Below are 57,671 nucleotides of genomic sequence, written 5' to 3'. Positions count from 1 at the left end.
GCAGATTTAAGCTAGCGTTTACTCTCACACAGCGATACACAAATGCAAACCTTTTTAAAACAATGATATATAAGCAGATAACCACCACCACAATTTAAACAACCGTTTAAATCTAACGTTAACGTTTACGGAAGCTGACTGGGCTGCAGCTAACGCAAATTATGACTCGATAAATATTGACTAACATTGAGAAAAACATTGGTTTAAATGCAAAAAAGTTCATTACGTGGCAAAAAACTAAGTTAATTCGTGACGTTAAGCCACGAACTAAGCACTAAATCAAAGTACTAAATCAAAGTACTTGGACTAAGTACTCATGGGGGATTAATTACTCATGGAGCTATGTTGTCGTTATATGGTTAATTTAAATAAGCACGATAAGATTAAATTCTCGACGTTGAGCTAAACGCGACGCAGCAGTTGCCGAGACAGGGACAGAGAAAACAAGCTTAAATAGAAACCCAATAGCTAAACTCAATGCGAGTAACTAAGCTCAATACTGAAGCGATACACTTAAGTCATGTTGATCTTAGATTAATCGTTGTGAGTTGAAGTGAAACCAGAGAAATAAAGTATGTTACACCCTCATTACCTAACGTAAGCTAACGTAAGCTAACGTAAGCTAACGTAAGCTAACGTAAGCTAACGTAAGCTAACGTAAGCTAACGTAAGCTAAGAGTTAATTAACGGTAGAGTAGAGCTAAATGTAGAGTTAAAGCTAGAGCAGAGCTAACTCGAGACAGTAACTAACTCTGGAGTAGAGTTAAACCTAGAGGAAGAGTCTTTGACTCTCCCTCTCCGTAAAAAGAAGCAACTTAGTTTATACCAGCCTATAAGCCAATCATAAATTCAGATTAGCTAAATACAAGAGGGTTATTAGCTTCATCCGTCAGCGCCTCACTTTCAAGTTCAGCAGTATATAATGTCACCCTATTACGACCAGAGTGCTTAGATGCATACAGGGCTATATCTGCACGTTTTAATAGAGGATCTAAGCTGAGATCTTCAACAGTATTACCCGCAACACCAAAACTGGCGCTAATGTTAAATGCATGCCCAGAGTATTTAGTATCAATCGCGGCAATAGCCTCTTTACAGCGCTCTGCTATCCCCAATGCGACAGTTTCATTTGAGTAAGGTAAAAATAGCGCAAACTCTTCTCCGCCCATGCGAGTAAAAATATCACTGTCACGGATAAGGGGTTTTACCGCAGACACCACATGTTTTAAGGTCCAGTCTCCTGTCCCGTGGCCGTAACTATCGTTAATATTTTTAAACAGATCTAAGTCAAATACCACTACGGAAAACTCAGCCTGGCGCACACTGACCTGCACGAACTCATTCTCAGCGAAGTCTTGACCCGCTCCGCGATTATAAACACCAGTCAGCCTGTCGGTTAATGCCAGTTTACGATAACGCATTTTCTGTCGGTGGCTATAAATAACGAATAGCGACAAGAAGAAAATACTGCCAATCAACATAGTTACAATCATTAAATTATTGGTTCGATCTGACTGATCTAACTCTTTCTGAGTTTGCAGCAATTCACGCTCTTGATTAAGTAACGCTATCTCACGCGCCAGCTCTCGGTGTTTAAACTTCGCCATCTGATAAGCATTAGCCTTGGCTTTAGTGTCATCGAGCATTAAATTGGTGTAGTGTTGATGGGATTCTAGATAGTCATAAGCAAGCTTATATTGCTTTGACGCAACGTAGCGTTGCGATAATACTCTTGCGGCAATCGCTTTATATTCAATATGGCTAGGGTCATCACTTAGACTCATCACCTTATTAGCAAACTCTTCCGCCTGGGAGGCATCACCTAAGCTCAAATAGGTTTGACTAAGTAACGCATTTACATGATTGATTTCAGTTTGAAAATTAAACTCTTGATAACCTTTTAATACTGGCTCTAGCAGATATTTAGCCCTGTTATAATCCTCGCTCTGGAGAGCGACTAAAGCTAAGCCCTTTTGTGACATCAAACCAATAAGTGGGAACTTTTTTTCTTCACAATAAATTTGACTACTGAGAAATCCCTGTTGCGCTTCGCCTGACCTATTTTCTTTTAAATCAACAACAGCGAGCATCAGCAATGAAAAACAATGTTGACGGACATCATTGATTTTAGCACTTAGTTCAGCAGATTTAGCCGCGAACTCTCTCATATCTTGGTAGGCGTTTAATACCAAGGCTAAGTTAGCCAAGCGAACATAGCTGCTGAGCTTAATTTCAATATCATCGTATTTATCAATACGTTGTAAACTGTCCGCCATCAACGTTAATGCTTCAGAATACTGCTTTAAAGCGATGTAATTAGCTGATAATGATTGATGAATTTTACTTTGCAATGCATCTCGAGGGGCTAGCTTCTCAGCATTTTTTAAACTAACTACAGATGCATTATAATTTCCCTGATACGTTAGAAAGACAGCTTGATAGATGTAAACATTAATTTTTTGCTCTCTCGATAAATTGTTCCACTCTCCTATTAATTGAGCAATAAGATTTTCGGACTTCTGCGATGGAGCACTTATGTTCTTCTCTAACTCCTCAAGAACTTGCTCATAGTCTAAACCCTCTCCATAACTCATATTAGGAAAATACAGAATTAGTACAGAAAATAAGACTATGAATAATCTCATTTTATAATTACTTTTTATCTACATAAACAAGCAAAAATGATTGAATACCTTTACTGCCAGATAATCCCTTAAGCTTATTTTCATCACCTGAGATCACAGCCTGAATTTCATCATCAGCTAGGCCATTGGCCTTCATCACACCTTGAGGATCTTGCTTATACTCCTCCAGTAACTTAGCGTCTGAACCTAGCTTCTCGAAAAAATTGTTAAACTTAGACATGATTATTCCCTTAAATTAAATGAATATTATTGGTTTATTTTTTTGTTTAGTTACTTTCTTCGCACTTTTTACTTCAGTGACTTTTTTACTTAAGTGACTGTTTACTTCAGTGCTTATTTACCTAGCTACTTAGCTATTTAGCAGCCGAGTTATTTCAGGTTGATACCTAACGGCTCGTTTTACAGTTGTAATTGCTGTTTACGACATTAAGCATCTTAAGATGCTTAATCGTCTCAGTCTCAAAACTGCAAGCTCATCACCACAGGGACATTAACCTAAGTCTTCGGCGGTGATCCCAAGCTTGGCCAATACCTCATGATTAAACTCTAGCTCTCTCGAGGGTGGAATAAGCAAGGTCGTGATAGATGAAAGACGCGCAAACGGCAGTTCTTTCAAGGCTATTTTGTCGATTCTAGGAGCCTGAGTGGGTAAGTTAGGGGCCTCATATAGCACGATTTCATGCTCTAGAGGATACCACTCGTTAAGTAGCTCTACTAACACCTGTAACCTGTCTGATGAAGTATGAAACTCAGTTAAGGTATGCTCGCCAGCGATGCCAATTTGCCATAGCAGTAAGTGCGTTGTCGGATCTGGCGTATGCTTGTAAAACATAAATTGGCTGGCTTCGAAGCTTTGGTGACCCGAGGCGCCAGGATCAATACCCACATCGGCCCATAAACAGGCCTCGGCCGAAATACCCGGCTCCATTTGCGCTGGATAACCCTCTTCTCTTGCCTGAATAATCGCAAAATGCGATACACAAGCGAAAACGCCCGGATGACCATATAGCGCACAAACAACTCTTTTGCCTAAGCGCACCTGCTCTAAAATGGCTGCCACCATCTGTTCATAAGTATCTCGGCGGTTTTTAACTTCACCTTCTTGAGCGTAATAAGGCTGAAGACTGCGCACGTCTTGGTTGAGAGACTCAAGCCAATGCTGTGCAAATCCGTCTGGCACCAGAGAAAACACCACATCAGCATGCTCTATGTAGCTTTTACTCAGTACGCTAATTTGTCCGGCCAAGTTCAAACCCGTGCCGACACAAACCAAAGTTCCTTTTTCTTTTGCTGTCATTTACTCAATTGCCTGTTATTACGATTATTATTGTTGTTTTGCTGCAAAAAACTAAGCTGCGCAAATAGATTACAAAACCATGTTAATTTAGCATAACAACTGCGTAACTTAAACATAAAATAGGTCAATGCATTTAATCGACAATAAAATGGTTTTACCTTTCTAGTTAAACCATTTTTCAACCGCGATATAAAGTGAATAATTTGATAGTATCCAATTGAATTTCATACTGTAAGAGTCATCCTGGCATTACAATAGCAATAGCGTCATTTTTAACAAATTAGTGCGATAGATGAACTATTTGCCGTTTGTCGACTCAATATACCCACAATGCTGAGATTAATGTTAAATCCTTTAATTAAAGTAAAGAATTCCGCCCCAAGCACGCCTTGCAGTAATACTCCTTGTCATAAGGGTGACTGCTTGGGTATTATGACCGACATATTTTGATGAAGTAGCGCATTCAATGACAATTAAAAAGAAAAGTCTTACCCTTTTGGGCGCTGCTGCGCTCTCGTTATCACTTAGTGCTTGTAGTGTTTTTGACTGGTTGATCTATAAACCTGATATCCCTCAGGGTAACTATATGGAAAAGCAGCAAGTTGAAAAGTTACGAATCGATATGACTAAAGAGCAGGTTGAATACGTGCTTGGTCGTCCCGTTTTACGAGACAGTTTCTCAGATGATACTTGGTATTATGTCTACCACTATAAGAGTGGCCGTGACGCCAGCATTATCCATAAAGAACTCATCCTTAACTTTAATGGCGATAAGCTAACTGAAGTGAAAGGTGATTATGAGCTTAGCCCTGACTTTGGTGTCCCACTTGAAGAAAGTAAGTTACCAGAGATCAACACCCCAGAAGGTGATCCTTTGATCCCAGAGCAGCGCCCTCAAGCTAAACCTCTGATCGAAGAGGAACAAACACAACCTGAGACACTCTCAGAAAAGTTTGAATAATTAGTCCTGGCATCAATACAAAAATGGCGACTCCCGTTTGGGCGTCGCCATTTTCATATCCGTCATTAATAGCCGTTATTCATTAAAGCAATTTCAGGGGCATTAAAGCTTACTTCCCGTAATCTTATTAATTCGGCCATCTTCTTTCGCTTTTTCTGCACGTTTACGACGCACATCCTTAGGATCGGCAATTAATGGCCGGTAAATCTCAACGCGTTGACCGGGTTGTAGCACTTCATCATGCTTAACTAAGCGACTAAAAATCCCCAATTTTACCGTTTCAAGATCAATATCAGGAAAGTAACGCTGCATATCACTTAACTTGACCGCATCGATACAGGTCGTTCCGGCTGGAACCTGAACCTTAATCAGCTTTTGCTGCTTGGGTAGCGCATAAATAACTTCAACCAAAAATGATGTTTGTTCAGTACTCATTTGTATATCACCTTCGCGCGGCTCGTAAATGCAGTTACCATGGATCCCATCAACTCTTTAAAAACCTTGCCAAAGGCCATATCGACAATTGGGCTAGAGAATTCAAACTGCAACTCGAAATTTACCTTGCAGGCATCTTCAGTAAGCTCAGTAAACGTCCACTCACCAACGAGTTCTTTAAAAGGACCGTTTTCTAATTGTAATTGAATACTTTTACCAGCAACAACTTGATTGCGAGTAGTGAAGGTTTTACTGATCCCCGCTTTTGCCACATCAACCGATGCCAGCATCGTTTTGCCGTCAAACTCTATCACCTTACCACCGACACATCCGGGCAAGAACTCTTTATATGACTCAACATCATTGACTAAGTCATACATCTGCATCGCGCTGAAGCGAACTAATACACTGCGTGAAATTTGCGGCATTGAAGATTGCTACTCAGTAATTAAAAACCAAAGGTCGATTTTAACATGAACACAAAAAAACGCATCTTTGATACTCAAGAGTGATATTAAGCGACTAAAAAGCAAACAAACTCACCGCTGATAACAACAAAACATCGAATAAATCCACTTGCCCAATTCCATATTTGCTAAGCCTGAGTATAATGTGTCTCCTATGGCTAAGAAAAACGCAAAAAATTCAAAGAACAGTTCAGCTTCAATCGCACGTAATAAACGCGCAACCTTCGACTATAAGTTTGAAGAGAAGCTAGAAGCAGGCCTATCCCTCATGGGATGGGAAGTTAAGTCTATTCGTATGGGCAAGGTCAACTTGTCCGAAAGCTACGTCTTTTTAAGAGAAGGCGAGGCTTACCTTTTTGGTTGCACCATCGCACCACTTAATACCGCCTCTTCTCATGTAGTGTGTGATCCTTTGCGCTCACGTAAGCTACTACTTAAACGTAAAGAGCTTGATAAGCTTCAAGGGCTAGTTGACCGTAAAGGTTACTCAATTGTTCCAATCTCTATGTATTGGCAGAAAGGCGCTTGGGTTAAAATTGAGATTGGCCTAGGTAAAGGTAAGAAAGAACACGACAAGCGCGACGATACTAAAGATCGCGAATGGCAAATTGAAAAGGCTCGTACCATAAAGAAGGCGGTACAGCAGTAATTTCAACAACGTACCTAATGAATAACGTACGTATAACGAACAATCGGTTGTAAATGCGATTTTTATGCTTGGTAAAACAAGCTAGGTCGCGTTACAATCACATTGTACTTGGGGGCGATTCTGGATTCGACAAGATTCTCGAAACCCTGGGAGCATGCCGAGGGGCGGTTGGCCTCGTAAAAAGCCGCACCGTTATAGTTGCAAACGACTCTAACTACTCTCTAGCAGCTTAGGCTAGCTAGCCATCTTGCTCACGTTTATCAAATGGGCAGAGTAATAAGATGGTCACCTTTACATTTGATAGCGAGGGAACCACGTTCAGGGGTGAACCGCGAAACAGTACTGAACTCGCCAATTACAATCCTGTCTTTCGGAGTGTACTTGGTTAACCAAAAGAGAGACTAAGCATGTAGCGCCTTGGATGTAGGCTTTTTGGACGCGGGTTCGAGCCCCGCCGCCTCCACCAATACTAGGTTAGCAATAACCTTCAAAGGCCGCTAAACCCTTACCAGACGGGTTTAGCGGCTTTTTTGTATCTGCAACTTTTCCACACAAATAATTGATACCACCAATTTTAGACACAAAAAAACCTGCACTGGGCAGGTTTTCTGTACATTCAAGCAGTTCTAGCTGCTTGGCAGTTCGATTAGTTCTGTTTTTTAACGAACTTAGACTTAAGCATCATTGGGCCGTGACCATCAACTTTACAGTCAATATCGTGGTCGCCATCAACAAAACGCTTAATAACCGCTTTAGTACCTACTTTAAGTACTAACGAAGAACCCTTAACTTTAAGGTCTTTGATTAGCGTTACTTTGTCTTCTTCAGCCAATAAGTTACCAACGGCATCCTTTAAGATGATTGCGTCTGGATCCACGATAACTTCGTTTGGATTCCATTCATGAGCACATTCAGGGCAAACTAAGTTTGAGCCATCTTCGTATACGTAGATTGACTCACATTTTGGGCATGGTGGGATAGCGCTCATGGCATTTTCTCTTTAATAAATTATTTGTTGAATCCTATTAATACGTCACACCTAAAGCTGACGATTAAACGACTCACCTTTAAAGACACATTATAATAAAAATTTCGAATATCAGCTAGGCTCAAAAATTAGTCTTGTGAACAGGCCGCATTTTACATATGACATAGTTCGATCAAGTTAACAAAACCACCAAAAACAGATTGATTTACGTTCAACTTATCTAGCTCTAGTTGTTTTTTCAACGCGTGCAAACCACTGCCAACGATTCTGCTCACAGCAAATGATAGATATTGATGTAGCTCTCACCGAATGTGACAACATTCGATTAGCGCCATAATCTGAACTTGGATTGCTAGAGATGGCTTAAAGCGCACACGTCTCTTTCTAGCTTCGACAGTTAGCAAGCCTGAGATAAATACACGAAAGGAGCGTTTTGAACAGAAGTAACTCAAACAGAAAACAAAAAAGGCTTACTAAAAAAGTAAGCCTTGGGAATGAGTGAAAAGCGCGTCGGGGTTAGCCATTACATACAACAACTCAGGGTTATGCTACATCCCTCGTTGACCGCGCTGTAAGCCCAGAAACTACACGGTTGCTACTCTTAGAGCCATGACCTCACACCTACATATTAGCTAACGTCTGCATTTACTTTACACACACTTTACACACTCTCATAAATGCTTAGCTAATAGACTTACTACTTACAAAATAGTCACTGTCTAAGATACGCTTTTCATTATTCAGTATAGCCGATTTTCGCCCAGCCACAGGGCTGACAGTCAATATTTACCACTAATTCCCCCCTATTTCAGATGGGGCGAAAATAGCTTATTGTTTTAATAGGCTTTCAGCCTGTTAGCGCTCTCAAATATTATTTTAATGAAATACTAAACGGGTTTAAAAGCATTGACTCAAGCGCGTTTACGCTTAGCTCGAAGGAGCAGAGATTCTAACTGAAGCCTTACCGTTTAAGCACTATGTTCAAACCTCTCAGACGGTCAACAATAACAACAACGGAATCAATTGAAACTTATCCCATAAGGTAGTTACTTAATGCTGAACCCTTGGCTATTAATATACGCTCGCATAAATGGCCTCGACTCTTTATTCAGTGTCGATGTGATCTGTTCTGACCAAGAAACATGTTTATTATTGCTACTTCTAGCAGCGTAGTACTCTCTAACATGTTGATCATAAATGGCGAGTATTGCCTTATCCATCGCTTGATAGCGATCTTGATGCACCACAATACTCAGCGGTAAACGAGGTTTGACTTCAGGCACATTGGCCGGATATCCCAAGCACATGCCAAATAAAGGCATCACGTTTTTAGGCAGACCTAAAAGTGCTGTCACCTGCTCAGGATCATTGCGGATCCCACCAATGTATACGCCTCCTAACCCCAAAGATTCGGCTGCAATGATGGCATTTTGTGCCATTAAACCGGTATCGATAGCCCCTATCAAAGTTTGCTCTGTAAAGCCTAATTGTGCATCGGGATGTATTTGATGATGGCGATTAAAATCAGCACAGAACACTAAAAACTCAGCTGCCGACTCGACATAACTTTGTCCACCTGCGAGCTTGGCTAACAGCGCCCGAACCTCTGGAGCACTCACACGTATAATGCTGGAGCATTGAATAAAACTTGAGCTAGAGGCGGCATTGGCACAACGTAAAATCTGCTCAAGCTTTGGCGCTTCGATAGCCTGTTCCGTGAAATGCCTAATCGATCGGTGCTGTATAATTGTTGCTATGGTCTGATTCATATTCAGTTGGTTCTCTTATGTTCACAAGACTTAGCCAAGCAGCTACTCTCGCTGGTAATGAAAAAGGTTTTATATTCAATAAGTAGCTGTATTAACTACGCCATATACGACTTAACTAAAACCTAAAACAGTAGAAAAAAACATCGATTTGGTAACAGATACATCAAAAGCTTAACTAAAATTAAATGTAATTCATAATTATTGACCCAACAGGCACTTGAGGAATAGGTTAGTCATTATGGAACGGAGATCACATTCTGCCATCTCGGTCAGCCATTTTTAGTCATGGAGTATTCTGATGCGAAACCTCGAATTATTTAGTACTGCCTCTATCGATCACCTTATGTGGTCAACTAAAGAGTATGAAACCAATCTCAACGAGTCAGCCCTGACTATCTTTACTGATTTTGATCACACTCAACCTATGGTTGTAGACGCCTCGACGACTGCAATTAATACCGCTGAGATTATGGAGAAAACCCATGCCTTTATGCGACTAGTTGTAGATAAAGATAATAAATTTCTAGGAGTCATTAGCAAGCATGAACTGTCCCCACACAGGATGATGAAACTTGCTGCGAAACACTCAATGCATATTAATGAGCTGCAAGTTACCGATATGATGGTAGCGCGTGACGATTTAATGGCTCTTGATTTCCAAGAAGTGCTGACGGCCAATGTCAGCGATGTTGTCAGGACCTTACAAGAGAATGGCTTACATCATATGTTGGTTATCGACCATCAGAAGCACCATATACGTGGGCTTATTTCCGCCAATGATGTGGCCAGAAAACTCAATGTGCCAATTAATATCCAAAAGCCACCTTCATTTATGCAAATATTTAAGGCAACAAAATAAGTTAGGTAACTCAAGTCTATTCATAGAGCGATAAACTTGAGCTCTGAGATTAATCAATCTAAACGTCAAACCGTTTCGTTTATCCTCAGCGTTTAACAAAATCCCCTGAGTAACCGCACTGTTACTCAGGCTCGCAGCCTCTTTCCCCCTCATGCCCAGTAGCGCTTGCACCGCTTAATGATTTAAGGCTATGCTAGGTGCGTTAGCGTTATGTAGATCCTAGCCTGAAATCATACATTCCTGACCTATGAGGAGTCATGCATTGACCTTCTTATCTCCCCTGCGAGCATGTTGTGCTCTTAGTTTGGCTAGCGTGCTAGTTTTCATCCCCCGCCCCTCCTTAGCAGATCAATGGCACTTTAGTTTTGATAATGACGTGGTTATTGGTCAAGATGGTGATTACTCCAATGGGTTTGTATTTGGCTGGCAAGCTCTCCCTCAAGCAGACTTTACTCAAGCTCCTTGGCCCTTTAGTTGGCAAAAAAGTTTACGGCTCTCCAGCCATAGCCATACTGCCCAGTGGGGGGCCAAAGTCTATCAAAGGATGTGGACCCCAACTGAGATTAAGTTTGACTATGCCCAGCCCAATGAACGTCCTTACGCCGGCATACTGGAACTTGAGAGCTTTACAGGTAGTTTTAGTGAGACGTTAGCGCAAAAGAACTGGTTTAGCATTGGTGTTATCGGCCCCGCGTCGGGTGCACAGACTATGCAAGAGTTAGTGCATAAAATTACCTCTTCAACCCCTCCTAAAGGATGGCAATATCAAGTCGAAAACCAACTTACTGTGCAACTGGCTTATGAGGTTGATGCATTAGCATTTAGGCAAAAAAGTACTGACGATAGCCAATGGGAACTTAGTGGTTATAGCCATAATATGTTGGGAAATTTTCGCTCAGAGGCGAGCCTTGGCCTTACACTACGCTGGGGAGATGATTTAGCAAAAACATTTGGCCAATTGAGTAGCCATGCAGGTCATTTTGGTCAATACAGCGCGAGTGCACGCCAACATGGTAGCTGGACAGTATACGCCCGTGCGCAAGCGGGATACCGCTTCAACGACCTGACTATTGACGGCTCATTACCCTATGACTCGTACCTGCAGATAAAGCACCAACAAGCCAGAGCTAGCACTGGTGTTATTTGGGCATTCCCCACTTGGTCTGTCAGTTGGAGTTTCGATCTCTACACCAAGGAATATGAGTCAGATCCTGATAAATGGCATGGTTATGGCGTATTGAGTTACAGTTTTATGTTGTAATTCAATAAGGCTAACGGTTGAGTTTTAGCTCGCTGTTAACGCCCTTTTCACGCCTCTGACTCGGCACTTAAAAACTAAAGGCCCAGCCAATCTGTGGGCCCTTTTCAACAAAGTCCATCTGATATTTTACACCATCGACTTCTGAGTCATTGCCAATTTGCAGGTAACGATAACCAATCCACACATTATGTAGGTCGCCGAACCGATATAGAGCCGAGGCATTGAAGCCATAATCTCGATCATTGTCACCATAGATTTTAGTATCGGCGCCTACTGACACGCCCCAAGCTTTTGTCATCCAATATCGATAAGTGGCCCCCACCAACCAGTCGAACAGATGCTCATTCGCAATCGGTACCTGAGTATTAATATTGATCAGTCCATCATCACTCAATGGTTTTATATTTAAATCAATTTTACTAAAGATATGCCGGACACCTGTAAATACACGCAAGCCAGGCGCGACTTCATAGCCCGCTAGCAAATCGTTAACGGCTAAATGCATATCGGTTTCGACATTGTGACCCGGGGAGATAATACCGCCAGAGATGGGCCCTTTAAGGCCCTCGGTCTGACTATCACTTTTAAGCCTTAGGTAATTAACTCTAAGGCTATAGAGCCAATCCCCTTTCTGAGCATACAGCTCACCAATAACACCGAAGTTCAAGTTATCAATGATGTCTTTAAACGGCACGTCGATATCAACTCGCTCGCTATCTGCAGCAATTGAGCCAGAGATATCTGGCGCCCAAACCATGGGGAAAGCGATTAAATAGTTCCACTGCAGCTCTCCCTCATCATAGGAATCCGGGCCAACCTCATACTCTTCACTTGCAAAGACTGTAGAGTGAGTCATCAACATGAGTAATACCAAAGACGCTTTTTTCACCCGCTATACTCCTAACCATTTATGGCCCATTGCTTATCGACACTTAATCTACCCAATGCAACACATCTTTAATAACCGACCACCTAGGCTGTTTTGGTTTAGCGTTCTCACCTAAAATCCAATATCCATAGAGCTTGTCGACAAAACCTGACGACTTTTGTAGCTCCAACCAACTGTTTAAAAAGGTTTGTAATGACCCATTGTCAAGAGCCACCGCATAGGATGCTGGAAATGATTTAATCTCTTCTCGATTATAAAGAGTGGTGTATTCTGGGTATAATATTGTCCAGGTTTTACCGGCCTCTAGGCTTATCATCAAGCCATCCCATGTATTACCGTCGTCTTCAAAAAACATCCTATCCGATTGTATGGTTTCAAATTCAAGGTTAGGAAATTTCTCCTCTAAATGCGGAATGATTGAATAGCTGCCAACAGAAGCGATGCGAACTTTGCCCGCATCTTGGATCAATTTATCGGTTTTAAACTCATCGGCTCGATGGTCTTTCACCACAAAGGCGTAGTGCAGATCGAGTACAGGCGTAGTAAAGCCCACCAGCTCTAATCGCTGAGTTGTCATCTGCAAGCCCGATATCGCAATATCAAACTGGCCTTGATTAATCCCTTCAAGTACATTAGCAAAAGTATAAGGGATGAACGCAATGCTTAGATCCATCTCTTGGGCTAACTTTTTCATTAGCTCAACATCAAAGCCAACCAACTTTTGCTCCGCATTGTAGAAAGAAAACGGCACTTGTATCGGGTTATAGCCGACTCTAAGTACACCACTTTCTCTTATCTGTTGTACACTGCGAGGCCCATTCGCTGCTGCGACATCCCCCCAACTGTATGCGATCACTTGATCCGGCACTTTTTCTGCAGAGCTCATCTGCGCAACCACCTCATCCATCTCATATTCAGTATCTACAATCGAACTCAATAACCAACTTGAGCCTAACAAACATATACCAATAAACACTGGCGTTAACGCACTGTATATCACTAAACGCTTCATGCTGATTTTCGCGACACCCACCAGCATTGCCGTGCCGCCAACCGCTAAAATAAAGATATTCATCGCTGCTAATAACGAGGTAAAGCGACTGGTAAACAAACTTGAAACCATATAAAGCTGGAATAAGTCAGAAGACAGCTCTAATGAATCTAGCAACATAGGGATAGTTAAATAGACACTACCAAACAGGCTAACCAGACCATTTAATGACATAGGTAGATAAGTCAAAAAATCCAGCTCTTTGCCAGAAAACCACGCCGCAAACAGGACAAACACAATAGTAAGTAACTTACCGAGGTTAGGGAAACTAAACACAACCGGAATGATGATATTGGCATAATCATCACTTTGCTGACTGCCAATATTATATTTATGGAATAACTCTTTAGTCCGCTCAATTAAAATCGGGATCACGATAAAAATATTACCCGCTGCAAATGCGGTGACCATGGCATCTTTAGCAATACCGGTTATATCGCGATAAGAAAATGGCGTGATCACGGCCAGAATGGCTGGTAACACCCAATAAGTTAAAATAATAGTCATCACTACATGAGCAACAAAATACACCTGCAGCTTTTGAAACTCATCGAAATCCATGGTACCAGCTGTTGCGGCAGTCATGGCAAAAATGCCTATAGGCATCAACTTTACAATGCTTTGAGTCACTTTATTAAACGACTCACCCAATAGCTGCATCGGCTTCATTAACGAGTCTTTATTGTCGATAGAGATAAGCGCTATTCCCGTTGCAACACAAAATAGAACAATCGCAGGAATATAACTATTTGATAATGAGAAGAATGGATTTGAAGGGATATAAATATCAAGCAGATTAATCGAATTAGGATCTTCAAGCGCTGTCAGGCTAAAGAACTCCCCTGCCTGCCAGTCAGGAAATGTGTACTTAATAAAGTACATCGTCAGCAAACCAAAAGCCCAGATAACCAACATTAACTTACCGACTTTCACGCCAAGAGATTTGGCTTGCTCCATACTTAGGCTACCTAAGCTAGAAATCAAAGATACGATAATGTACGGAATAATGGTCATCTGCAGCAGCTTAATAAAAGCATCACCGATAACCGACATCCAGGCCAACATCTCACCAAAAAACAATCCCGCAGCAATACCTGCTGCAAACGACAATAACACCAACGTCGACATACTCATTTTTTGTTTTGGCTTATCGGCAGACTCTTTTTCTGGCGCTATTGCTGCAGTTTTGCTGGTCATGTAATGCCTCCTTGCTGACCCATATCGGCTACCTCTGTTTGAGAGTCCTTAATGGCGTCTTGATAACACTTAAGATATTGTAAAATCTTCTCTTCTGGATTAAATAGTTTAGCCGCTCGAGCTCTTCCAGCCTTGCCTAGATTTTGTTGCGTGTGTGGTTCAGTCAAGATGCGCTCCATGGCTTTGGCCATACCTAACGCATCATTAGGGTCAAACATAAAACCTGTTTTACCATTGTCTACCACTTCAGGAACACCATCGACGTTACTGCTAACCGTTGGAACCCCACAGGCCATCGCTTCGAGTAACACCATACTAAAAGACTCTCGATAACTCGGTTGGATCATGCAATCAGCATTAGGGAGATAATGCTCAACATGGGTAACATCTCCCACAAAGACAACATGCTTTAAAATCCCCAACTTTTCACATTGCTGCTTGATACCATCAATATCAGGGCCACTCCCGAGCAGTACCAGCCGAGCTTTGACTTTCCTAAGTAGCATGTGAAATGAGCGGATCACTGTGTCGCTGTTTTTTAGCGGCCTAAAATTAGACACATGCATCACGATTTTCTCATCGTCTCTCGCTAACTGACGTCGAACATTAATGTCTGCAAATTTGGGGGAGAAAACGTCTAAATCAATAAAATTATGAATAACATCAATCGACTTACTTTTATCGAAATGACTGTATATATAGTTACGTTGATAGCTCGAAACCGTCGTGACCTTACTACTTTTATGGATACTGAAACGATTAAGTGGATACAGAGGTTTATCTTGACCAACAATCGTCACATCGGTGCCATGAATAGTCGTGATGGTTGGAAACTTATGCTCGGTGATTTCACCCGCTAGATAAGCGCATAATGAGTGAGGAATGGAGTAGTGTGCATGTACAACATCAAGCTTAAATTGCTCGACCACTTCCACTATTTTAGCCGTCAATGCAAATGTATATAGAGGATCGGAAAACAAGGGGTAATTAATGGCTTCAACGGAGTGAAAGAATAAGCATTCTGAATCCTCTATCAATTTAAAAGGCCGAACACTGGAGATAAAGTGAACTTCATGGCCAAGCTTAGCAAGCCCTAACCCTAATTCTGTTGCTACCAGCCCCGAGCCCCCGATACTTGGGTGGCACACTATCCCTATGCGCATCTTCGACATAAATTCCTCACCACCAAAACAGTTAAGAGAATGTTACAGCAAAAGAAAACTTAGCATCATTAGGAACTTAATCCAAGTAAATCCTTTTACGCTATTAATGAATAGTTATCATGAAAATAAAGGTGAATATTAGCGGTTGATGTCATCATTCGAGCCGATATGGTGAGTCACACCTTTCCCTCAACTCTTACATCCAACACCTCACTCCTCACTCCTCACATATATTTTGATTTGCAAAATGCAAAAACTGATCTTTACCTTAATCTTTCAAAACAAATAAACCAATGAAAGTAAACAATAAAAATTAATGGCACAGCTTATGCTTTCACTGAATATATTAATAATATCGACAGTGAGAGATGCATTATGAAAATATCCAAAACAATCCCATTACGCTGCTCCCCATTAATTTTAAGCTTATTAATTTCTGCCAGTGTCAGCGCGTCCGCTCCCTTTAGTGCCTGTCCAACTGAAGCATTTGTGATCCAGAAGCAATCTAATACCCCCAAAAGCTACGGTGTAAACCTAGCAACTGGTAGCTATGTGGTGTTATCTGAGGATATGGGGACAGGCAACGGCTACAACGGCGTTGGGTTTAATTACCATGATAACTACATTTACGGTTGGGATTATGCAACGGGATCATTAGGCCGTGCCGGCAACGATTATCAAATTATCTCCCTTTCTGTTACCAAAGATACAACCGCTGCGAGTGCCGGTAATTTCTATGTCGGAGACGTCGCAATCAATGAAAACGTTTGGTATGGCTATCGAAAAGGTAAGGGGTTATTCAAAATCCCTCTTGATAACCCTGCAAGCTATAACATGACCTTAGTGCCTGGCAGTACCGCCTATGCGACCTATAATATTACCGACCTCGCCTTTCATCCTACCGATGGTTACATGTACAGCATTAGTAATGGATCTACAGGTAGGCTGTTGCGTATCGACCCCGCTAGTGCAGAAGCCACCGACTTAGGCGTGGTCATTACCTCAAATTCGGGAAACTTTATTTTTGGCGCACAATTTTTTGACCCTGATGGCAACCTTTATGTCAGTAATAACAGTAACGGTAATATCTACAAAGTTAACGTTGATTCGGCTTCACCAAGCGCAGTGTTATTTGCGTATGGCCCAGCCTCATCAGCCAACGATGGAGCCCGCTGCGCGTTAGCAGAAGTGGTGGTAGGTGATAGTGTCGACTTTGGTGATGCTCCTGATTCTTACGGCACCCGATTAAACTCAAATGGTGCCAGACACAACATCAGCGATAATCTCTATTTAGGCGCGAGTGTCGATAATGAGTCTGATGGTTATGCCGCGCCACTCTCCGATGATGCCAGCGATAGCTCTGATGACGAAGATGGCGTATCAATGCCTACGGGGTTTGAGCTTGGCGAGAGTGCAATACTACTCGTTACTGCTAGCGGTGGAGATGGCTACCTTAATGCTTGGTTTGACTGGGATCAAAACGGCGAGTTTGACTTAGAAGAACAGATTATCTTAGGTGAACCACTTGATAATGGTCTCAACACCCTCAGTATTGAAGTTCCTAGCTGGGCGAAGGCCGGACCAACTTGGGCACGCTTTCGTCTAAGTACTCAACAAGATATCACTCCAACAGGTGGTGTTGGCGACGGTGAGGTTGAAGATTACCCGGTAACCCTTACCGAAACTGGCGTGACCATTAATTACTACCCCTCTTCGTCTACCTATACCACCCTTGCCTATGAGGATCTTTACCCAGACCAGGGTGACTTTGATATGAACGATGTGGTCGTACAATTACGGATCATTGAGTATGTCAAAAATAATAAGGTTAGACGTATTGGTTTCGAAGCACAGTTAGCCGCTATGGGCGCTGCATATCACAATGGCTTTGCGGTTCATTTACCTGGTGTCAGTCGAGGGAAAATTAAAGAGTCTTTCATTAGTTGGTCGATTGATAACATTGCACAAACAGTGTCGCCATTAGAAACGGGGCAAACCAATGCTGTATTTGTATTTACTCAAGACCTATCGGACTACGTTACCTTAGAACAAGGCTGTGAATACCTGAGAACAGAAACAGGTTGTGAATCCGCCTTTAGAACCACCTGGTCACTGGATATTCCCTTCGATACCCCGGTTGATGAAAGTCTGGTGCCGGCCTTTCCGTATGATCCCTTTATATTTGCGACACCAAATACCGATCATGGTCTGGCCGCGAAAAATGTAGTAGGAGCAAATCCAGGCCGACAATTAGAGATCCACCTGAAGAACCAAGCCCCTACTGATAAGTTCTCAACTAACTACTTTGGAGCCCGAGACGATGCATCTAACCCAAGTGCGTCACAGTATTTCCAAGACGAAAACGGCATGGCGTGGGCAATTGAGATCCCAGTAACGTGGAAGCACCCTAAAGAAAAAGAGCGTTTAGATAATGCCTATAGTGAATTTGTTGATTTTGCAGCAGATAGCACAGGTAACACCAACCCGACTTGGTACGAAAATGCCAATGACTCACTCATCTTTAAATAACTAAGGGCTATGCCATGAATAATCAAATAAAGCGTTTTTTCAATCTACCTAATAGCTTACTGGCATGTATTGCCTTGTTGATTACAGCATGTGGTGGAGGCGGTGATGAAGGCTCTCCTGCTACACCCGCCCCCGTAGAAACGACCGCATCTACAACGACAACGACAGATACCACAAACACCACCACAGAGGAGCCGGCTCCAGATCCGACTTCACTGGACGATCTTGTAGTAGATGCAGATAACAAGCTAGAGTCTGCATATATGTTGACGATAAATGTCGATAAAGACAACACACAAAGAGGTTACTTCTCACTTTGCGATGACTATCAGATCTTAGGGGATAGTTACGCTGTAAATTTTGACTCCTGCTTGTTTAGAGGGCCGCTAAACCAAGGCAAGCTCAGCAAAGAGATCAAAGTCGCTAACCATGAAAGCCAACTTATTGCGGTTATTTGGTTTTACGAGGGGCAAGATCCACAGTATTTACCGTGGCAATATACGCAAGACTCAAACACTCAGGTGTTAACCATCAATTAGCATAATAAACATTGTTTAAACCATTGCTTAAACCATTGTTTAAACCATTATTGCAGCGATGGATTCCCCCTATCGCTGCTTTGTTCATTTAAAAAAGCTCCCCTTCTCACGTCAATCCAATATGAGTCTGAGTAAAAGTTAAAGTAAGCGTCGAGTACAAGTTCGGCGACGGAATACGTCAAATTAATCCCAATAAATTGAATTAATCAAAACTTATAAACCAACCAGCCCGTTATAACGTATAAGCTATCAAGGTTTACAATTAGGCGACACACTATGCCACCAGCGAGACCAATAAAACACTGCAGCTTTCCCCCCCATGCTAGCTCTGGATATAGTGCTGTAATAAGAACAATTTTACTTAGTGTCAACCTGTTAAGCCTCACCACAACCAACCAGGCCCTTGCTAAGGAGCAAGCTTTAATGACAAATCAACAGATGCCGTGTTATTTATCCGTGATAAATGAATTGCAAACCCCTAATTGGACATTGATTAACGATACCGTTATGGGCGGGATTTCAAACAGCCAGATTGAAATTATATCCGATATAGCCACCTTCAGCGGCCAGTTATCTTTAGAGCGAAATGGTGGCTTTGCCTCAACCAGAGCAGAAATATCGGTCACCATACCTGAAGGACTTGACCTTATTCGCCTTAACGTCAAAGGTGATGGTAGACGCTACCAATTACGCCTAAGAACAGATAAACAGTGGGACTCTTTTGCCTACTCAAGCGCCTTTAAAACAGAAAAAAACAAATGGCTTACCATTGAGTTTAAAGCTGATGATTTTGAATCAGTGTATAGAGGACGTGTGGTCAATGCCCCAAAACTTAGCTTTGGCGATATCAAGCAAGTCGGTTTTTTACTTGCCGACAAACAAGCGGGTTCATTCGAGTTATCATTTAAAAGTATCGAGTTGGCCACGTCGAAATAAGGCCTAATCGCATTGGCCATGACTTTTCATCTTCAATTTGACTTCTATCTCATAAGCCGTGCAAATTCGATGTAGACGATACATTGAATAATTTACTCCCCTCACACAATCAAATTGTATTCTGTAGCCGCTTTTCGTTTTTTTTTCGCCAATAAAATCAAATCGGTAAAAAATAATTTCATTTAAGCGTACAGGCGTAAGCTTATGAAATTTTTATTGTAAATATTCAAAATCAAACACAATACCAGCCCAAATATAAACAAGCGTTTAAATTTATCGTTTGAAAATTTGATCTGGCGCTCTTTTTGTGACGTAATGTGAAGCATAACTTCTGGTCGGACGAGCATTGAATATGAGCATTAGAACTAAACTAAAAAAAGTATTGCCAAGTATTTCTACCACAGAACAAGAGGCACTCGATGCCGGTGATGTATGGTTAGAAGGTTCGATTTATCAAGGGGTACCTGATTTTGCAGCCCTACGTGACATTCCTGTTGCCACCCTGTCTAACGACGAACAAGCCTTTTTAGATGGTCCTGTCGCTACCTTGCTAGCGATGGTGGATGATTTTGAGATCCAACGCAGTAAGCATCTACCAGACAACATTCTTAACTTCCTAAAAGAAAATAAGTTTTTCTCGCTTATTATTCCAAAGTCATTTGGCGGTCTTGAGTTCAGCCCGTATGCCAACTCGACGATTGTGGCGACTATCGCAGCGAAAAGTTCTGCCGTAGCTGTAACCGTAATGGTACCAAACTCACTCGGCCCAGGTGAGCTACTGATGCATTACGGTACATCAGAGCAGCAAGATTACTGGTTACCGCGTTTAGCCAACGGTCAAGAGATCCCCTGTTTTGCACTAACCAGCCCAGAGGCGGGTTCAGATGCTGGCGGCATTCCAGATATTGGTACCGTGACCATGGGTGAATACCAAGGTGAACAAGTACTCGGTTTAAGCGTGACTTGGGACAAGCGTTATATCACCCTTGCTCCTATCGCCAGTGTTTTAGGTTTAGCCTTTAAAGTGGAAGATCCTAACGGTTTGCTCGGTGGCAAAGAAAACCTTGGCATCACCTGTGCGCTTATTCCTAAGTCGCATCCTGGTGTACAACTCGGTAATCGTCATGATCCTATGGGCATTCGTTTCTATAACGGTACGACTCGTGGCGAAAATGTCTTTATCCCGATGGACTTCATCATTGGTGGCCAAAAGAACATCGGCCGCGGCTGGGCAATGTTGGTTGCTTGTTTAGGCGCTGGACGCGGTATTTCATTACCAGCTCTAGGTGTATCGGTAAGCCAGGCCTCATTTAAATCATCTGCAGAGTACGCAGCGGTACGTGAGCAGTTTGGTTTGTCGATTGGTAAATTTGAAGGTATTCAAGAAAAGCTCGCCGATATTGCCGGTAAAACTTACCTGCAAGAAGCGATGCGCGTTCTCACAACTGAAGGGCTAGGCTTAGGCTTAAAGCCATCGGTGGTTACCGCCATCGCCAAGTATCACATGACAGAGCTAGGCCGAGATGTACTCGATTCAGCCATGGACATTCAAGCAGGTAAAGCTATTCAGTGTGGCCCGCAAAATACCTTAGCCTCTGGCTATGTCGCGCAGCCTATTGCTATTACCGTTGAAGGTGCCAACATCCTGACTCGTAACCTAATGATTTTCGGTCAAGGTGTGATGCGTTGTCACCCGTACCTACAAACGATGGTGGAATCAATTCACTCTAACGACAAAGGTGCAGACAAAGAATTTAACAGCATTTTACGTAAAACGGTTGGTTACAGTGTCGCTAACAGCTTACGTGCGTTTAAACTAGGTCTACTGCCTTTCACTGCTGCTGCGGGCTCAAGCCTTACAGAAGTCAAACCTTATGAGCAATCAGTCCATAAACTTGCCTCTAAGCTTGCTGTTTACGCTGACTTCTCACTCTTAGTGCTCGGCGGTAAACTGAAACAAGCTGAGATGCTATCAGCGCGTCTAGGTGATGTGATGAGCTACCTATACGCAGCAATGGCGTCTATTCGATATTACGAAAAGAAGCTAACCGCTGCAGAGCGACAAGAAGCTGCTCCCTATTTCCATTACGCTACCCGCTGGTCACTTTGTCAGGCAGAGAAAGCCTTGTTGGATTTCTTAGATAACTTCCCGTCATCAGCGACCCGTAAGTTCATGCGTTTAATCACCGTAACTTATTCGGCGAAGATGCCTAAAATCAATGACAATTTAGTGCGCGAGTTAGCAGAGCAAGCTCAACTTAATACAGAGTTTAAGAAAAATCTTACTCACCTGATTAAACCGATTGCCGGTGATGGTAACGATATCAATGAGCAAGCTTATCTGGCGAAAATGGAATGTCTACCACTGCTTGCTAAGGTTAAGAAAGCCCTAAGAGCACGTACTTTTAAGGCTGGAGTCAAATTCTCGTTAACTCTTGATGCCGCTCTCGGGGCCAAGGTAATTAGCAGCGATGAGCACAAACTGCTGCAAGATTACAATCTAAAACGTGAGCGAGCGATCCGAGTCGATGAGTTTGACTTTGATATGAACCTCATTAGCGATAGAGCTGATTTAAAGATCGCTAACTAAGCCGGTCTCAATACAAACAAGCCACCTTGAACTGATTTTTTATTAAAAGTCTATAGGGTGGCTTTTTATTTGAGCCTTCAAAACCAGAGGTGGCAATATCTAGTAGCCGTATCGAGTCACTTCCGACCAGTTGTTATCGACTTCCTGTTTGATAAATTGCTGCTTTTTTCCCGTCAGTTTATCAAGCTCAATCCCTACAGCAGCTTGAGCCGTTTCTTTACTACTAATGTCTGGATAATCAACCTTAGTCACGGCAAACTTCTTTAGAATTTCAGCTAATGATTCACGAGCATACTTAACCTGTTTAATAGACATATCGAGTAGTTCATTACCTTCTTGAGGATTGTGTGCATACAAACCATGCGACGCCATAGCAAAATCCCAGCGCCACTGAGAATGACGAATAGCCATAATGGCATCATTCATTAACGGCCATGTTGCCCCCGCTTCCCAGGCCGCTGCCGCCTCGTAATGCGCTTTTACCAATAGCCCTTCAACTTCTCGCGCCTTGGCATTAATTGTCGCCTTGCTGTTCTCAAGGGACTTAATAATGGTCTTTTCACTCTTATGGCAGTTTTGGCAAACAGAATCAAAATGGTCCAGCGCTTTACTCACCTTATGACTGGTAAAAGTATTGCCCTTATCGTCCTTTTCTTCTGGCATATGGCAGGTGATGCAAGTCACTCCGGCCTCTGCATGTTCACTGCGACTCCAATGTTCAAATTCAGGGTGACGCGCCTTTAAGATGGGGGTTTTTGAGATAGGATGGATCCACTCATAGAATCGACGGGTGTCATAGTACTTCTCGATATCATCAACATTGTTACCAAAGATCCATGGAATATTGACTTTATCACTGCGCTCAGGCTGGAAATAATAAGTCACATGGCATTGGCCACATACCTGCGCGCCTTGCATATTGATATCTTGCTTATCAAAAGGCAGGTGCACCTTGGCCATCGCATCCTGAGCATGTGGACGTGGCATAGCGAGCTCAGCCTTACCGTCCACGTGACAATCGGTGCAATACACCACACTGTTAACTTCAGTGCCTACGTCGGTAAAGTTTTTGGCAGAGAAACCTTCAACACCTAACTCTTTCATCAGTCTTGGGGCATCTGGAGTTTTACAAGTCCAGCAACTAGCTGACAATCCCTTTGAACCGGGTTCAGGAGGTATGCCTGTGCGTAGCGTATGGGTTACATCCGCAACGGCAAAGTGATGTCCCCGAGGGCTGTTATATTCTTTGGCAAAGGAAGAGCCTGCCCATAAAATAATCGCAGCGGGGTAGCTTGCCAGCATATCCTCACGCTCTGTTTGCTCCGAGGTTTCTTGCCAGCTTTCATACTGAACCGGAAACTTAGCACGTAATGCTTTATCTCTTAGCTGTTGCTCCTTAGCTGCAGTCGTTTGAGCATTAGCATTATCCGCTGCCTGCACACTCATGGCTGGCAATAGCAAAGCTAACGATATCGACCCAAGCATTTTTATCAGATAATTTACTATCATTGCGTTTTCTATCAACCTTATCTATTTTCTTATTCGTCTGTTTACTTTAGCCTGCTTCTGTAAGCCAGTTTCTAGTTAACAATTAACACTAACCTGGTCTACCGTCGATGCGTGGTTTAGACAATATAGCGGCATAGTTCACCACAAACATCGCAAATGCAAGCGACCAGAAACCACCCGCTAACCACAACCATAGTTGGTACTCTGCTGGTGCAACTATCGGCATGATTGAACGCAATATGGCGGCAATAGGTATACAAGCGAATGCAATCGTCATATTCGGACCTTGATAAATATTGCGGCTGGTATGCCCCAGTGACACCCTTGAAATCATCGACAGACATATTCCAGCTAACGTACCAATTGCAAATAGATGCAGTAAATGGCGATAAGCGTTGGCGTCATTAATGTTCCACGCTAACAAAAACAACGTCACGGGTAAAAACAGATACGCGCTATGCAATGACCATAACATTGGCTCTTTTAGGGTCTTATGAGGGTACCAACGTAGCCAACGCACTAAGTGCAGCGCCGCAGCAATAAATAGCAGAACTTGTTCTAGCTCTTTAGGCAGCACTTGGCTAATAGCCTGTACAACTAAAAGCACCATGATAACAATCAAACTATTGTCAATCATTGCAATAGGATTTGGTTTAGTTTGCTTTATGCGAATGGCAGTGAAAAATGGAATAACTCGACCACCTACAATTGTAATTAGCAAACCTAGCCACCAAAGCATAGCTTGCCAAATTTGATGGCTTAGCGAAAAGTCTCTCTGACTTAATGCGTAATAACTCAGCAAGTTTATGCACATTGCTGCCAGTAACATGATTGGGAAACCAATGTTATGCCACTGCTTCACCTTATAAATACAGCGCCAGAGCTTAACTGCGGTAAATAGTAAAAATAAAGAGTCCAGTAACGCTGGCAGCCACAGTGGGATCGATATGGGTAGCAACAAGGTTAAGCGTGCCAGTAACCAACAGCCGAATGTAACCGCTAAAGCCCAGCCCTTCATACCGGGCTGATTGGTCCATGTTTGCACCGAAGTCAGCAAGAAACCGCACACGATTGCCAAAGCAAAGCCAAAGAGCATTTCATGGGGATGCCACCATAGAGGCACAACTTTCACCCAAAAATCAGTCTGAAATAAACTATATTGGGGGTAGAACCAAGTCACTAACCACAAAGGCACAAACAACATAGCAACGGTTGCACCACCTAAGAAGAAAGGTCGGAAGCCTAAACGAAAAATAGCCGGGATTTTTTCTGTTGCGGTGGGATCATCAATATTTAGCATAGCTATACCTTAATACATTAACAGGCATTTTAAATACACCTTAAATTCAGTCTATCCTTGTCCATTTGTGAAAACAATCACTATTCTCTTTGATTACAATTTCTGTGACTCATACCGCTATCTCACTGTTTTGATTCTATATCTTTATGAGTAGACTACGCACAAAACGGCGCTAACCTTACTCTACACTTAGCCATATTACTGACTATTTTTATCGACATAGCCAATACGGCAAGCCGCTTTTTACCGTCGAGCTCAACAATAAAATATACGGTCAAACAAGCTCACTCATTCCAATCAATGTTAAGCCGTCATACACGCTGATGGGCTTACGAGATTTCCTGCTAAATACTTAAAATTACTTAGTGCATCTTGCTGCCTATGCTAGATTAAATAGCAATCTGTTTAAGTAAATCGACTGGATAAAAAATGGCACTCGCGGCAAAAAAAGTCCTCGTACTGTATGCACACCCTTCCCAAGAGCGTTCGGAAATTAATACCCCTCTTTTTAAAGCGACCCAATTACAGCCAAATGTGACGGCCGTGGATCTCTATGGTGAATACCCCACCTTTAGGATCAATATCGACAAAGAACAGCAAAGACTCAGAGACCACGACATAGTGGTCTTTATGTTTCCGCTTTACTGGTACTCCACCCCAGCCATTTTAAAAGAGTGGCAAGATCTGGTTTTAGAGTACAACTTTGCCTACGGCGCAAAAGGAAAAGCTTTATATGGTAAAACCTTTCTGTGTGCCCTTAGCGCTGGGGGAAGTGAATCAGCTTACCAAAGCGATGGGTACAACCACTTTACCTTAAAAGAACTATTAAGCCCGCTAGAACAGATGGCTAACTTAACAGGCATGAATTTCTTAGCACCATTTGCACTCTTCTGTGCCCGAACGGCCTTTGAGGAAAATCGAGTTCATATTCACGTTGAAAAATGGATCCGAATTCTAACGGCCCTCAGTGAAGATAGATTCGATATCGAGCTAGCCCAATCACTCGACAAATTAAATGGCCATCTAGACCAATTGATCCAGGAGCACTAATGACAGCTTATTTTATTCAAGCTTTTATCTATTTATGCGCAGCGGTTATCGCCGTCCCCATCGCAAAGCGATTAGGTTTAGGCTCTGTACTTGGCTATTTAATGGCGGGCGTCGTGATTGGTCCAATCATCGGCCTGGTCGGTACAGAGACCAATACGCTGCAACATTTTGCCGAGTTTGGCGTGGTTATGATGCTCTTTCTTGTTGGTTTAGAACTTGAACCTAGAATGCTGTGGGACATGCGTAACAAGCTAATTGGATTAGGTGGGCTGCAGGTTGGCTTATCTACCCTTGTAGTGATGGCAATCGCTCTTAGCTTTGATTATGGCTGGAGTATCGCCCTAACGGTGGGGATGATTTTTTCACTGTCTTCGACCGCCATCGTGTTACAGACCTTTAATGAGAAAAACCTAACCAAGACTGAAGGCGGCAAAAATGCCTTTTCAGTGCTTTTATTTCAAGATATAGCCGTGATCCCCATGCTGGCATTTATTCCGCTGCTAGCCTTGCCTGAATTAGTCGAAAAGGCGCAATCTGTTACCCAAAGCGCCGCAGAGCACCATGAAGAACTGTCATTAGTTGCCGGATTACCTGGCTGGGCTTACGGTATCGTTGTCATGATGGCAATTGCTAGCGTTGTCGTTAGCGGCCACTACTTAAGTCGCCCACTGTTTCGTTATGTGGCAAGCTCAGGCCTTAGAGAGATTTTCACCGCCACCGCCTTGATGTTGGTGATAGGCATTGCTGCGCTAATGAGCCTAGTGGGGCTGTCTCCTGCTTTAGGAACCTTTCTTGCCGGAGTCGTACTGGCAAACAGTGAGTTCAGACACGAACTAGAGTCCAATATCGAACCTTTTAAAGGCTTACTCCTTGGGTTGTTTTTTATCACCGTTGGTGCAGGGATAAACTTTGATGTGCTCATCAGCCATTTCGGTCCTGTCATGGCGATGACCGCTGGCGTGATATTAATTAAAGCTTTGGTTTTATTAGTACTGGCCTTAGTTTTTAAAATTAGAGGCAGTGACCGCTGGTTGTTTGCCTTAAGCTTGGCTCAAGCTGGTGAATTTGGCTTTGTGCTACTTAGCTATACCGTGCAAAACCATGTCATTCCAAATGAGTTAGCACAACTGTTATCGCTGGTTGTCGCGATATCCATGTTCCTCACCCCGGGGTTATTTATCTTATTTGATAAAGTCATACTGCCTCGCTATGAAAAATCAGAAAATACTCGTGAACCCGATGATATCGATGAGAAAGGCACTGTGATTATTGCCGGTGTGGGCCGTTTTGGACAAATTGTTAACCGCTTATTAGTGACAAACGGTGTTAAAACAGTGGTGCTTGACCATGAGGTACAACAGGTCGAAAACTTAAGGAAAATTAATACCAAGAGCTATTACGGCGATGCAACACAGCCCGATCTACTCCATACCGCAGGCATTGAACAGGCCAAGATGTTAGTTGTCGCTATCGATAACCCTGAACGCGCAGTAGCTTTAGTCGAATATATAAAACATACCTATCCTCACGTAATTGTGATGGCGCGCGCCTTTGACCGCAGACACCTTTACCGCCTTCGCAAAGCTGGGGCAGACTTCATGGTCAGTGAGACCTTTCATTCGGCGCTTAATTTAGGCAAGCATGCGCTAATAAGATTAGGTGTACATCCATTTAAAGCAGAGCAACAACGAGCCACCTTTTATGAGACGGAAACCACTCATAAGGACACCCTTTACGAAGCTTGGAAGCAGGTGACTGAAGACGATAAATACATCGTCCACTACCGGGATATGTTTATCCAGCTTGAAGAAACGCTGAGCGCTGCAATGAAGGATGAACGTTATCGCAGCTTCTCGAAAGTGGAACGCAGTTGGACGCCTCCGCCAAAAGAAAACCATACTGAGTTTTCAAAAGCGGAAAACGATTAAAAGCGCTAAATAGTTCAGAACAGTTGAAAAAAATAGAGCGATAAAGCACCTGTTCATGGGTGCTTGCGCCATAAAAAAGCCCTCACAACCGTTAGGTAACGAGGGCTTATATCTTATGTCTGCTGACAAAAAATACATTTAGAGATTAGACTAAGTTCATCTCTTGAACTTTTTCATGTGCAATCTCAGGTGTAGTCACAACAGGCTTAGAATGTAGATCAGCCTTTAGTTGTCCTTTTCGATGCTTTAGTGCCGCATCGAGTTTTTTAGCTGCGCTGGTAATTGCTGGATACATAACGGGATCATTACCAGAAGCTGAAATACTGCTTCCCTCATAATTGGTTCTAATTTCAACCTGGAATTCGCCGTGCTCTTTAGTAACAATAATATCGAGTGCGATCAGGGTTGGAAAATGACTCTCTATCTTCGAAAACTTCTCTTGGACATACTGTCTTACAACATCTGTTACATCAACGTGGTGACCAGAAAGATTTATTTTCATAGGTTTTCCTTTTTACAATGACTTCACCTAATACACTTGGGGTTAACGCTTTAAATTACAAGCTTTTATTAAAAATAATTTATATAAAATTTTGTATAAATTATCAATTTATTCGCTACAGCCCAGTGTTTATCAGGTAAAAACAAATTTTGTTATATTAATGATTTTTATCAAACGGTCATTTAGTTATGGTTAAAGCATAAGCTAAGATGACTTTCCTTTAAGGGGTTAGATAATTAGCAAACAGCCAGCTAAATCTAATTGTTCCTCTACTAATTTAGACAAAAAAAGCTGCCTTGGCTTGATTTTTATCACGCTTTACCCGAATAAAGTAAAATTTATTCGGATCAAGATCCCACATCAAGCACTTACGCACAAAATAACAGCAATTGGCGGTTATAAACTCACCCACCTTACCCAGTTCAATCACCTAATGCCTTCTCCGCCCCAGTTTATTTGAGACATGACTCGCAACTTCAGTATCATAATATTAGATACGAATGAAAACAGTTCTCATTCACTGCGATTTATGTACAATGCCTAACATAGATCTCTTGTTATTTTTAAACTGACGTTTTTAGGTGTGCATCGAAGTGAAACCAATAAAAGCAAAATTACTTCAAACCGTTGTGCCAAATAAATTCAATATTGGGTTACGCGCATTCTCAGCCATATTTGCAGGTTACCTATTAGCCGCAACGGTATCGGCCTGGCTCGCATTAGTACTGCCTCTGTCACCTCTTGAAAATACGCTAACCGCGATGATGTTGTCATTTATCGTCTATGCCTTTGCTGGGCTCTGGGCTTTTAGCGTGCAAACTCACTGGCGTGCCCTTAGCGATCTAGTCCTCCTTAGCGGAATTTTTTACCTGTTTATTTTGGTTATAGGTTAAACAATGAAAGACTCATTTTTTCGCAGTATGACTTGGCTACACACTTGGGTTGGCTTACTGGTTTGTTGGGTATTACTGTTGGTCTTTTTTGCTGGCACATTAAGTTATTACCGTTATGAAATCACACTATGGAGCAAACCTGAGCTGCATAAGAATGTTATCCAGCAATATGACAGTAACCTAGTTGCTAATGAGCTAACGCGGGCTCAGAACTACTTAACTGAGCATGCAAAAAATGCCCGTGATTGGCGGGTCAATTTTCCCACCGACCGCAAACCTTATATGAGTTACGCCTGGCAAACACAACCAGAAGAGGGGCAACGACGCGGTAAATTTATTGAACATATAGTGCCAATTGAAGGTGATAACTTAATTACCGATATCCGAGAATCTAAAGGTGGCCATTTCTTCTACCGTTTGCATTTCGACTTACACTATATGCCAGCCAAGATAGCCCGCTGGATAGTCGGGTTCTGCACCATGTTTATGCTGATTGCCCTCATTAGCGGTATAGTGATCCACAAGCGTATTTTTAAGGACTTCTTCAGTTTCCGTCGCAACAAGAGCAGCCGTTCATGGCTAGATGCCCATAACGTCAGCTCGGTGTTAGCGCTCCCCTTTCACTTAATGATCACTTACACCGGATTAGTCACCTTGATGGTGATGTATATGCCCTGGGGAATGATGACAGCCTATGATGGCGACGCTAAGTCATTTAGCAAAGAGTTGCGCCCTAGCCGAGTGCAAATGCAACCGCTAGGGATTGCAGCGCAAACCGTCTCTATTAGCGCATTACTACCAGAAGTTAACACTCTTTGGGCTCACGATCCTATCAAGCAAGTCGTAGTCAATAATCCAAGTGACCAAAATAGTAAAATTAATTTTTATCGAGATACTGGCCAGGCCGTCACAGATAGAAGGGCTGCGATTATTTTTAACGGTATCAACGGTGAGCTACTCAATGCTGCTATTGAGCCAAATTCTGCAGTACAAAATACTCACGACACATTAATCGCCCTGCATACGGGACGGTTTGCCGAACCTCTACTACGTGCACTATTTTTCATCTGTGGCATTTTAGGCTGCGCCATGATTACCACAGGCGCAATACTCTGGGCTGTGAAAATTCGTCAAAAACAACAAAAGCCGCTAAAACAAGGCATAAAAGCCAGTCTTGGTTTGCGTTTAGTTGAAGGATTAAACCTAACCTTTATCGCAGGGCTCCCTCTGGCTACAGCCAGCTTTTTCTATGCCAACAGATTGCTGCCAGTTGAGCTTGTAAACCGAGCTCAGTGGGAAATCAATATCTTCTTTATTGCGCTTGCGGCTGTCGCGCTTTTAGCTTGTTTTAATCGCACTTTAACTGCCTGGCGCGCAGTCATCACGCTCTCAGCAACCGCAATAATGGCTATTCCACTTCTTAATACCCTCACTTCGAGCAGCAACATGCTGGATAACATAAGCCTACACCAATGGTCATTGGTCGGCTTTGATTTAATGTCTGTACTTATCGGTACGGCACTATTTTTTGTTCGAACGAAACTAGTTAGCAAGCAAGGTGTCATAGCTAGTAGAACAGCTACACGCACTGTAAACCATGAGGTTATAACCTCAGTCTCATCAGCGACTAAATAAGGAATATAAGCCCTGATCTTAAGTCTTTTAGGATTTAGTTATCTTGCATTTGGACTATTTGCGCTGGCTATGTTTTCTCACTACCGAGATACATTTGGCAATGCGCCAAGTCCTCAACAAGCTAAGTTACTCTATATTGGCGGCTGGGTAGGTATCGCGAGTATTTACTGGGGGTGTATAACAGCCCAAGGCGCTGCTTATGGCAGCATCCTATTCTTCGGTTTATTGTCATTCGCCGGGCTGTTAGTCATCTTAATGCTAAGTTATCGCGCTAAGTTTCTGCCTTATTCCATGGCACTAAGCACACTATTTAGCACTATTCTGGTCTTATACTAATCAGTATAAAGAGGCGAGTTTCGCAATCATGAGGTACAAAATTCTTTATATCGTTTAGTAAAATATTATTTTAATATCAGACTTATTGAATATCTGCTGAGCTCATCGTTTCAATGATGGTTCAGCTTATGTACAGTAAAATGGTTTTAGAATACAGCCATATAAATATATTTATGACTGAGGTTCTATGCTTGTTGCTCACTCTACACCGTCACCATTGAGTGCCGAACAGACTCAAATAAATCAGCATCAATCACACTTAGCACCATCAAATTTAGCGCAATCACGCACAGCCACACCCGCGAGCGAAAATCTGCTGCACGCAAGTGCAAAGAGTCTCAATGTAACGCCGAAAAGCCTACCACTCGATACTGTAACCCTTAGCCCACAAGCGCTTGAGCTTGCAAACAAAAGCCCTAACTCTGGTGATGCACAAACGCGACCAGCTCCATCCACCTTGCCAAATGAGGGAGAAAAAGTTGAGGTATATGTAGAATATAAGAAAGCCAAAATGCAGTATCAGTTCTATTCAGACATGGCTAATATAGCAACAGGAAATAACAATGGAGTATCTCCCGCGACTGCATATTATCTATCGAATAATGATGACGCTCGTGCTGCAACGGTAAACGTAAAAGCCCAGCAACAGCAAGTCACAAGCATGCAAACATATGTTGATACGACTAAAAGCCTTAATGAATTATCTTAATCGACCGTATCAATAAAAGCGCAATGTATGAGCCATATGTATTCATTTGGCGCTTATACAATATCTGATATCAACAACAGACTAAAAATCTCAACATGGATGTATAATTCGCTAAAACCTCATCCTAACTTTTTCAGACTCTGCACTCTGCACTCTGCACTCTGCACTCTGCACTCTGCACTCTGCACTCTGCACTCTGCACTCTGCACTCTGCACTCCAAGATTAACCAATGATGATTAAACTTATCAGCTAAAGCTAATCACTTACCCTTGATTAAAATCAAACGAATCTCCCCCTACCAAGAGTATGCTGAACTTTAGTTTTTTTTAAGCAATACAATATTGACTGGAAAAGTTAAGCCTAATCGATTAAACCTAGTCGCTGTCACGTACATCTAATTAAAGAGTTAGCCATATGAGCTTTAGAATTAACCTCAACTGGATTGCCGCAGAGGAACCTATTGATGATCCCCAGAGTTTTAACCGTGATCACTGCATTACCTTTGGCAGTGGCCAGCAAGTAAATGCATCTTCGGCACCTGAGTACAACGGCAGTACCGACAAAATTAATCCAGAGGAAAGCCTACTCGCAGCACTCTCGTCCTGCCACATGCTGACATTTTTAACCATTGCCCATCTCAAGCGTTTACCTATCACCTCTTATCAAGATGATGCATACGCAGAGCTAGGCAAAAATGCAGCGGGTAAGCTGTTTATCAATAAGATTGTGTTACAACCAAAAATAGAGTTTGCAGAAGAAGTGACCGCTGACGTGATAGCGAAGATCCATGACAAGTCTCACAGCAATTGCTTCATTGCCAATAGCCTTAATCCTGAGACGCTCTTTGAAATAAAATACTAACAGAACAAGGCCTGACAGCCGCGAGATTGTCGAGTTTAGGCTGAATGAAAAAAGCGAGGTCATCACCTAGCTTTTTTCATTCGTCAAACACAAATAAGCGTTAGCCGTCATTCTCAACAAAGTCATCGGTAAAGTCGGTTTCCCAATACTTATAGCCCTGCACTGTGGCTTGAGCGGCTGCGCCCATTAAGTTAACTTGATAGGTCTTAACACCTGACACATCAACTGATTGGTTAGCCGATGCTTGTTCGCCACTGCCTTCATATTCGGCACTTGCCTCTGCTTGCGCCTGTCCTTCGTAACCAGACTCTTTAAAACGAGTGAGCGCATCACGCTGAGTAAAGGCTTGTACAAAAGCCACTTGTTTCCAGCCAATACCGGCTCCAACACCACCTGTTGCAAAGCGATAGTAAGAAAGCTTGCTGCCCTCATGTAAAACACAGATCCCACCACCTGTAGACAAAGCAAACAGGTAGCTATTACTACCAGTACAAACGACATAGCCGACAGAGTTAGCCACAGCAGTCTTAGCCGCTGGATGTTCATTATAAATCTCCTGTAGCGCTGACTGAGTCTCCTCTCTGGCATGCATTTTTTTCGCTTCAGGGGTATCACCCGTAGCACAACCGACGAGTAATACAGGAAAAGTGACAGCTGCGAGCTTTAGTATATTGGTTCGAAACATAGTTTCATCCTTATCGATAAAAATTGAAGATTAATTAAACAAGGCTTAGTTAAATCCATTATTATTTCAGCGCCTTTTAACATATAGCACAGGAAACAAGTTGTTGATTCAGTTATATATCACAATCAAGCTTAATGGCGGCTTGATCAAGCCTATGGCCAATTGTCATTCCAATTCTGCTCATTTGATGTTCCTATCTCGCGACCTATCTCCTTAAGCAATCGATCCCTTTTGTAACGATTAAGATAAACCCTTAGGTATAAACTAATGTAACCAGCTTAGATAAACCGCTGGGCTTAACGAGTAAAAAGCTAAAGGCTATTACGCTTCTTTAAAAACGTCCAATCTCGGGATTCCAAAAAGAAAGAGGCAAAAATCATGTAAACCCCCACTAGAAATAGTTGCAAAATCCTAAGATAAAAATTCACCGCAACATCTTTGTCTGTAGAAGACGCCGTAGAGCCAACGACCACCAGCAACGCCGATAAGATCCCTGCATAAAGAGGCGCTTTTGCGGGGTCGGCATAAATTTTTTGCCCAAAGAACAAAGCCGCTAACATCGACATACCGATATAAAATTGCAGTTCAGGCACGATAGTCAGTAAGTTATAAAATACGACTGCTAAAGCCCCACCAATGCCATTGGTTACCAGTAAGAATAAACTCACCTTAATACTTTTCGCTCCCGCTGCTTGCAATGACAAGATGGCAATAAAAATCATGGTCAACAACGCACCCGAAATTTCTAAAAAATAGAAAAAACAGATCACAGGGAAAGCGATAATTAACGCCCGAAATGCTTCATGAGTGCGTTCATCATGGCTCTGCTGTGCGCTCGCTAGCTGCTCTTTTTTAGGAGAAAGATCGGGCAATAAAGCATGCAGTAGTGCAAATATTGCCACCGCCACGACACCTGAAAAACTCAAGCCCACGCCAACGATGATCGCAGCGCCAGGCTGAAGTAGGCTCAGGTAAGGCAGCAGTAAGGTCGCGACAATAAAAATAGTGGCGAAGAAATTCCATTTAGGATCGCTAAAGAGGTAATAGCCCCATAACATCATCATCGCCAGCAGTGGTAGCAACACAATGGGATATTGAGTTGGGCCAAAACTCACCAACCAAGCTAAGCCTATGGTACAGAGCATAGAAATGAGTAGCTCATAAACCGTCTGTATTGTGGGTTCTTGCCTGTCGACTAAAAACTTGGCGACAAATACCGGTACAATAAAGGCGAGTGGCCAAGCCCAAATAGCAGACACCGCTACCGCGAGACCAATGCCAAGAGTAAAGCGCAGTACACGCCGAGTATAGATAGCCTCCGCTGTCACTCCAGACCTAGGGTTGGCACCTGCCTCAGCTAAATCACGAGTAGAGAGATCTTTATCTGACATAAGAGAACCAACTCACCACACGGATCCAAAATTTACCAAACAGGTTAATAATACTGTTGTCGCTGGTATAGACGATCACATCGGCTTGACCACCAACACGTCTTAACCCTACGGCTTCATCTACAGGTAGTACAATCGTCACCGGAAAGCGCTGAGATTGGCGTAGCCAGCCAGTTTGGCCTGATACCTGTGCCAGTTTGCCCGTCTGCTCACTCTGGCCCCAATCGACTCCGTAATCGATACTGCCGACTTTGGCTTTAAAGACTTCTCCTGGCGCATAATCAAGAGCAAACTCGACATCATCTCCCGCCTTCATATTACCTAAGCTGTTTTCCCTAAAGTAGGCCTCAATCCATACGCCTTCAGATGAAATAAAGGTCATCACTGGTTGACCGGCACTGGCATAAACGCCCTCTTTTAATCTAAAGTTTGACGCCACACCATCAGTGGGCGCAACAATCGATGTTCGAGCCAAATTGATTTGGGCAGTCTCTAGGCTTAACAAGGCTGATTTAACATTGGTGTTATTCTCCCCTTCTGCACCTAAACGCTCCTTGGCTTTAGCCAGATCAGCTTTGGCACTCGCAACACCCGCTTCAGCCTTTGTCAGCTCAGCACGGGCATTATCTGCATCGGCTTGGGACATCACCGCTTTATCAACCATGGCAAAAATACGCTTTGACTGAACTTGGGCATTGGTTAAATTGGCTTGGGCATTCGTCACTTTCGCTTGAGCAGCGGCTACATTGGCTGTCTGTGCACCAACATTTTGACCCGCTTTCTTTAGAGATTGCTCTGCTTGATCTAGTGCAATTTCATAGTCCTGGGGATTAATTTTCGCCAGTACATCTCCCTCTTTTATTAACGTGTTAGGCTCGACTAAAATATCAATTATTTCACCCGAGACTTGAGGACTGATGGGCACCACATAACCACGAATTCGACCTAGATCGGTTGATGGAATAAACCTGTCGGCGACAAGGTGAAATACAAATAAACAACTGACAACTATTAAGATGATATTAGTCGCTTTGCGAATTTTAGTGTTCTTCTTGTTTTCGGTTTGCTCGACCTCTTTATTCTGCTCGTTACTCGCTGCATCCTCGTTAGCACTCACACCCTTATCTTCCGTCATACTCATCCCTTTGGTCACCGATAATCCTGCACTAACCGCCGTCAGACAGGTACTCAGTATTAAAGCCTATTAACACTCAAATCGCCTGAGCTACTTTTTAATCAGTTTAGTGTCTTGAACAGACAACATTCAACCGTTTTATCAAATTAATTTATCAGCAATTTACTTAAGGTTTAATTAAAAACACGAGCAGAATTGGACACTTCTAGAATGTCGGTAGCGATATATGTCGGACCAGGAGACTCATGCGGGTTTATGTATTTTTACCATAAAAATAGGCGTTATTGACCTGGGAACTGCTTCGCCAATAACGCCCTAAACTTCACTGTTGCCATGCTTGATAGAAACAAGCTCTAGCGTACATTAAAATGCTTTATTTACATCTTCAGCCATGCCTTTTTTGGGCATTGGCTTAGGGTTGAACTCGGTAACCGGTTGCTTATCAAGAGCCTCTTTCAAATAGCTTACCGCCTTGTTTAATTGCGCATCTGTACCGTTAAATGTCGCGTAAGGTAAGTTATTCACCTCGATGTCGGGGCTGACACCACGGCCTTCAATAATCCAACTTCCATCCATTGCATATTGTGGGTACTCGGCAACACGTGCCATACCTCGGTCAGTGAGCGAGTTACGCCCAGACAACCACACTCCAGCGCCTGCAGTTTGCTTACCTATTAATGGCGCAATACCCAGTGCTTTAACTCCAGCAGAGAAGGTTTCACCATCTGAGTAAGTCAGCTGGTCAGTTAATACAACAAGTTGCCCTTTAAAGGTCTGCTGCATATTTCCAGATGGCGTACCATGAGTCGGAGCCCAAAATGCCCAAGTCCGGCGCAGTAATTTTTCGATGATCCAACTATCAATATTACCACCGCGGTTTCGACGCACATCGATGATCAAGCCGTCTTTATCAACGTTGGCATAAAACTCTCTTGCAAAGCTGGCTATATCACCGCTGCCCATGGCGTATAAATGCAAGTAACCTATCTTGCCGTCACTGTTATTAGACACTTGTTCACTATTATGGTGCACCCAGTCTAAGTATCTCAGCTTGGCATTTTTAGATGGACTGATAGGTTTAATAATTGTTTGGTGTGTTTTACCGCCACGCTTTAGCGTCAGTAGTACCTGTTTGCCACTTTGGTTACGTAAAAGCTTAGTGACATCGGCTATATTGCTTAGCTTCTTAGCATTGATAGCGACTATCACATCACCGACTTTAGCATTAACGCCCATCTGTTTAAGTGGAGCGGCTTGTTCCGGCAATTCAGGATCGCCCTGATATATATGCTCGATAACAACGCCAGTTTTAGTCTGCTCGAGTCGCGCGCCTAAGCTGGCCGATTTAGCTTTATCGAGATCTTTGGCAAAGTCGCCACCACGCACTTGAGAATGAAGAGAGTCAAGCTCGCCCATCATCTGCATAAAGAGATCATTGAGCTCATGGCGATCGGTTAGTCGCTCTACCAATGGCTGATATTTCGCCTTAGTGGCTTGCCAGTCTAAGCCGCGCATGTTCTTGTCATAAAATGAGTCACGGTGCATTAACCATGCATCTTCAAACATCTGTTGCCATTCTGCTGCTGGCTCAATGGCAAGTTGCCATAAATCTGTTTGTACCTTGGCATGCTTAAGCTCTTTAGGAAGCTTATCTCCAGCATCGACAATCAACATCTCACTGCCTTGCTTAGATTGCTTACGAATAAAGAGCTTCTCGCCATCTTGAGACAGCTTGAACTCGCCTACATCTGCAGAAAAAGTGTCAACTTTTGGACTGAGCGGATCGAACTTGACGAGCTTGAGTGTCGACTTGCCACTCATAGTGCTATCGAGTAGGTAAAACTTATCTTTTGCCATCTGCAAAGAATCGTAGTTACCCGCAGCAACCGGAACTTGCCATAATCGACTCGATAAGCCCTCCCAATCGACTTGAGTCTCTACCTCATCATCTGGCTTTGCCGGTTCAGACATCAGCTCGTTGGGCTTTTGAAATGCAAATCGCGCGTCCTCATTCAATGCAATTGCAAACACCTGCGTGCGCTTATTGAACATAGGGCCTAGGTTTCTGTCGCCCCAAGGTGAGCTAGGAGTAGAAACAAACTTTCTATTTGATAGGAAATATAGCCAGTCACCATCAACACTAAAGCTTGGTGAAAAAGACTCATACTTATCACTCGTTAACGACTCAGCACGATGCTCTTTTAGCGAGTACAACACTATTTGAGGACGCGCCTTGCCCATCTCAGCTTTCGTTAACGCAATAAAACGGCTATCGCCAGACCAAACAATATCGGCGTATGGCCCTAACCCCTCACTTTGAGTGATTATTTTCTTGTTACTGCCTTTTTTCACATCAAACAACCAAACATTGCCGTCGTAATCATCGTGGGCAAGGTAACGTCCATCCGGAGATAAGTGCAGGTTAAGCCTTAAGGTTTTACCGTCTTTAGTGAGTTGCTTAGCGTTGTCACTGCCATCGGCGGCATATCGCCATAGTTCTTGCTCTCCCGATGCATCACTAATCGCGTAAACCCAGTGACCATCTTGGCTCATTACAGCATGACTAACTCGGCTGTGACCTGGCAATGCTATTTCAATCAGACGTTGCCCATCTGTACCCGCAATAGCCACATTGCTTCTCGCGGTAATAGCCACCTTATCCCCTTTAGGTGAAAAAGTTGTGGCTGTTGCGTATTTCATCGGCTCCTTGACCCAATGCTCACGCTTTTGTGCAAAGTCAGAGATAAGATTAATATCAAGGATTTGCTCTTTGGCTGAAGCGATATCAAACAATTTAATATCGGCGCCTTGTTGAAACACTATGCGGCCTTGATTTAATCTTGCAGCACGTACTTGCCAGTCTGTGTAATGAGTGTGCTGCTTAAGATCATTCCCCGCGGTAGACATAGACCAGATGTTATCATTGCCGTCGCTGTCACTAATAAAATACAAGCGAGATTGCCACAACATAGGTTGCCTGACAGAGCCTTGATGACCCTGAGTCAATGGCGTAGCTTCTTGTGTGCTGCCTAGCTTGAATTTCCACAGTTCACCTTTAGCTCCACCGCGATATACCTTGGCATTATCACCTGTAGTTTGCAGACCAAAGCGGGTGAAATAGACATATTCACCTTTATCATCAATCGCCCCTTCTATGGCATCGGCAAGCGGTAAATCAGTCGTTAACAGGGTCTTTGGATCAACGGTTCGAAGTACCCAATAATTCGCTGGGCCAAATGCATTGTCGGTTGAGTAAAGCACCTTACCGTCAGCGGTCCAGCCTTGAACGCGAACTCGACTATTTTCAAAGCTGACACGCTTAGCTTGCCCACCCGTAATAGGAATAACGTAAACTTCAGATGAGCCTTCATAATTAGCCACGTACGCTACTGATTTTCCATCGGGGGAGATTGTAGCCCCCAACTCTTGTGCAGGTAAACTCGTTAGACGCGTCGCTTGAGAGTCACCTAATGACTGAGTCCAAAGATCGCCTTCGGCCGTAAAGACCAAGGTTTGTAGGTTTAATGCTGGCGCACGAAAATAACCAGGTTTGACCATGGACTGTGAGGCAAAAGAGGGGAATACATTAAATGTGCCTAAGGCAAGCATGCAGCATGCAAGAGAGTGACGAAGTTTCATCTGAGCTAGCAATCCTGTTGTTATTGTTATTAAACAAATAAATTTAAGGCCACAAGGTAGCAAAAAATTTACAAAGCATCAGCAAAATACTACTGAATAAGTATTAGCAAATGTGTTTCTCAGCCCTTAAGTAAAATTGAGCCAAACTTGCTCAATTTTACTTAATCAGTAACGGCTACGCTTAAACAAGCACCGTTAATGTATGAGGTATGAATGTCTAAAGACTATGTCCGTCCATCATTTAGAGATGACCCAAACGTGATTCGAGCATTGGGCAATATACCCAAGATCCATGCCGATAGTTTTTCAGAGTCACAACTGCTCTATATGAGACGAGCATTACGCAATAACAAATGGCAGAAGCAGATGATAGATAAACGTGGCAGTTTCTATTTGCCCTTTATTGGCTGGCGATTCTTTTATGTGTTCCTATTTGGCCGTAACAAGCGTGCATATAGCCGCAAAGAGAAGCAGCTTTCATTAGCACTATTTGCTCTGTGCATACTGGTGTTTATCTTAACCTCGGTCGCACTTGGCTTGCTACTACTCTACTTGTTAAAATCTATGCTGGGTATCGATCTTCTAGAGGAGACCTCTCTTGGGATCTGGGACGGGTTCAAATCACTTTAAACCCATCTGTGCTAGGTTAAAGTGCTCTCTATCCTCTAGCAATATAGAGACAAAATAAAGCCCGCTTAAAAGCGGGCTTTATCGTTCTAGCGTTAAAAAACGAGAGTTCTGAGCACTAGTTAATGGCCAGACATAACAGCTTTTTGTAACTTAAGGTACCTTGCGTTAAGCGAGTGCGTCGCCTGTAGCAACTGCGGTTGTTGTTCAGCTAACAGCGTCAGTAAACGCTGAGCCTTGGCTATCTCTTTAGCTCTGATCAACTGCTCAATATTATCAAGTTGTGCGATTAAGACAGCGTCTGCGGCCATAAATTCTTTACCCTGTTTGACCCAAGCAGCTTTGTCATCTGGTTGCTCCGCCAATTGGCTAGGATTATCCATCGAACGCATCATCTGTGGCTTAGGCGGAGATGACATCATGACCGGCTGCCCCTGCTCTAATACATCACCCTTTTTCATTGCTGGATTTATGACAAACAATGTCACCACGACCAATACCGAGGCTGCTGAAGATAATGGCCAGCGATATTTACGCCAAAAAGACTGACTCTGTAAAGGCTTCTTTATTCGGCTACGCGCCAGATTAAGGATCTGTTCATCAAGTTCACTTGATGGCTGCTCCTGAGTCATTTTTTGATAAAGTGACTTAATTTCAACTTCGTTTGCTTCATGCTCTTTATCAGTCATGATTAGCTCCTTGCCATTTTAAGTCGACACAATCCTTAAGCCCTTTATAAGCGTAACGAATGCGACTTTTAGTCGCCTCTAGCGTCGCGCCTGCGATATCGGCAATGATTGCCGCCGTAAAGCCCATCTCTACATTTAGCAAAAATGCCTCTTTTTGCACTTGTGGTAAGTTCGCCACGCAGCCTTTAAGCAAGTTTGCTTTTTGATTATCCAACATTAGCCCTTCAGGATTAAGGGTATCATTACTCAGTTGAGTCTCAGCATCTTGCTCTGGCTCAAAAACATCACTGAAATTACTTACCGGTTTAACGGCCCTGACATGATCAACAATCAAATTATGAGCAATGCGATATAACCAGGTAGTGAATTTTGCGCTGGCTTCATAGAGGCTGGCAGCTTTAATCACTCGACTCCAGGTTTCTTGGTAGAGATCTTCAGCCAATTGCGGGTCGTGGATCTGTCGAACAAAATACCGATATAGTGGCCCTTTGTGCTTACGATAAAGTAGCTCAAACGCATGGCTACTGCCTGCTGCATATTGCAGCATCAAAACGTGATCGGCATCGAGCTCTAGAGAGGCTTGGGATGAGGGCAAAGGTTGCTCCACAGTATCTTCCTTAGCTAAAAAATTTGGACATTTTCGACCGCTAAGCTTTGTCCAGTTAAACCTATATTGCAAGTGCTTAGCTCAAGCAATAACTTATGAGGTGGCTAGCATTAGCCATAATAGTGAAGAACAGCAATCTGAGACAAGAATTAACAGCAATATGACTAAGTAGCGTGAAGAACGTAACCCATAAAAGTGCCGCCCAGAAAAACTATCTTAGCGGCATTTCATTGCTAACAGACGTATTCAGAATAGACTGATTAACTTAAGCGAGCTTGGCTTGTAGAGCGGCATCTTTAGCTGCAACAGCTTCAGCAGACTTAGCACGCTCTTCTTTAACGGCCACAGCAAGGGCATCATCGCCAACGGCTAACATTTGCGCGGCAAGATAACCTGCATTTTTAGCGCCTGCGCTACCGATAGCCACCGTTGCTACAGGTACGCCCCCAGGCATCATCACTGTCGATAAAAGTGCATCGTGTCCTTGTAGTGGGCCGCAATCAATTGGTACACCGATAACAGGGCGAGTCGTAATACCCGCGACCGCACCAGCTAGGTGCGCAGCAAGACCTGCTGCACAAATAAAGACTTTACAACCACGCGCTTCTGCATCAGTTACGTAGCTATGCGTAGCTGCAGGCGTTCGGTGAGCCGAAGTCACTTTTGCTTCAAACTTAATTCCGAAAGTGTTAAGCACATCGAGGGTGGCTTGCATTGTAGGCAGATCTGAATCTGACCCCATTAATACTGCAACAAATGGTTGGCTCATGTTAAGTCCTGTAGGGCGGTGCATTATTATATTTGCGCGCATTATAATGACATTAAGCGCATTGAGTAAACAGGCTTCCCCTAAGCCTGCGACGCCGTTATCACTGGGTTTTCAAAAGCTGAAAATCACTTATTAATACATATGTGTAGCAAACAAGCGCATGGTTAATTAACAGCTTAAAAATTGATAACTCCTGGTTAATTCAGCACTAATTTAGTGGTAAAGTAGTTACAAAATTTAGCAGGAAAGAATGCTAGATATTAAGTTCTAAACCTACCCGGCTTTATGTATATAGTATGAGATGAGATTTAGTACGATACTCGACGTTGTCAGCAGTGTATTTTACTTGTATATAGGTAGTGTCGATTTATAAGTGAATTAGAAATGAGAGTGGAAAGTGAGTCATAAAGCTGAATATAAGCACTTTTTAAGCGACATCGACGGCACATCAATGGTGAGATTTACGAATAAGGATATTCATAATGCCCATTAAAGATAGCTTGAAGAAAAAAAAGATAGACTCAGTCGGTCTAAAAACGCATCTCGCGCTTTTAGGAACTCCAATGCTATTACTCCTCATCGGCTGGGGCATTTTCTTTCGTATCAGCCCGACGCCAAACTCTGTCGCTAACTTAGTCTTAGTCGCAATTATCTATTTATTAGGTTACAGCTTAAGTTATTACTTCCATCAAGGTCGATTGAACCGATTATGGGAGCATCTTCAGCAGGTCATTCATGTTAACGATACCACCTTTGCATTGGTCAATATTGCTAATCGTTACCAAGATGAGCGCGCCTTTCTTGATGCGTTACTCAAGAAATCTGTCAGTAGTATTGATGGCGCTGAGATGGGATCGATTATAAAAGTGGATGCCAACACTGGGGAGTTGCACTTTGAGTCCACCGTCGGCATTGATATCAACAAGCTCAGACAAGTTAAATTCAATCTCAGCCAGTCTTTCGAATACCTGCTGACCAAAGGCAAATGTGACCGAGTCGTAGTCATCGATGATATGGCCAATATCAATGCCCATAGCACCCTAAGCACCGCCGAACAACAAGTCTTGCTCACCGCACCTGAGGCACCTATTCGTTCAACCTTATCCAGCCCAATACATATCGACGGTGCTCTCTATGGCATGCTGAATTTAGACAGTGCAAGAATTAACGCTTTTAGTCATTACGACAGAAACTTGGTGGCAATCCTAACTCATGAAGCGGCGAATGCTATTGCGCTTTATCAGAAGACACGTCAAATTAACTTATTAGCCAATTTTGATAGTTTAACTCAACTTTATAACCGTCAACGCTTTGAAGAAGGAGTTAACAACTGGAAGATTAAAGCGCACTTTGGCAGTTATTTGGTCGTGTTAGATCTTGATAATCTAAAAGTAATTAATGACAGTGACGGACACCAGGCAGGCGATAAAGCCCTGTTGTATTTTGCTAGTACGCTAAAAACGCATTGGCATAGTAAACACTTGATTGCTCGCTATGGAGGTGATGAATTTGTTGCCCTATGCCACGGACCGCTAGAGCAGCTTGAAGAAGATCTTAAACAGATCAGGCAAATGCTAGCAGAGCAGCACTTAAGCGACAAACCTGCTTATAAATCTATGCCCGATATTCAGTTCAGTTACGGCATCGCTGACTACCAAGGGGATTTAAATACCAGCTTTAAAGCGGCTGATAGACTGATGTATCAACATAAACGAGGCAAAAAGGCCTCAACTCAGACAAATTATCAATAAAAAGCCCCCGCAAATGCAGAGGCTGTTATGTAAAGTCATTTAGCGATTTATTAGCGTTTATATTAGTGGCACTTGCTTATTGGCGCTTATTTCTTAACGCAAGGCTCGAGAGCTTAGTTGTTACTCTTAGCTCTAGAGCATGATGTTAATTTTAGTTTTAGAGCTTGATGTAAATATTAGTGCTAAAACCTGTTCTCATTTTGTCTGGATAGGTCAGTATCGACTACCCAAAAAACAGTCGCCACAACCAGGATGAATCAAGATCCTCCTGACACTGCCTATATTGGGCTGCATATCGCTTAGAACGCTCATCTACACGGCCAGCAACCTTGATTAACCATGCTTTTTGATTATACGTTTTGCGTTTATAGCCCCCCCAACCTTCATGGTAATTCAAGTACTGGTTACGAGCATCCCACTTGGACACGCCATTGATTTTGTGCGTTTTGTAAATAAACCATCCCATAAAATCCATAGCGTCATCAAAGTTACTTCGACTCGACCAGGAGTTACCAGTTTCCTTAACGTAGTCATCCCAAGTCATGGTTTTTGCCTGCGCATAGCCATAAGCATCACTTGCTCGGCCAATAGGAATAAAGCCTAAAAAATATTCCATCGGTGGAGCAGCATTGTGCTTAAAAGAGCTCTCTTGATACATCATGGCTAAAGGAACATGTATCGGTACTCCCCATTTTTCGCGGGTATCTTTTGCAGCGCTATACCAGGAGCGATTCTCTGTGTAAATCGAACAAAGATTTTCGGGATCTTTTGGAGGAGGAGTCGCGCACCCAGTCAATAGGGTCGCTAAAATAACAGTCGTAAATAACGCGGGCCATTTCATAAAAAAAGATACCAACTGACAGTAATAGCAAAGCCATAGTGTCACACTGATAGCTTAAAGATGCAATTGAGCGTTATGGGAATTGTGTTGTAAATCAGATGAGAGTAGCTCGAACCTACCGCGATTACCTCCCCCTACTGGGCAGGTTGAAGCTCACAGTCATGGGGCTCTTGTTGCCATACTTCCGGTTGCCAAAAACCTTTATCATTACCGCGATAAACTTTGTCGACATTAAACTTGGCACCAATATGATAGCGCTCATTATGTGCCACATTCACCGTAAGCTCTTTAGGGATGCGAGCGCTAAGTTTGACCTTCAAATTCGGTGCATCAATCAACTCAGCAAGAGTAAAGGTGTGTTTACCTACACTTAACCGATAATAAGGTTTAGATATAACAGGCTTTCCATCTAGGTGAGTTACCACGACGCGATAAATATCAGCGTCGTGGTCGGGCTCCATATACGTCGCAACGATACCGCATTGATTGGCGGTATCAGGTTGAGTTGCACAACCCGATACCAGCAATACCAATGCAGTAAAACTTAATATATTTTTGAACCCTTTAGTCACCAAGGTTAAGCCTTAAAATAATCAACTAAAAACTGATCGAAGCTCACACTTGGCTCAGCTTCTAGCTTCGCTTGTTTCTCGAGTGATACAACTGCGTCTTGCTCATAGCGCATTGTCACAGCCTCTGACAGAGGATAGTTTTTGAGTTCTTGATGGTACTGCTCTGCAAGCTGTAACACCCAGTCACTATGATCTATTTGGTCTTGTTTTAGTCCTTTAATAATTTGTCCCGACAAGGTTTCGTCTGGATTATTAACGGCTTTGTGCCACTTAGTCAGCGCAACCTGGTAATCATCTCGGCCGTCATCGTCAAGTAGTGAAGCGATATCACTAAGATCACCAAACAATGATTCAAGCCAATGACTTAAGCTCAGCGGCTCACCTGAACGGGTTAACATAAGCCCCGGCTTACGCCCCTCAAGCACGACAGCTTGTAGGTTAGCGGCAATTTCCGCCTCTTCACTTGCATCAGATGCCGCTGAAGGTTGCAATAAGCAGTTCAATAAGAAAAGGTCTAAGAAACGGATCTGTGACTTTTCAATACCCACTGAGCTATAAGGGTTAACATCTAATGCTCTGACCTCTATATACTCAACCCCTGCTCGAGCAAGTGATTCTGACGGTTTCTCATTACCTTTCGCAACACGTTTAGCACGTATAGGCGAGTAGAATTCATTTTCAATCTGTAAAATATTGGCGTTAAGCTGACGATACTCGCCATCTACTTTAACGCCAATTTTTGCGAAATTAGCCGAAGGCATATTAATCGCGGATTTCATCCCTTCCAAGTAACAAGCTAAGCTGTTGTAACTAATATTTAAGTTGTCTTGCTCTTGGTTGGTATAACCTAAGTCACTCATCCGTAAAGAGGTGGCATATGGCAAATACAAAGTGCCATTGCCTATGACTTCAAAAGGAAAGTTATTCGTCTTAGGGTCTTGAATAAATGTGCTGCAAAGCGCTGGTGATGCACCAAATAAATACGGTAATACCCAGACTAGGCGACGATAGTTACGAATGAGACCGAAATAAGACTCTGAGATAAAATCCTCTAAGCTTAAAGATTTATCCGATAGCTCATACAGCCTGTCCCAGAGCTGGTCTGAAACAGAAAAATTAAAATGCACGCCTGAAATAATTTGCATCTGAGCGCCATATCGATAGGTCAGCCCTTTACGATATAAACGTTTCATTTGGCCAGTGTTAGAACTACCGTAATCCGCAATGGGGATATCACCCGCATCGCCAAGGTAGCACGGCATACTTACAGGCCACAGTCGTTGGCCATTTAAGTGCCGGACACTATAGGCATGAGTTAAGGTCAAATCTTCGACTAATTCATCGATATCTTCAAAAACAGGAGTAATAAACTCAAGTAGGGATTCGCTATAATCTGTGGTGATCCGCGAATTGGTTAACGCCGAACCTAACGCTTGTGGATGTTTATCCAACGCTAGATGACCCGACTTTTCAATTCTTAACGCTTCACGCTCAATGCCTCGTTGCATTGTTCTTAGCGCTTGACGACTTGCCGTATCCGACAACTTACCTACTAATTCATTGAAAGATTTCAATACATTACTCTCTAGTACGTGACTTTTACCCATATAGCAATTCAGTCAGACCCGCTATAGACAACTTAAATTTCAAGTCGTACCAAATTAGCGTTTAGTTAACTGCCAGCATAATAAACGATGAGATGATGCCATAGATTTAGCACCATCTCTCGGATATATGGACTAATTATGTCTTTTACAACTGTAAAATTTCAATTGGATAACCAAGTGTTGATAATTCAGACTCAATTTGAGCTCGGTCGCCAACAACCAATATCACCATATCGTCTAAATTCAACTGCTCTTTAGCCAGTTGATTGAGTTCATTTAGGCCAATACTGTTAGTGATTGCAGTTTGCTGCTCACTGTAGTTATCGTCCAAATTATAACGCTGAATATTACGCATCAAGCCCGCTTTTTGATATGGCGTTTCATAGTTTAATGCCTTGGACTGTGAGATTGAACTCTTCATAAACTCGAGTTCTTTATCTGTCATCCCTGTTTCCTGAAAAGCATTAATCTCTTTGATAAATTCAATTAGTGCCTTTGTCGTCACATCACTACGCACGCTAGCCGTTGCTTGGTAAAAACCGAGTTCTGGGCCACCTGAGAAATAGCTTCTTGCGCCGTAGGTGTAACCTTTGTCTTCGCGAAGGTTGAGGTTAATTCGGCTATTGAATGCACCGCCCAGTGGGTAGTTCATCAAATACGATTTAAAGAACTCGCCCGTTGCATCATATTTAAGTCCACGCTTACCAATCTTAATCACAGATTGGGCCGCTTCTGGCTTATCTACAATATAGATTTTTCCACCCTCAAACTTGGGTAACGCTGCAAGCTCTGGCAAAGGCGTTGCGACCCCCTTCCAACTAGAAAGCGTAGCAAGTTTTGCTAGCATCTGCGCTTCATTCAAGCTGCCTACTGCCACTATTTGCGCATTACCTGCGGTATATTGCTGCTTATAGAAGGCGTTAACGTCATCTAACGTCATTGCTGAAACAGTGGCAATTGAACCGCCAGAGCTTACACCAAATGGGCTATTTTCGCCGTATAACAAACCGCTAAACGCCGTTGAAGCCAGATAGTTAGGCTCGGTAAGCTCTCGCTGTAAGTGTTGTAACTTTTGCTGCTTCACTCGCTCAAAATCGGCAGCGGTAAAACCGGGGGCAAATAGCTTCTCTTTGACTATGACCATGGTCTTATCAAGATTAACTGCTAATGATGAGATTTTAACTTGGCTTTGATAACCACTTGCACTGAAACTCACATTGCTGCCTAGCATTTCTAACGCTTGAGTGAGCTCCTCAGAGCTGCGCTTCTTGCTCGACTCATTCATCATTGACGCTGTCATGCTAGCAAGACCGGCTTGGTTTACATCTAATAAGCGGTGACCGCCATTAAGATAGATAACGATTTCAACCGTTGGCGTTTCGCTCGTCTGAGTACCAATGACCTGGATTTTATTGGCAAGCTCACCAGTCCAAAGCTCAGGCATTCTCAGTACTGGCGTTGGACCTGCTGCTGGAATAATACTTCTATCAAATGCAGAGGTGAGCTGTGGCTTAATCGCTACGTTTTCAACCGCAACAGAAGCGACCACCTCGGCAGGGGCAACAAAGTTATCTGCTTTAGCAATAAGTTGAGCTTGCCCCTGGGGCACGACGCTCATTACCACCATGGGCTTATCTTTGATGTATTTGTTAAACACACGCATCACATCAGCTTTGGTGACGTTTGCATAACGAGCCAAATCAAAGCCAATCATATCTGGGTTGTCAGAGAAGGTTTCATTAAAGGCTAGACTTGCCACCTTACCTTGTACGCTCTGCAAGCCGAATATCGTCCCCGCTTCAAAGTTAACTTTAACTTTTTCAAGATCATCATCGGTCACTCCGCGCTGTTCAAATTCAGCAATAGAGTCCTGCATCGCTTGCTCGATTTCAGCTAAGTTACCACCACGAGCAGGGTTTGCTAACGCGTACATAGAAAATTGACAAGCTAGCTCTTGGCAAGGATGACTTACACCCGCTTGTACTGCTAATCCATCTTTGACTAAGTTCTTATAAAATAGTGATGTCTTACCGCCACCTAAGATATTTGATAGCAGATCCAGCGCAGCTTCATCTTCATGGCGGGCATAAACGGTTGGCATACCAATACGCAGTAAGGGTAAGTGGACTCTATCTTCCATCGACAAGTAACGCGTCGCATCAAGAGTCACTAACTCTTTCACTGGCGCGTCGACTGCTGGGCCTGCAGGGATCTCACCGAAGTACTTATTCACCCAAGCAAGAGTTTGCAGCTCGTCGAAGTCACCACCAATGGTTAAGGTTGCATTATTAGGGCCATACCAACGCTGGAAGAAATGCTTAACATCTTCTACATCTGCACGATTTAAATCTTCAGGCCAGCCGATCACTGGCCATGAATAGGGGTGACCTTGTGGGTAAAATGCTTGATTGAAACGCTCTCCCATACGACCATATGGGCGATTATCTACTCGTTGGGCGCGTTCATTTTTAACGGTCTCGCGTTGAACTTCAAACTTTTTTTCTGTTAATGCTGGCAAGAAAAAGCCCATGCGATCTGATTCTAACCAGAGCATTTTTTCCAGCTGATTATTCGGTACAGTTTCAAAGTAGTTAGTACGGTCGGTATTGGTGGTGCCATTTAAGGTACCGCCAGACTCAGTCACCATCTTAAAGTGCTGTTCATCCCCAACATTTTCAGAACCTTGGAACATCATATGTTCAAAAAGATGGGCAAAGCCTGAGCGTCCTTCTAATTCACGGCCAGATCCCACATGGTAAGTGACGTCAACATGTACCAAAGGATCTGAGTGATCTTCATGTAAAATTACCGTCAAGCCATTCGCTAATTGGTATTTGCGGTATGGGATCCCAACTTCATCATTACTAAAACCTACCGTTTCAAGTAAGACCACCCCTTCTGGTAGCGGTATTGAATTTTGTTGCTGTCCAGCACATCCCAATAATGCAGCACTTACCGCTGCGGCCAATATCCATTTTTTCAATGACTCTCTCCTTTTCCAACAGGCGTTATTAGCATCTTTTGCCATGCTGTATATTAATGCACCTAGTATTACCCACTACAGATAAAACAACCAGCGGTGTAATTTCAAATAATTAACCTAAAAATATGCCGTTTTTAATAACAATTGAAGCAAAGAATACACTTATTTATCGACAACAACATCAGGAGTAAAATTCCTTATCGAGTGAATTAATGCAATTTTTTTCACAGATGAAATAAAAACACCACCTTGTTGCAATCAAGTTAAAATTTAAAGTTATTAAAACAAACTCTTTTATCACAATATGTTATAACCAAATCGGTTTGTGATACACGCCACACTATCTATAGAATGAGCATCATTGGGTAACTAAATGTAAACCTTGTTAGAGGTTGCCTGCAAACTATTACTGGAGTGAACACCGATTCCCCCGTAAAGTAACTTTAGAAAAATAAAATTTTTGGAATTTCAACAATGTGGCAAGCAATTAAAAGTATCCCTTTTTGGCAGAAAGTATTAGCTGCCTTTATCTTAGGCGCCGGCGTTGGCGTCATTTTTGGTGAGTCTGCAACGGTACTTAAACCGCTGGGCGATCTGTTCATTAGTGCGATTAAGATGTTAGTCGCACCGTTAATATTCTGCGCCATCGTTGTCAGTATCACTTCGCTAGGCTCCCAAGTCAGTTTAAAAAGACTCAGCTTTAAAACCTTAGCCATGTTCATGTTTACTGGCACAATCGCTTCACTGATAGGCTTAACTGTCGGCTCAGTTATCGATATGGGCGGTTCCATGGAGCTGGTAGCGACCGAAGTTCGTGAGCGAAATGTACCTGGATTTGCTCAAGTCGTTTTAGATATGATCCCTGTCAACCCGTTTGCCTCGCTGGCTGAGGGCAAGGTACTGCAGATCATCATATTTGCAGCTTTGATTGGCATTGCGATTAATAAAGTAGGTGAAAAAGCTGAACCATTAAAACGCACTATCGAAGCGGGTGCAGAAGTCATGTTCCAGTTAACCCGTATGGTGTTACAACTTACCCCAATTGGTGTATTTGGTTTAATGGCTTGGGTTGTTGGCGAATACGGTTTATCAACTCTGCTGCCATTAGGTAAGTTTATCGGTGCTATCTACTTAGCCGCATTGATCCATATTATCTTTGTCTACGGTGGTTTAATTAAGTTTGCCGCCAAGTTAAGCCCGATGCAGTTTTTCCGTAAAGCGATACCTGCGCAAATCGTTGCATTTACCACAGCATCAAGTTTTGGCACTTTACCTGCCAGCACGCGCTGCACGGAATCTATGGGCGTTTCTAAGCGCTATGGCTCTTTTGTGCTGCCCTTAGGTGCCACTATGAACATGGATGGCTGTGGGGGAATTTACCCTGCTATTGCCGCTATTTTTATCGCCCAGATTTATGGCATTTCATTAGATATGACTGACTATATGCTTATCGCTGTAACCGCAACGGTCGCGTCTGTCGGCACCGCTGGTGTACCCGGCAGCGCAATGGTTATGCTAACAGTAACGTTAGGCGTTGTCGGTTTGCCACTTGAAGGTATCGCTTTTATTGCTGCAGTCGACCGTATTATCGATATGATCCGCACAGCAACGAACGTCACTGGCGACATGATGACCGCCGTTGTGATTGGTAAATCAGAGGGCCAGCTTGATGAAATGCAGTTCTACGCCCAAGAGAATGCCCCTGTAGAGCAAGCTAGTAACTAGTACTCACTTGTCATTCAATAAAAAGGCCGCAATCGCGGCCTTTTTACTTTATACTTTTCAATATTCTACTAAGAATACAGACTATTTTGGAGCGCTTAGATATGACAAAACTCTTCATTCTTCCGATACTGCTTTCGCTGGCATGGGCACTTTTTCTTAACTATAACGGCGTACCATTAAAGCAAGGAAAGACGGGGTTTCTCTATATCATCGGCATCAGCCTGACCATCATTTTTGCACTGGTATTTTTACTCTGGCTCACTGCGGGTCAAAACCTCAAGTATTAACCCTCTATAACAAGGTTAATATTGATCAGTACAAGAAAGCATTCGACTCAAGTGTTGTTGGCTCATTCAACACGAAAGGAAGATGAAATATAGGCATAGTTCTATAAAACCGTTGGCGTACACAACCATCGGAACTTAAAACTCAGTGCAAAAACATTAGTGCCTAAAAGCGAACCACTGCACGTTAGTGGCTGAAAAATAAGGCATAAAAAAGTCCTACTAAAGAGCAGGACTTTTCGGTTATGTGCTACAAGGCTGTCAGTTCTAAGAACGAGTTAATAATGGGTCAACCCAAAACCCGTTAACCCGTTAACCCAAACTAATGCTCAAGCTAGTACCCAAACAAGTGCTTAAAGCTCAGGCTAGTACTAAAAATAGGTCTTAAACTAGCACTCATAAAATAGTAGTCAAAGCTTGTTAGCCAAGAACCGCCAGTAATACCCCCGCCGCTACCGCACTGCCTAATACACCAGCAACATTCGGCCCCATGGCATGCATCAACAAGAAGTTTTGGTTATTCGACTCTAGGCCAACCTTGTTAACCACTCGCGCAGCCATCGGTACAGCCGAGACTCCGGCAGCGCCCAGTAATGGATTAATTTTACCACCAGAGAGTTTGCTCATCAGTTTTGCCATAAGTACCCCCGTAGCAGTACCAATAGCAAATGCTACTGCACCAAGTACTAAAATACCTAAAGTTTCCATCTGTAAGAACTGTTCTGCTGACAGCTTAGAACCAACTGCAAGACCTAAGAATATGGTCACAATATTAATCAGTTCATTTTGCGCAGTGTTTGATAACCGATCGACAACACCTGATTCACGCATCAAATTACCAAGACAGAACATGCCAACCAATGGGGTTGCTGCAGGCAAGGCTAAGATGGTAAGCCCGAGCACCATCAGCGGAAAGATGATCTTCTCTTTCTTGCTCACTTCACGCAGCTGCTCCATCTTAATTTGACGCTCAGATTCAGTTGTAAGCAAACGCATAATAGGCGGTTGAATTAATGGTACCAGTGCCATATATGAGTATGCGGCAACGGCAATAGCACCAAGCAGATCCGGCGCAAGTTTAGAGGCTAAGAAAATAGCCGTTGGCCCATCTGCCCCACCAATAATGGCAATGGCTGCCGCGTCAGTCATCGAGAACTCAAACCCTGGGATCAAGTTCAGCCCGATAGCCCCTAAAAGGGTCGCAAAAATACCAAACTGAGCCGCTGCGCCAAGTAACAGCATTTTAGGGTTAGCGATAAGTGCACCAAAATCCGTTAACGCCCCGACTCCCATAAAGATAAGCAGAGGGAAGATCCCAGTTTCAATGCCTACGTGATAAGCGAAATAGAGTAGTCCACCTTCATCGGTAAACCCACCGTTGGGAATATTGGCCAGTATTGCGCCAAATCCAATCGGTAGCAGTAGCAAAGGCTCAAACTTCTTTGCAATTGCTAAATATAACAATAGGCAGCCAACACCCATCATCAACAATTGGCCTAAGGTAAAATTAGCAATACCAGACTCAGACCAAAACGCGATTAATCCTTCCATGATGACCCCTACGCCAATGCTAACAGTTGACTACCAACTGTGACTGCATCACCTTCTTTAACCCAAACCTTTGAGATCACCCCATCAGCTTCGGCGCGCACTTCCGTTTCCATCTTCATCGCTTCAAGAATAATCACCACATCGCCCTCTTTGACACTATCACCTGGCGATACATGTACCTTAAAAATATTGCCTGAAAGCGGAGCATTCTGCTCATGCTTAACTGCAGCCATATCAACAATCGCTGGTGCATGGGCAGCCCCATGGTTTGGCGCTGCAAACGGCACAACGTTTTCTGCCGGGGTTATTTGGCTAATGTCGCCACCTTCTGCAACTTCAACAACAAAGCTTTGCCCCTGTACGGTCACCGTATAGGTTTCAGGTCCTTGCTTATTGGCAGCAGCAAGCTCCGCCTTTTTAGCCTCTTCAAGCGCTTTAGCAGCCACGTCAGGCTTAGGTTCAAACGCATCGGGGTTATTGCGATTACTTAAAAACTTAAGGCCTATTTGTGGGAATAAAGCATAAGTAAGTACGTCATCATCAAGCTCTTTAGCAAGCGATATACCATCGGCAGCCGCTTTGTCTTTAAGCTCTATGCGTAATTTATCTAATTCAGACTCAAGTAGGTCTGCTGGTCGACAGGTAATAGCCTCTTTGCCAGCCAATACTCGTCGTTGCAGCTCAGCGTTAACCGGAGCTGGCGTCGCGCCATACTCACCTTTCAACACCCCTTCAGTTTCTTTAGTCATCGACTTATAACGCTCGCCTGTAAGCACGTTAATGACTGACTGTGTACCCACAATTTGTGACGTCGGCGTGACCAAGGGTAAAAAGCCTAAATCTTCACGAACGCGAGGGATCTCTTCTAGAACCAGATCTAACTTATCGCCAGCACCTTGCTCTTTTAGCTGGCTTTCCATATTCGTTAACATGCCACCAGGAACTTGTGCCCGTAAAATTCGTGAGTCGATCCCCTTTAATTCACCTTCAAATGCGGCATACTTTTTACGCACAACTCTAAAGTACGCAGCAATCTCTTCCAGCAAGGCCATTTCATAACCTGTCGCTCTATCTGTTCCTTCAACCATCGCCACTAAGGTTTCTGTTGCGCTATGACCATAGGTTTGGCTCATAGAAGAGATAGCAGTATCGAGCACATCAATACCCGCTTCTATAGCTTTTTGATACGTAGCAGTACTTAGACCTGTGGTTGCATGACAATGCAAAGAGACAATGAGATCGGTCTGCGATTTGATTTGGCTAATCATATCGAAGGCTTCAAAAGGCTTTAATAAACCTGCCATATCTTTAATACAGAGCGAATGACACCCCATATCTTCTATGCGCTTAGCCATATCGACCCAGGTAGTTAAGTTGTGTACCGGGCTTGTGGTATAAGATAGAGTTCCTTGGGCGTGGCCACCGACTTCAACAACAGACTTAACCGCCGTCTCAAGATTACGCACATCATTCATCGCATCGAATACGCGGAAAACATCAACACCATTGGTATAAGCTCTTTCAACAAAGCGATTCACCAAATCATCGGCATAATGACGGTAACCCAGCAGATTCTGTCCTCGTAGTAACATCTGTTGAGGGGTGTTAGGCATTACCTTTTTCAGTTCACGGATCCGCTCCCACGGATCTTCTCCAAGATAACGAATACAGGAGTCAAATGTGGCACCGCCCCATGATTCTAATGACCAAAAGCCGACTTTATCGAGTAAAGGCGCAATGGGTAACATATCTTCGGTACGCAAACGAGTAGCGAGAATAGATTGGTGTGCGTCTCTTAGGACCACATCAGTTAAAGCCAATGGCTTGCTCATACGAATACTCCCTACTTTTATTATACTTTCTTACGATGCTGATGAATTGCTGCAGTGATCACCGCAGTCATTAAAGGACTTACAGCAGCTTGATCCGATTGTTGTTGAGTCGAAGGGCCTTGACTCATATTTTCTTGTGGCAAAGGGCCAAATTTTCGAGCAACCAAATTCATCGCTAAAATGAGCATACTCAAAAAAACAAATACCAGTGTCATGCCTAGAACCATGATCCCCAGTGCGTCATATAACTGTTCAGATATTGAAGCCATCTCTTCCTCTTGTAGACACTTTATTGTGAACAAACGTGGCGATCAGCCAATATAAATTCACTTAACATTCACATGTTATGCAATTCATTCCATTCATTTCAGATACTGCTTAGCAGTCAAATGGCAACCTCAGACAAAAACAATAACCAATATATAACAAGATTGCGACCACTTTGTAAATTGGTCATACCATAAAAATCATCACAAACTCATAGCTACTAACAAATCATCACTATTAAAGCCGATAAATTGAATATCCATCAATATACAAGCTTTCACGGCCATTTCTTTATAATTTAATAGTGCATTTACTGGAAAATGAATTCAGAAAATAGAACAGAGAGGAGCGATAAAAGCCAAATTGCAATTTTATGCAATTTAGCTTTTAGGCTTTATCGCTGAGTGGAGTCACATAGTTAATGGCAATTTACGGAAAACTTAGATGTTTAGCGATTGAGTTTTTGACGATTGCATTGATAGCGATAGATATTATAAATCTGCTTGGTAAATATCATTAATCAGGGTTTTATAGCTATTACATTAAGTTGATTAGCGATGATAAAGGGAGGCTATTGTCGTGGTATCGCCAATGATCCTCAGCAGTATAAAGCGGTGAACATTCAACGGCGTTTAGCGCATCAGAGACTGGTCGTTAATCGCTCACTGGTTCGAGTTTGGTGGCATAGCATTTTCGGTAACAGCACCTGCGCTACTTAGCCTACTGAATCCTTTCAGTAGTGTATTAATGAAATTCGCTGCATCAGATGGAAATGTCTATGTAATCGGGATACAAGACCTTATACCAATCAGTATAAGAAGTTGATCTACTCAGAACGTTTTTTGGCAAACTGATTCAAGGCGAATAACTGAAAGAATGGTTGATCCTTGTGAAGTTGTTCAACGCAGTAGTAGGCAGCCAAAAACGCGCCAGAATGGCGAGTTTTGGCGGCTCTGATACTGTAACTCTTATGGAACAAGAGGGAGCTTAACCTAGTTCAACTATGCTCTTCACTCGTTGTAAACCACATGGTCTTGTATGTTCCCGACATACATAAGACATTTCCTCCATCCCTGGAGGTCAGATGTGGTGAATGTCATTAATGCACGACTATATGGATATAGGAGGTAGAGTAACGCAGGAGCAGTTACCGAGGAGTATTTAATGACCTTGTCTCAGTGCCGCTAAACTCTCGCTGAGCGACCAAATCTTTATACTGATTGGTATTAGTGTTTACGACGTATCGAGCATAATCGAACTAGGTTTATGTTTGTTAGCGCTGCATATGAAGCGTTAAAGCTCATTTTTTAAGGCGGGTTTGGACTTCCTACTTCAGCATTAAATAACTTCGTAAGGAATCCCACTTCATCATCTATTCTCATTGAATTAGTTTGTAAAAACTGGATGAGTAATATGATTGCTATTGTCCCCATTGGAATAATACCAATCTAAGTAAAAACATGATCTAATTGCATTCATCGTATTCTCTTCATTTGTGGTTATGGATAACTTTAAAAATACTGACTTTACAGCTCTAGCTCGTGAGCAAAAATCTATCCAAATGAAGATGCGCCTACTTGCACTGGCTCATTTTCAGGATGGAAAATCTCGAACTCAAATTGCACTATTTTTAAAAGTGAGCAGAACCAGCGTCAATAAGTGGGTACATGCCTATTTAGAAGAAGGGCTAGCGGGGCTGCAAGAAAAACCGCGTACAGGAAGACCTGCATTTCTCAGCACAGAACAGCAAGCTCAACTCGCTGACTA

The 57,671-nt window shown here is 43.0% G+C and carries 47 protein-coding genes and 1 other RNA gene; 21 read left to right on the top strand and 27 right to left on the bottom strand.

The features are described 5' to 3' along the window. Window positions 1–854: 854 nt before the first annotated feature. The 3 genes from ACVBIK_RS01385 to ACVBIK_RS01375 all read right to left on the bottom strand — a co-directional run bounded on the left by ACVBIK_RS01385 (window position 855) and on the right by ACVBIK_RS01375 (window position 3,942). Window positions 855–2,351, bottom strand: a complete 1,497-nt coding sequence (locus ACVBIK_RS01385) for a GGDEF domain-containing protein (protein ID WP_447168899.1) — start codon at window positions 2,349–2,351, stop codon at window positions 855–857. A gap of 301 nt (window positions 2,352–2,652) precedes the next feature. Next, window positions 2,653–2,865, bottom strand: a complete 213-nt coding sequence (locus ACVBIK_RS01380) for a hypothetical protein (protein WP_447161173.1) — start codon at window positions 2,863–2,865, stop codon at window positions 2,653–2,655. Between the two features lie 270 nt (window positions 2,866–3,135). Beyond that, window positions 3,136–3,942: an SAM-dependent methyltransferase gene (locus ACVBIK_RS01375; protein ID WP_447168898.1), complete on the bottom strand. Its 807-nt coding sequence runs from the start codon at window positions 3,940–3,942 to the stop codon at window positions 3,136–3,138. 466 nt (window positions 3,943–4,408) lie between these two features. Here ACVBIK_RS01375 and ACVBIK_RS01370 point away from each other — a divergent pair, with 466 nt between their 5' ends. Then, on the top strand, window positions 4,409–4,903 hold the full coding sequence (locus ACVBIK_RS01370) for an outer membrane protein assembly factor BamE (RefSeq protein WP_447161171.1): 495 nt from the start codon (window positions 4,409–4,411) through the stop codon (window positions 4,901–4,903). 102 nt (window positions 4,904–5,005) lie between these two features. On the opposite strand, the gene ACVBIK_RS01365 is transcribed toward ACVBIK_RS01370, so the two are convergent. Together ACVBIK_RS01365 and ACVBIK_RS01360 are read right to left on the bottom strand one after the other, a co-directional pair. Continuing rightward, the gene (locus tag ACVBIK_RS01365; protein ID WP_447161170.1) at window positions 5,006–5,338 is read right to left on the bottom strand and encodes an RnfH family protein; all 333 of its coding nucleotides are present in this window, start codon (window positions 5,336–5,338) and stop codon (window positions 5,006–5,008) included. Continuing rightward, window positions 5,335–5,766 carry an SRPBCC family protein gene (locus tag ACVBIK_RS01360; RefSeq protein ID WP_447161169.1) on the bottom strand — a complete coding sequence of 144 codons (432 nt, stop codon included), beginning with the start codon at window positions 5,764–5,766 and terminating at the stop codon, window positions 5,335–5,337. The genes ACVBIK_RS01365 and ACVBIK_RS01360 overlap by 4 nt, the downstream gene beginning before the upstream one ends. Before the next feature lie 193 nt (window positions 5,767–5,959). On the opposite strand from ACVBIK_RS01360, the gene smpB reads away from it, so the two are divergent. Together smpB and ssrA are read left to right on the top strand one after the other, a co-directional pair. Beyond that, a complete protein-coding gene (gene smpB, locus ACVBIK_RS01355; RefSeq protein ID WP_012154535.1) occupies window positions 5,960–6,454 on the top strand; it encodes an SsrA-binding protein SmpB in 495 nt (164 codons plus the stop codon). A gap of 110 nt (window positions 6,455–6,564) precedes the next feature. Then, window positions 6,565–6,920, top strand: a transfer-messenger RNA (tmRNA) gene (gene ssrA, locus ACVBIK_RS01350). A 180-nt stretch (window positions 6,921–7,100) separates the two neighbouring features. Here ssrA and ACVBIK_RS01345 read toward each other — a convergent pair. Next, entirely contained in the window at window positions 7,101–7,442 is a 342-nt protein-coding gene (locus ACVBIK_RS01345; protein WP_447163768.1) for a zinc ribbon domain-containing protein YjdM, read from the bottom strand. A 1,046-nt stretch (window positions 7,443–8,488) separates the two neighbouring features. Further along, window positions 8,489–9,211, bottom strand: coding sequence for an oxygen-insensitive NADPH nitroreductase (gene nfsA / locus ACVBIK_RS01340; RefSeq protein ID WP_447168897.1), 723 nt, complete (start codon window positions 9,209–9,211; stop codon window positions 8,489–8,491). A 298-nt stretch (window positions 9,212–9,509) separates the two neighbouring features. Between nfsA and ACVBIK_RS01335 the strand changes: the two genes are divergently transcribed. Continuing rightward, the gene (locus tag ACVBIK_RS01335; RefSeq protein WP_447168896.1) at window positions 9,510–10,070 is read left to right on the top strand and encodes a CBS domain-containing protein; all 561 of its coding nucleotides are present in this window, start codon (window positions 9,510–9,512) and stop codon (window positions 10,068–10,070) included. A 313-nt stretch (window positions 10,071–10,383) separates the two neighbouring features. Then, window positions 10,384–11,331, top strand: a complete 948-nt coding sequence (locus ACVBIK_RS01330) for a lipid A deacylase LpxR family protein (protein WP_447168895.1) — start codon at window positions 10,384–10,386, stop codon at window positions 11,329–11,331. Between the two features lie 67 nt (window positions 11,332–11,398). Here the strand turns inward: ACVBIK_RS01330 and ACVBIK_RS01325 are convergent, their stop codons facing one another. The 3 genes from ACVBIK_RS01325 to bshA are packed head-to-tail and all read right to left on the bottom strand — an operon-like array spanning window position 11,399 to window position 15,640. Further along, on the bottom strand, window positions 11,399–12,220 hold the full coding sequence (locus ACVBIK_RS01325) for a hypothetical protein (protein WP_447168894.1): 822 nt from the start codon (window positions 12,218–12,220) through the stop codon (window positions 11,399–11,401). A 43-nt stretch (window positions 12,221–12,263) separates the two neighbouring features. Continuing rightward, on the bottom strand, window positions 12,264–14,468 hold the full coding sequence (locus ACVBIK_RS01320) for a cation:dicarboxylate symporter family transporter (protein ID WP_447168893.1): 2,205 nt from the start codon (window positions 14,466–14,468) through the stop codon (window positions 12,264–12,266). After that, the gene (bshA, locus tag ACVBIK_RS01315) at window positions 14,465–15,640 is read right to left on the bottom strand and encodes an N-acetyl-alpha-D-glucosaminyl L-malate synthase BshA (RefSeq protein WP_447168892.1); all 1,176 of its coding nucleotides are present in this window, start codon (window positions 15,638–15,640) and stop codon (window positions 14,465–14,467) included. Before bshA ends, ACVBIK_RS01320 begins: the two co-directional genes overlap by 4 nt. A gap of 366 nt (window positions 15,641–16,006) precedes the next feature. Here bshA and ACVBIK_RS01310 point away from each other — a divergent pair, with 366 nt between their 5' ends. From ACVBIK_RS01310 to ACVBIK_RS01295, 4 genes are all read left to right on the top strand, one after another. Continuing rightward, window positions 16,007–18,160: an LruC domain-containing protein gene (locus ACVBIK_RS01310; protein ID WP_447161136.1), complete on the top strand. Its 2,154-nt coding sequence runs from the start codon at window positions 16,007–16,009 to the stop codon at window positions 18,158–18,160. 14 nt (window positions 18,161–18,174) lie between these two features. After that, window positions 18,175–18,699, top strand: a complete 525-nt coding sequence (locus tag ACVBIK_RS01305) for a hypothetical protein (RefSeq protein ID WP_447168891.1) — start codon at window positions 18,175–18,177, stop codon at window positions 18,697–18,699. A gap of 423 nt (window positions 18,700–19,122) precedes the next feature. Next, entirely contained in the window at window positions 19,123–19,635 is a 513-nt protein-coding gene (locus tag ACVBIK_RS01300) for a CIA30 family protein (RefSeq protein ID WP_447161134.1), read from the top strand. Window positions 19,636–19,987: 352 nt separating this feature from the next. Continuing rightward, complete coding sequence (locus ACVBIK_RS01295) at window positions 19,988–22,225, top strand: acyl-CoA dehydrogenase (RefSeq protein WP_447161133.1); 2,238 nt, start codon at window positions 19,988–19,990, stop codon at window positions 22,223–22,225. 99 nt (window positions 22,226–22,324) lie between these two features. Here ACVBIK_RS01295 and ACVBIK_RS01290 read toward each other — a convergent pair whose 3' ends face one another. Both ACVBIK_RS01290 and ACVBIK_RS01285 read right to left on the bottom strand, forming a co-directional pair. Next, window positions 22,325–23,734 carry an ammonia-forming cytochrome c nitrite reductase subunit c552 gene (locus ACVBIK_RS01290; RefSeq protein ID WP_447168890.1) on the bottom strand — a complete coding sequence of 470 codons (1,410 nt, stop codon included), beginning with the start codon at window positions 23,732–23,734 and terminating at the stop codon, window positions 22,325–22,327. An 88-nt stretch (window positions 23,735–23,822) separates the two neighbouring features. Next, window positions 23,823–25,034, bottom strand: coding sequence for an NnrS family protein (locus tag ACVBIK_RS01285; protein ID WP_447161131.1), 1,212 nt, complete (start codon window positions 25,032–25,034; stop codon window positions 23,823–23,825). Window positions 25,035–25,463: 429 nt separating this feature from the next. Here ACVBIK_RS01285 and ACVBIK_RS01280 point away from each other — a divergent pair, with 429 nt between their 5' ends. Further along, complete coding sequence (locus ACVBIK_RS01280; protein WP_447161130.1) at window positions 25,464–26,084, top strand: NAD(P)H-dependent oxidoreductase; 621 nt, start codon at window positions 25,464–25,466, stop codon at window positions 26,082–26,084. Continuing rightward, window positions 26,084–28,012, top strand: coding sequence for a monovalent cation:proton antiporter-2 (CPA2) family protein (locus ACVBIK_RS01275; protein WP_447163761.1), 1,929 nt, complete (start codon window positions 26,084–26,086; stop codon window positions 28,010–28,012). Before ACVBIK_RS01280 ends, ACVBIK_RS01275 begins: the two co-directional genes overlap by 1 nt. A gap of 145 nt (window positions 28,013–28,157) precedes the next feature. Here ACVBIK_RS01275 and hpf read toward each other — a convergent pair whose 3' ends face one another. Beyond that, window positions 28,158–28,514, bottom strand: a complete 357-nt coding sequence (gene hpf, locus ACVBIK_RS01270) for a ribosome hibernation-promoting factor, HPF/YfiA family (RefSeq protein ID WP_447161128.1) — start codon at window positions 28,512–28,514, stop codon at window positions 28,158–28,160. Between the two features lie 593 nt (window positions 28,515–29,107). Here hpf and ACVBIK_RS01265 point away from each other — a divergent pair. The 5 genes from ACVBIK_RS01265 to ACVBIK_RS01245 all read left to right on the top strand — a co-directional run bounded on the left by ACVBIK_RS01265 (window position 29,108) and on the right by ACVBIK_RS01245 (window position 32,949). After that, window positions 29,108–29,407, top strand: coding sequence for a hypothetical protein (locus tag ACVBIK_RS01265; RefSeq protein WP_447163760.1), 300 nt, complete (start codon window positions 29,108–29,110; stop codon window positions 29,405–29,407). A 3-nt stretch (window positions 29,408–29,410) separates the two neighbouring features. Then, entirely contained in the window at window positions 29,411–31,042 is a 1,632-nt protein-coding gene (locus ACVBIK_RS01260; protein ID WP_447168889.1) for a PepSY-associated TM helix domain-containing protein, read from the top strand. 12 nt (window positions 31,043–31,054) lie between these two features. Further along, the gene (locus ACVBIK_RS01255) at window positions 31,055–31,378 is read left to right on the top strand and encodes a DUF3325 domain-containing protein (RefSeq protein WP_447161125.1); all 324 of its coding nucleotides are present in this window, start codon (window positions 31,055–31,057) and stop codon (window positions 31,376–31,378) included. Window positions 31,379–31,565: 187 nt separating this feature from the next. Then, on the top strand, window positions 31,566–32,087 hold the full coding sequence (locus ACVBIK_RS01250; RefSeq protein WP_447161124.1) for a hypothetical protein: 522 nt from the start codon (window positions 31,566–31,568) through the stop codon (window positions 32,085–32,087). Window positions 32,088–32,502: 415 nt separating this feature from the next. Continuing rightward, window positions 32,503–32,949: an OsmC family protein gene (locus ACVBIK_RS01245; protein ID WP_447161123.1), complete on the top strand. Its 447-nt coding sequence runs from the start codon at window positions 32,503–32,505 to the stop codon at window positions 32,947–32,949. Between the two features lie 100 nt (window positions 32,950–33,049). Here ACVBIK_RS01245 and ACVBIK_RS01240 read toward each other — a convergent pair whose 3' ends face one another. The 4 genes from ACVBIK_RS01240 to ACVBIK_RS01225 form a co-directional block, all read right to left on the bottom strand. Next, a complete protein-coding gene (locus ACVBIK_RS01240; protein ID WP_447161122.1) occupies window positions 33,050–33,634 on the bottom strand; it encodes a lipid-binding SYLF domain-containing protein in 585 nt (194 codons plus the stop codon). 311 nt (window positions 33,635–33,945) lie between these two features. Next, window positions 33,946–35,025, bottom strand: a complete 1,080-nt coding sequence (locus ACVBIK_RS01235; protein WP_447161121.1) for a DUF2955 domain-containing protein — start codon at window positions 35,023–35,025, stop codon at window positions 33,946–33,948. Further along, entirely contained in the window at window positions 35,015–36,160 is a 1,146-nt protein-coding gene (locus tag ACVBIK_RS01230; protein ID WP_447161120.1) for an HlyD family secretion protein, read from the bottom strand. Before ACVBIK_RS01230 ends, ACVBIK_RS01235 begins: the two co-directional genes overlap by 11 nt. 363 nt (window positions 36,161–36,523) lie before the next feature. Then, window positions 36,524–39,799 (bottom strand): S41 family peptidase, encoded by a 3,276-nt coding sequence (locus tag ACVBIK_RS01225; RefSeq protein ID WP_447168888.1) that lies wholly within the window; start codon window positions 39,797–39,799, stop codon window positions 36,524–36,526. A gap of 213 nt (window positions 39,800–40,012) precedes the next feature. On the opposite strand from ACVBIK_RS01225, the gene ACVBIK_RS01220 reads away from it, so the two are divergent. Next, window positions 40,013–40,429, top strand: coding sequence for a hypothetical protein (locus tag ACVBIK_RS01220; protein WP_447161118.1), 417 nt, complete (start codon window positions 40,013–40,015; stop codon window positions 40,427–40,429). A 119-nt stretch (window positions 40,430–40,548) separates the two neighbouring features. Here the strand turns inward: ACVBIK_RS01220 and ACVBIK_RS01215 are convergent, their stop codons facing one another. The 3 genes from ACVBIK_RS01215 to purE form a co-directional block, all read right to left on the bottom strand. Then, window positions 40,549–41,115: a hypothetical protein gene (locus ACVBIK_RS01215; RefSeq protein ID WP_447161117.1), complete on the bottom strand. Its 567-nt coding sequence runs from the start codon at window positions 41,113–41,115 to the stop codon at window positions 40,549–40,551. Further along, window positions 41,108–41,662, bottom strand: coding sequence for a sigma-70 family RNA polymerase sigma factor (locus ACVBIK_RS01210; protein ID WP_447163834.1), 555 nt, complete (start codon window positions 41,660–41,662; stop codon window positions 41,108–41,110). Before ACVBIK_RS01210 ends, ACVBIK_RS01215 begins: the two co-directional genes overlap by 8 nt. 325 nt (window positions 41,663–41,987) lie before the next feature. Beyond that, window positions 41,988–42,491: a 5-(carboxyamino)imidazole ribonucleotide mutase gene (purE, locus tag ACVBIK_RS01205; protein ID WP_447161116.1), complete on the bottom strand. Its 504-nt coding sequence runs from the start codon at window positions 42,489–42,491 to the stop codon at window positions 41,988–41,990. 482 nt (window positions 42,492–42,973) lie between these two features. Here purE and ACVBIK_RS01200 point away from each other — a divergent pair, with 482 nt between their 5' ends. Then, window positions 42,974–44,242, top strand: a complete 1,269-nt coding sequence (locus tag ACVBIK_RS01200; protein WP_447161115.1) for a sensor domain-containing diguanylate cyclase — start codon at window positions 42,974–42,976, stop codon at window positions 44,240–44,242. A 223-nt stretch (window positions 44,243–44,465) separates the two neighbouring features. Here ACVBIK_RS01200 and ACVBIK_RS01195 read toward each other — a convergent pair whose 3' ends face one another. The 4 genes from ACVBIK_RS01195 to ACVBIK_RS01180 form a co-directional block, all read right to left on the bottom strand. After that, window positions 44,466–45,083 (bottom strand): transglycosylase SLT domain-containing protein, encoded by a 618-nt coding sequence (locus tag ACVBIK_RS01195; RefSeq protein ID WP_447161114.1) that lies wholly within the window; start codon window positions 45,081–45,083, stop codon window positions 44,466–44,468. 134 nt (window positions 45,084–45,217) lie between these two features. Then, the gene (locus ACVBIK_RS01190) at window positions 45,218–45,658 is read right to left on the bottom strand and encodes a hypothetical protein (protein WP_447161113.1); all 441 of its coding nucleotides are present in this window, start codon (window positions 45,656–45,658) and stop codon (window positions 45,218–45,220) included. Window positions 45,659–45,660: 2 nt separating this feature from the next. Further along, the gene (gene gshA, locus ACVBIK_RS01185; RefSeq protein WP_447168887.1) at window positions 45,661–47,262 is read right to left on the bottom strand and encodes a glutamate--cysteine ligase; all 1,602 of its coding nucleotides are present in this window, start codon (window positions 47,260–47,262) and stop codon (window positions 45,661–45,663) included. Window positions 47,263–47,407: 145 nt separating this feature from the next. Then, on the bottom strand, window positions 47,408–50,245 hold the full coding sequence (locus ACVBIK_RS01180) for a M16 family metallopeptidase (RefSeq protein WP_447168886.1): 2,838 nt from the start codon (window positions 50,243–50,245) through the stop codon (window positions 47,408–47,410). Between the two features lie 474 nt (window positions 50,246–50,719). On the opposite strand from ACVBIK_RS01180, the gene ACVBIK_RS01175 reads away from it, so the two are divergent. After that, window positions 50,720–51,970: a dicarboxylate/amino acid:cation symporter gene (locus tag ACVBIK_RS01175; RefSeq protein ID WP_447161110.1), complete on the top strand. Its 1,251-nt coding sequence runs from the start codon at window positions 50,720–50,722 to the stop codon at window positions 51,968–51,970. 101 nt (window positions 51,971–52,071) lie between these two features. Next, on the top strand, window positions 52,072–52,257 hold the full coding sequence (locus ACVBIK_RS01170; RefSeq protein ID WP_447161109.1) for a hypothetical protein: 186 nt from the start codon (window positions 52,072–52,074) through the stop codon (window positions 52,255–52,257). A 417-nt stretch (window positions 52,258–52,674) separates the two neighbouring features. On the opposite strand, the gene ACVBIK_RS01165 is transcribed toward ACVBIK_RS01170, so the two are convergent. From ACVBIK_RS01165 to ACVBIK_RS01155, 3 genes are read right to left on the bottom strand one after another with little or no spacing between them, the layout of a single operon-like run. After that, the gene (locus ACVBIK_RS01165; RefSeq protein WP_447161108.1) at window positions 52,675–53,805 is read right to left on the bottom strand and encodes a sodium ion-translocating decarboxylase subunit beta; all 1,131 of its coding nucleotides are present in this window, start codon (window positions 53,803–53,805) and stop codon (window positions 52,675–52,677) included. 8 nt (window positions 53,806–53,813) lie between these two features. After that, on the bottom strand, window positions 53,814–55,637 hold the full coding sequence (gene oadA / locus ACVBIK_RS01160; protein WP_447168885.1) for a sodium-extruding oxaloacetate decarboxylase subunit alpha: 1,824 nt from the start codon (window positions 55,635–55,637) through the stop codon (window positions 53,814–53,816). A 20-nt stretch (window positions 55,638–55,657) separates the two neighbouring features. Then, on the bottom strand, window positions 55,658–55,906 hold the full coding sequence (locus ACVBIK_RS01155) for an OadG family transporter subunit (RefSeq protein ID WP_447168884.1): 249 nt from the start codon (window positions 55,904–55,906) through the stop codon (window positions 55,658–55,660). A 1,499-nt stretch (window positions 55,907–57,405) separates the two neighbouring features. Here ACVBIK_RS01155 and ACVBIK_RS01150 point away from each other — a divergent pair. Next, window positions 57,406–57,671 (top strand): helix-turn-helix domain-containing protein (locus tag ACVBIK_RS01150; RefSeq protein WP_447168883.1); only part of this gene is annotated, 266 nt, incomplete at its 3' end.

The sequence above is a fragment of the Shewanella sp. 125m-1 genome (assembly GCF_052977065.1).
The sequence above is the reverse complement of the archived record's forward strand: the minus strand, read 5'-3'. Positions and strand labels throughout refer to the sequence as shown.

Bases quoted from the DNA above. Each gene is read 5' to 3' on its own strand.
- ACVBIK_RS01380 (WP_447161173.1), bottom strand. From the start codon at position 2,865: ATGTCTAAGTTTAACAATTTTTTCGAGAAGCTAGGTTCAGACGCTAAG.
- ACVBIK_RS01375 (WP_447168898.1), bottom strand. From the start codon at position 3,942: ATGACAGCAAAAGAAAAAGGAACTTTGGTTTGTGTCGGCACGGGTTTG.
- ACVBIK_RS01370 (WP_447161171.1), top strand. From the start codon at position 4,409: ATGACAATTAAAAAGAAAAGTCTTACCCTTTTGGGCGCTGCTGCGCTC.
- ACVBIK_RS01365 (WP_447161170.1), bottom strand. From the start codon at position 5,338: ATGAGTACTGAACAAACATCATTTTTGGTTGAAGTTATTTATGCGCTA.
- ACVBIK_RS01360 (WP_447161169.1), bottom strand. From the start codon at position 5,766: ATGCCGCAAATTTCACGCAGTGTATTAGTTCGCTTCAGCGCGATGCAG.
- smpB (WP_012154535.1), top strand. From the start codon at position 5,960: ATGGCTAAGAAAAACGCAAAAAATTCAAAGAACAGTTCAGCTTCAATC.
- ACVBIK_RS01345 (WP_447163768.1), bottom strand. From the start codon at position 7,442: ATGAGCGCTATCCCACCATGCCCAAAATGTGAGTCAATCTACGTATAC.
- nfsA (WP_447168897.1), bottom strand. From the start codon at position 9,211: ATGAATCAGACCATAGCAACAATTATACAGCACCGATCGATTAGGCAT.
- ACVBIK_RS01335 (WP_447168896.1), top strand. From the start codon at position 9,510: ATGCGAAACCTCGAATTATTTAGTACTGCCTCTATCGATCACCTTATG.
- ACVBIK_RS01320 (WP_447168893.1), bottom strand. From the start codon at position 14,468: ATGACCAGCAAAACTGCAGCAATAGCGCCAGAAAAAGAGTCTGCCGAT.
- bshA (WP_447168892.1), bottom strand. From the start codon at position 15,640: ATGTCGAAGATGCGCATAGGGATAGTGTGCCACCCAAGTATCGGGGGC.
- ACVBIK_RS01310 (WP_447161136.1), top strand. From the start codon at position 16,007: ATGAAAATATCCAAAACAATCCCATTACGCTGCTCCCCATTAATTTTA.
- ACVBIK_RS01305 (WP_447168891.1), top strand. From the start codon at position 18,175: ATGAATAATCAAATAAAGCGTTTTTTCAATCTACCTAATAGCTTACTG.
- ACVBIK_RS01300 (WP_447161134.1), top strand. From the start codon at position 19,123: ATGACAAATCAACAGATGCCGTGTTATTTATCCGTGATAAATGAATTG.
- ACVBIK_RS01295 (WP_447161133.1), top strand. From the start codon at position 19,988: ATGAGCATTAGAACTAAACTAAAAAAAGTATTGCCAAGTATTTCTACC.
- ACVBIK_RS01290 (WP_447168890.1), bottom strand. From the start codon at position 23,734: ATGATAGTAAATTATCTGATAAAAATGCTTGGGTCGATATCGTTAGCT.
- ACVBIK_RS01285 (WP_447161131.1), bottom strand. From the start codon at position 25,034: ATGCTAAATATTGATGATCCCACCGCAACAGAAAAAATCCCGGCTATT.
- ACVBIK_RS01280 (WP_447161130.1), top strand. From the start codon at position 25,464: ATGGCACTCGCGGCAAAAAAAGTCCTCGTACTGTATGCACACCCTTCC.
- ACVBIK_RS01275 (WP_447163761.1), top strand. From the start codon at position 26,084: ATGACAGCTTATTTTATTCAAGCTTTTATCTATTTATGCGCAGCGGTT.
- hpf (WP_447161128.1), bottom strand. From the start codon at position 28,514: ATGAAAATAAATCTTTCTGGTCACCACGTTGATGTAACAGATGTTGTA.
- ACVBIK_RS01260 (WP_447168889.1), top strand. From the start codon at position 29,411: ATGAAAGACTCATTTTTTCGCAGTATGACTTGGCTACACACTTGGGTT.
- ACVBIK_RS01250 (WP_447161124.1), top strand. From the start codon at position 31,566: ATGCTTGTTGCTCACTCTACACCGTCACCATTGAGTGCCGAACAGACT.
- ACVBIK_RS01245 (WP_447161123.1), top strand. From the start codon at position 32,503: ATGAGCTTTAGAATTAACCTCAACTGGATTGCCGCAGAGGAACCTATT.
- ACVBIK_RS01240 (WP_447161122.1), bottom strand. From the start codon at position 33,634: ATGTTTCGAACCAATATACTAAAGCTCGCAGCTGTCACTTTTCCTGTA.
- ACVBIK_RS01235 (WP_447161121.1), bottom strand. From the start codon at position 35,025: ATGTCAGATAAAGATCTCTCTACTCGTGATTTAGCTGAGGCAGGTGCC.
- ACVBIK_RS01230 (WP_447161120.1), bottom strand. From the start codon at position 36,160: ATGACGGAAGATAAGGGTGTGAGTGCTAACGAGGATGCAGCGAGTAAC.
- ACVBIK_RS01225 (WP_447168888.1), bottom strand. From the start codon at position 39,799: ATGAAACTTCGTCACTCTCTTGCATGCTGCATGCTTGCCTTAGGCACA.
- ACVBIK_RS01220 (WP_447161118.1), top strand. From the start codon at position 40,013: ATGTCTAAAGACTATGTCCGTCCATCATTTAGAGATGACCCAAACGTG.
- ACVBIK_RS01215 (WP_447161117.1), bottom strand. From the start codon at position 41,115: ATGACTGATAAAGAGCATGAAGCAAACGAAGTTGAAATTAAGTCACTT.
- ACVBIK_RS01210 (WP_447163834.1), bottom strand. From the start codon at position 41,662: ATGCTGCAATATGCAGCAGGCAGTAGCCATGCGTTTGAGCTACTTTAT.
- purE (WP_447161116.1), bottom strand. From the start codon at position 42,491: ATGAGCCAACCATTTGTTGCAGTATTAATGGGGTCAGATTCAGATCTG.
- ACVBIK_RS01200 (WP_447161115.1), top strand. From the start codon at position 42,974: ATGCCCATTAAAGATAGCTTGAAGAAAAAAAAGATAGACTCAGTCGGT.
- ACVBIK_RS01195 (WP_447161114.1), bottom strand. From the start codon at position 45,083: ATGAAATGGCCCGCGTTATTTACGACTGTTATTTTAGCGACCCTATTG.
- gshA (WP_447168887.1), bottom strand. From the start codon at position 47,262: ATGGGTAAAAGTCACGTACTAGAGAGTAATGTATTGAAATCTTTCAAT.
- ACVBIK_RS01175 (WP_447161110.1), top strand. From the start codon at position 50,720: ATGTGGCAAGCAATTAAAAGTATCCCTTTTTGGCAGAAAGTATTAGCT.
- ACVBIK_RS01170 (WP_447161109.1), top strand. From the start codon at position 52,072: ATGACAAAACTCTTCATTCTTCCGATACTGCTTTCGCTGGCATGGGCA.
- ACVBIK_RS01165 (WP_447161108.1), bottom strand. From the start codon at position 53,805: ATGGAAGGATTAATCGCGTTTTGGTCTGAGTCTGGTATTGCTAATTTT.
- oadA (WP_447168885.1), bottom strand. From the start codon at position 55,637: ATGAGCAAGCCATTGGCTTTAACTGATGTGGTCCTAAGAGACGCACAC.
- ACVBIK_RS01155 (WP_447168884.1), bottom strand. From the start codon at position 55,906: ATGGCTTCAATATCTGAACAGTTATATGACGCACTGGGGATCATGGTT.